We start from the raw sequence: 43024 nt of genomic DNA, 5'->3' as shown, positions 1-43024 counted from the left end.
GCCGACACCTCGCCCAGCCACGCCCGCTCCGGAGTCGACTTGGCCCGCGTGATGACCCGCTGGCTCGACCAGCACGGCGACCCCGACCTCCCCGCCACCATCGACCAGACCCTGGCAGCGATGAGACACCTGGTCGGTACGCCGTCGGCGTGAGGCCGGAACCTCGGATGTTGCCCGCCGTAGCGGCCGCTGAGGGGCGAGCCTGGTCGGCCCAGCCAGTTGGCCAGGTTAACGATGGCCTTTTGCAACGACATGCGTGCGAGATGTCACGCTTGCGGGGTCGGGAATGCCGGTTGAGCTGATGCCACAGGTGCATCAAGATGCACCTGTGGCATCAGGTCGTCGGAGGCACCATGAGGTACCGGAAGTCTGCCGACCCGCCGACCCGAAGCCCCAAGCAGGAAGCAGGAAGCACGAGGCCCGGGGCGCGAGGTCCGGGGCCGGGAAGGGCGCGCCGGCCCACTGCCAGGTGAGCCGGCGCAATTGTTCCGATCTTCAGGAATTGCTGGTCAGTAGCAGAGCAGGGTGACGTTCGCGGTGTAGTAGTAGTCGCTGATCTGGGTCACGTACGAGTTGACGACGAAGCAGTCGATGAAGGGGTTGTAGCCATCCATCTGCGCCCACGTCTCGGCCTGGAACCTGGCGCTGAGGGTGGCGCTGCTCGCGCTGCCTCCGCTGCCGTAGCCGTAGTAGTAGCCGACCGCAGCCGTGCTGGCGGACGTGGTGCTGGCCTGGGTGTTCGACGACGAATCGGCGGCGACCGCGGCGGTCCCGGTGGCAACCATCGCGCCCACGACCATCGCCGCGGTGGCGGCGACTCTTGCGAGAGTACGCACGGGTGTCCCCTTCCTGTTGCGGATTTGATCTCACGGTAACAGCGACATCCGTCTTCGGCAATGTCTTGCCGTTATCAGGCTTGCGGCGGCGAGGCTGTGCCGACCTGCGACGACTACGAAAAGTCGGAATTGAATTGCGGCTGACCAGTGGTTTTGGTGACTCTATTTATTTGCATGATCTCGCAAACCGCGCGTACCCAGTCAGGCGAGGGCAGGCGAGGTCAGTCAGGGTCAGAGCGGGACCGGGTGCGGACCGGGAGTCGGACCTCAGGCGGAGTCGCGCCGGACGAGCTCGGTGGGCAGCACCACGGCCGGCCCGACGGCCTCGCCGTCGGCCAGCCGCAGTAGCAGCCGGGCCAGCGTCCGGCCGATCTCCTGGATCGGCTGGCGGACGGTGGTCAGCGCCGGGTCCAGGTAGCCGGCCATCTCGATGTCGTCGAAGCCGATGATCGCGACGTCGTCGGGCACCCGGCGGCCGGCTTCCCGCAGCGTACGGATGGCACCGTGGGCCATCAGGTCGGAGGCGACGAAGACGGCGTCCAACGCCGGGTCGTCCTCGAGCAGCTGACGCATCGCGACCGCGCCCGACTCGCGGGTGAAGTCGCCGGCGGCGACCAGCGACCGCCCACCAGTCTCCCGGATCACCGTACGGTAGCCGGCCAGCCGGTCCACCCCGGCGATCATGTCCTGTGGGCCGGCAATCGTCGCCACTCGCCGCCGGCCGGACTCCAGCAGGTAGCGGACCGCCCGCTCGGCACCGGCCTCGTTCTCCACGTCCACGTACGGCACCCCGGCGCTGACCTGGCCCATCGGTCGGCCGCTGCACACCACCGGCAGGCCGCTGCGGGCCAGGGTGCCGGGCATCGGGTCGACGCCGTGGATCGAGGCGAACATGACGCCGTCAACGTGTCGGCCCAGGGCGTACCGCTCGACCCGGTCGTGGCTGCCGACCGAGCCGGACATCATCAGCACCAGCTGCTTGTCGGCGGCTTCCAGCTCCTGGCTGACGCCGTGGATGATGCCGGGGAAGACCTGGTCGTCGGAGAAGACCCGGGTGGCGGTCTCCGGCAGGATCAGTCCCATCGAGTCGGTGCGCTGGGTGACCAGGCTGCGGGCGGCCAGGTTGGGGACGTACCCCAGCTCCTGGACCGCCCGGCGGACCGCGTCCTGGATGGGTTCGGCGACGGTGGTGGAGCCGTTCACCACCCGTGAGACGGTGGCCCGGGACACGCCGGCCCGGCGGGCCACCGCCTCCAGCGTCGGACGTTCCCTGGCCATGCTCACGCCTGTGCTCCCCGTCTGTGAAGGTCCCGCCCCTCGGTGAACGCCAGCGGCTCAGCCGATGCCGTTGCGGCGGATCACCTCTTGGTACCACCGTGCGCTGGCCTTTGGCACCCGCCGCTGGGCCAGGTAGTCCACATACACGATGCCGAATCGCTTGGCGTAGCCGTACGACCACTCGAAGTTGTCGAGGAGTGACCACACCAGGTAGCCGCGCAGGTCAACCCCGGCGGCGATCGCGGCGTGCGCGGCCCGCAGATGCCCGTCCAGGTAGGCGACCCGGTCGGTGTCGTCGACCCGGTCGCCGTCGGGGTGCAGCTGGTCGGGGAAGGCAGCGCCGTTCTCCGTGATGATCATCGGTACGCCCGGGTAGTCCCGCCCCAGTTTGCTCAGCAGCGCGGTCAACCCGGACGGCTGGATCTGCCAACCCATGTCGGTCAGCGGCGGTGCCGGGGCGATGAACTCGATGCCCTCGGTGCCGGGAAACGCCCCGCCGCCACCGGGCGCACCCTCCTTCGCCGCCAGGTAGGTGGGGGAGTAGTAGTTGATACCGAGCAGGTCGATCGGCTCGCCGATGATCCTCTCGTCGCCGTCGCGGATGTGGTCCAGGTCGGTGAACCGGCTGACGTGGTCGAGGATGCGCTGCGGGTAGCCACCGCGCAGGATCGGATCGAGGAAGATTCGGTTCTGCAGGTCCTCGACCAGCTCGACCGCCTTGGCGTCGGCTTCGCTGGCCGGGTCGGCGGGGAACGCCGAGGTCGGGTTGACCGTGATCCCGACAGTCGTCGCGCCGGCGGCGCGTAGCGCCTGGTTGGCCAGCCCGTGGCCGAGTAGCAGGTGGTGCACGGTCTGGAAGGTGGCGGCCGGGTCGGTACGGCCCGGGGCGTGCAATCCGGAGCCGTAACCCAGGTACGCCGAGCACCACGGCTCGTTGAGCGTGGTCCAGGTCTGGACCCGGTCGCCGAGCCGGGCGTACACGGCCCGCGCGTACTCAGCGAAGGCCTCGGCCGTCTCCCGGTTGGTCCAGCCGCCCCGGTCCTCCAGGGTCTGCGGCAGGTCCCAGTGGTAGAGGGTGATGATCGGCTCGATGCCGCGCCCGCGCAGCTCGTCGACGAGCCGGTCGTAGAAGTCCAGCCCGTGCGGGTTGACCGGGCCGGTGCCGTCCGGCTGTACGCGCGGCCAGGCGATGGAGAACCGGTAGGTGTGCAGCCCCAGTTCGGCCATCAACGCCACGTCGTCGCGGTAGCGGTGGTAGTGGTCGCAGGCCACGTCCCCGGTGTGCCCGGCGTGCACCTTGCCCGGCGTACGGCTGAACGTGTCCCAGATCGACGGGCCGCGACCGGCTTCCCGGGCAGCGCCTTCGATCTGGTACGACGCGGTCGCCGCGCCCCAGATGAACGAGTCGGGGAATCGTACGGGCTCGTTGGAGTTCGTCACGCCTTGACAGCACCTTCCATGATGCCGCCGATGATCTGACGGCCGAAAATGATGAACACGATCAGTAGTGGCAGCGTAGCGAGCGCCGTACCGGTGAAGACCTGCGACATATCGTTGTAGTAGCCGTTCGACAGTGCCCGCAGCGACAGCTGCACGGTCGGGTTCTCCGGGTCGTTGAGCACCGCGTACGGCCAGAGGAAGTCGTTCCACATGGTCATGAAGGTGAGCAGGCCGAGCACGGCGGCGGCGGGGCGCAGTGCCGGCAGCACCACGTTCCAGTAGATCCGTAGCGTGGAGCAGCCGTCGACCCGGGCCGCCTCGATCAGTTCGGTGCTGACCGCCTGGCTGGCGTACTGGCGCATCAGGAACACCCCGAATCCGGTGACCAGCGCCGGCACGATGACCGCGGCGAGCCGGTCGTTCCAGTCCAGCTGGCTCATCAGCATGTACAGCGGGATGACGCCGAGCTGGGTCGGCACCATCATCGTCGCGATGATCACCAGCAGCAGGGCGTGGGAGCCCTTGAACCGAAGTTTGGCGAAGGCGAACCCGGCCAGCGACGAGAACAGCACCACCGAGAAGGTGACGGTGCCGGCGACGACCGCCGAATTGATCATGCCGGTGAGGAAGTACGCGTCCGGATTGTTGAACAGCCGCTCGATGTTGCCCGGCAGGTTGCCGCCGGGGGTGAGCGGCGGCGGGATCTGCCCCATCGCGTCGCTGGACCGAGTGGCGACCACGAACATCCAGTAGATCGGGAAGATCGACATCAGCCCGGCGACGATCAGCGTCGCGTACGTCAGTTTGCTGGCGCTCCACAGGTGCTGACTGGCTTTCACGGTGCTCACCCCTGCTTCCGGGCGCTGTTGCCGAGCCGGCGGATCACCAGCACGTTGATCAGCGAGATGACGACGATCAGGGCGAACAGCATCCAGGCGATCGCCGAGCCGTAACCGAAGTTGAAGTGCGGCGCGAAGGCGTTCTCGAACATGTACATGGTCATCGTCTGCGACTCGCGCAGCGGCCCACCCCGGATCGGGTTGGGGCCGGAGTTGAACAGCAGCGGCTCGGTGAACAACTGCAGTCCGCCGATGGTGGAGATGATGACGCAGAAGACGATCGTCGGCCGCAGCATCGGCACGGTGATCGACCAGAACTGCCGGGCGGGGGGTGCGCCGTCGATCGCCGCCGACTCGTACAGGTCCTTCGGGATGGACTGCATCGCGGCCAGGAAGATCAGCGCGTTGTAGCCGGTCCACCGCCAGTCGACCATCGTCGAGATCGCCACCCAGGCGCCGAACCTGGTGTTGCGCCAGTCGATGGCGTCGATGCCGATCAGGTCCAGCGCCCAGTTGATCATGCCGAACTCGCGGCTGAACAGCTGACCGAAGACGATCGCCACCGCCGCCGTCGAGGTGATGTTCGGGATCAGGATGCTCATCCGGAACGACGTACGGGCCCGCAGCTGCCGGTTCAACAGGTGGGCCAGCCAGAGCGCCAGCAGCAGCTGCGGCACGGTGGAGATGACGAAGATGCCCAACGTGTTGAGCACCGAGTTCCAGAAGTCGCCGTCGCCGAGTAGCCGGCTGTAGTTGTCGAAGCCGACGAACGGGTGCTCGGCGGCGAGCAGGTCCCAGTCGTGCAGCGACACCCAGAACGTGTAGCCCAGCGGGTAGGCGCCGAAGATCGCGAACAGCACGAAGAACGGCGCGATGTACAGGTACGGGGATGCTTTGGTGTCCAGCCGGGCCAGCCACAGCCGGGGCCGCCGGTGCGGCGGCTCGGGCTGTCGCCGGGCCGGCCGGGTGGCGTCGGCGGCCGGCTGCTCCGGCCCGACCTGTGCCACCCGGCCTGCGGTCACTTCTCGGCCGCCGTCTTGGCGTTGTTCACCGCGTCGGTCCAGCCCTCGTCGGGCGTACGCTGACCCAGCTCGACCGTTCGGACGGCGTTCTCCACCTCGGTGCGGACCGCCTGGTTTTTCGGTCCCATGTAGACCGGCTTGAGGTTTTTGGCGCCCTCACCGAAGATCTGCCCGATCGGGGCGTCGTTGAAGTACTCGCTGGTCGCCTCCAGGATCGCCGGGTCGTCGAGCGCCTGCGGCGACGACGGCAGCGGGCCCTTGGCCTTGAACGCCCCGATGTGCCCCTCCGGGCTGGTCAGGAACTTGACCAGCTTGACGGCCTCCTCCTGGTGCTCGCTCTGCGCCGGCACGGCCAGGTGCGATCCGCCCCAGTTGCCGCCGTCGCCGGGCACCTTGGCGATGTCCCACTTGCCGGCCGCCTCCGGGCCGGCGTTGCCCTCGATGACCCCGGTCATCCAGGCCGGGCAGGCGATGGTGGCGAACTTGGCCTGCTTGAACGCGGCCACCCACTCGTCGGACCAGGCGCCGTACTTGCCGCTCAGGTCGGAGTCGATGATGTCCATGGTGATGTCCCAGGCCTGCTTGACGGCCGGGTTGGTGTCGACAACGAGGTTGTCGTCGAGGTCGTAGTAGTGGTAGCCCTCGGCGGCACCGGCGGTCTGCAGCACGATCGTGTTGAACGTCTGGGTCGCCGCGTCCAGGAACGACGCGCCGGTGTCGGCCTCGACGAACTGCTCGCCGACGGAGATGTAGTCCTGCCAGGTCGGCCAGAGCGCGGAGACCTCGTCGCGGTCGGTCGGCAGCCCGGCGGCCTCGAACAGGTCGGTGCGGTAGCACATCGCCATGCCGCCGACGTCGGTGCCGAGCCCGATCAGCTGGCTGCCGTCGGCGGTCAGTGCCTGGTCCCACTTCCACGGCATGAAGTTGCCTTCGAGCTCGGCGGCGCCGTGGTCGAGCAGGTTCACGAAGTTCTGCGGGTTGGCCTTGTACTCGATGAGCAGGCCCTCCTCGATGGCGACGATGTCACCTGCGCCTTTGCCGGCGGCCAGCCACTGGGTCAGCTTGGGGGAGTACTCGTCGAGGTTGGTACCGGTGCCCCGTTCGACGATCTTGATTGCGGGGTTCTCGGCCTCGTACTGCTTGTACAGCTCCTCATAGCCGAACTGGCCGAAGACGTCGACGGTCAGGGTGATGGTGCCGTCGTCGGCGGCTTCGCCGCCGCCGCAGCCGGTAGCTGCGGCGAGCACGGTGACCGCAGCGGCGGTCGCGGTGACCAGCCGGCGCCTTGAATTGGTGCCCATGGGTTGACCCCTCTCAGGTCCAGGCATGGTGGGGTGCGGAAACTGCGTGTTTGCTGGCTGGCTCTCTGTCGACCCTGGCGACCTGGTCGACTGGCCGGTGCGGGCGGTGAGAGCGCTCTCACGAGAGTGGGACGTCAATCGCTCCCTGTCAAGAGAGCGCTCTCAGAACGTTGCCGGCGCGTTACCTACACCCGTTCCGACGGACGAAAGAGCGGGCAGTGGTCAGCCGACCCGCAGCGCGTCCAGCAGTGCTGCGTCGCCGGAGACGTCCAGCATGTCGAACTGCACCCGACCCCAGAGCCCGAGGAGCAGGTCACTCGCGGAGCCGGTAGCCAGGGTCCGGGTGTGGTGATCGTCCGAATCGAGGATCGTGTCGGTGTCCAGCAACGCCATGCCCTCGCCCCGCAACCGGACGTACCACTCCTGCTCGGCATCGGTCGCCACCAGATGCGCCACCCCGTACACCGGCTGGTGGCTGCGCCGCCGGCCCGCCGGCAGCCAGGAGTCCAGCACCTCGCTGATCCCATCAACGGCCAGCTTCGCCTCCACCGGCTCCACCCCGGCGATCGCCGTCTGCGCGTCCCAGCGGTGCACCGCGGTCTCGTGCGCCATCCGCCGGACCCAAAAGCTCACCTTTTTGGTCTGCGGCGCCCAGTTCCATGCCGGCATCTCCGGGTCGAGCCCGTCCAGCAGGGTGACCAGCGCCTCGAACTCCTGCTGCCACCAGGCGAGCGCCTCGGCCCCGTCGGGTTTGGCAACCACCGGCGGCCGCTCCTCCCGCGGATCGGCGACACCGCGCGACACGGTCTCCCGCACCCACATGTACACGATGCCGAGATGGTGCACCAGGTCGACGACCGTCCAGTCCGGGCAGGACGGCACCGGCGCGTCCAGCGGCACCTCAGCGACGGCGGCCCGGAACGCCGGACCGTCCGCCCGTAGCGCGCCGAGCCAGAAGTCCTTGGAGCCGTGCAGCCTGCTCATCATGATCCTCCGGGTCGAGCCGACAGCCAGTGGCGTGGCGCGGGTGGATTCCAGCCTAGGGTGAGGGGTGTGCCTGACGTTAGTGCCCACGCGCCATCTGCTGAAGACCCGACGGCCCTTGCGCCGTTGGCACGCTATACCACGCTCGCCCTCGGCGGCCCGGCCGACCGGCTGGTCACCGCGTCCACCGCCGACGAGTTGACCGAGGCGGTCCGTGACGCCGGCCGGCGCGGCGAGCGGATTCTGCTGCTCAGCGGCGGCAGCAACGTGGTTATTGGCGACGACGGCTTCCCCGGCACGGTGATCCTGGTCCGCTCCACCGGTTTCCAGGTGATCGCCGAGGAACCGGCGGCGGTCGGCCATCCGGCCACCGTCACCATCCGGGTCGAGGCCGGCGAGCCGTGGGACGACCTGGTCGCGGCGACCGTCGCCGCCGGCTGGTCCGGGGTGGAATGCCTGTCCGGTATCCCGGGCGCAGCCGGCGCCACCCCGATCCAGAACGTCGGCGCCTACGGTCAGGAGGTCGCCGAGACCGTGCAGGCCGTGCACGTGTACGACCGGCTCACCGACGAGCGGTACGCGTTGCCCGCCACCGACTGCCGGTTCGCCTACCGCGACAGCCTGTTCAAACGCAACGACCGCTACCTGGTGCTGGCGGTGGACTTTCGACTGGCCCGCAGCGAGCTGTCCACCCCGGTGCGCTACGCCGAGCTGGCCCGCAGCCTCGGCGTCGCCGTCGGTGACCGGGTGCCGCTGGCCGACGCCCGTGCCGCCGTGCTGCGGCTACGGGCCGGCAAGGGAATGGTGCTCGACGCCACCGACCCGGACACTCGCTCGGTGGGCTCGTTCTTTACCAACCCGGTGCTGGACGCCGCCGCCGCGCGGCGGTTCCACGCCCGGGTCGCCGTCGCCGGGACGGGTGAGCCGGCGACCTGGCCGGTCGCCGGTGGCGAAGCGGTCAAGGTCAGCGCGGCGTGGCTGATCGACAAGGCCGGGTACGGCAAGGGCTACCCGGGCGGCGACGCGCCGGTCGCCATCTCCAGCAAGCACACCCTGGCGCTCACCCACCGGGGCGGCGGCAGCACCGCCGCGCTGCTCGACCTGGCCGGCACCATCAGGGACGGGGTCCGCGACCGGTACGGCGTGACCCTGCACCCGGAGCCGGTCCTGGTCAACTGCTCCTTCGACTAGCCGAGTAGTTCCGAAGTTCGGCCAGTGGTCGTAGGCAATCGTGACCGGGTGACAGGTGCTCCGGTCTCCCGGTGGCATGAACGCTCATCGAGGTGACGCTGAAGCACGTTACTTTCGCATCTTGACGTGCGTCAGCGTCACCTCGATGAGCCCACTGCACACAACATGGGCCAAGCCCACGGGTCGAAAGGGATACATGCCGGTTTGGACCCGTTCAGCAGGTTACGAAACCGGTCGTCCGGCCCGGCCCGCCGGGCGGGCCAGCGCTCAGCCGCCGGGCGGGGCCACCGCCGACCAGGGCACGGTCAACTCGCCGAGCCGCCACCGTGCCGGTCGGTCCAGCACCGGCCAGCCGCCGTCCCGCAGCGCCGACACCGTGTGCAGCCAGCGCTGCCGTGGCCCGTACGGCGCATAGCCGGCCGCCGCCCGCCAACTCTCGTCGAGCGCCCGCAGCAGCGCGTACACCCGCTCGCCCGGCACGTTGCGGTGGATCAGCGCCTTCGGCAGCCGTTCGGCGAGCACCGCCGGCCCGCCACCGGCCGGGCCGGCCAGCGTTGCCAACCGGCCGGCCAGGGTCAGCGAGACCGGCCCGGTGGCGTCGAGCAGCACCCAGGAGCAGACCCGGCCCGGTTCGTCACAGGTCCCCTCGACCAGCGAACCTCCGGGAGCGAGCGCGGCGCGCATCGTCGCCCACGCCGCCGCGACGTCGGACTCGGCGTACTGGCGCAGCACGTTGAACGCCCGGACCAGCACCGGCCGGAGCCCGGCCAGCTCGAATCCACCCCGGCCGAAGGTCAGTTGTGGCGGCGCGGCAGCCGGAGCCGCCGCCGCGACCCGGTCCGGGTCGATCTCCAGGCCGACCACCCGCACGTCCGGTCGCACCGACCGCAGCCGGGTGGCCAGCTCGACGGTGGTCACCGGGTGGGCGCCGAAACCGAGGTCGACCACCAGCGGTGGCCGGGCCGCGTCCGTCAGTGCCGGCCCGCAGCGGTACGCGATCCACCGGTCGGCCCGGCGCAGCCGGTTCGGTGCGGTGGTGCCCCGGGTGACCTCGCCGACCGGCCGGGCCGCGTCGGGCGCGCGAGCTCCGACCGGTCGGGCCATTCGATTCCCGCTCACCCGGGCAGCACCCGGTGCACCTTGTGCTGCGCTGCCTGGGCCAACGGGCGGACCACCAGCCGGTCCACGTTGACGTGCTGCGGCCGGGTGGCGCACCAGGCGACGCAGTCCGCGATGTCGTCGGCGACCAGCGGCTCGGCCACCCCGGCGTAGACCGCGTCGGCACGTGCGGTGTTCCCGCCAAACCGGTTCACGCTGAACTCGTCGGTACGCACCATGCCCGGATCGATTTCGACCACCCGGACCGGCCGGCCGCACAGCTCCAGCCGTAGCGTCTCGGTCAGCGCGGTCTGGCCGTGCTTGGCTGCGGTGTAGCCGCCACCGCCCTCGTAGACGACCTGCCCGGCGGTGGAGCCGATCACCACGACGGTGCCGGCCCCGCTGGCGGTCAGCGCCGGCAGCAGAGCCTGGGTGACCCGCAGCGTGCCGAGCACGTTCACCTCGTACATCCACCGCCAGTCGGCCACCGGCGCGGACTCGACCGGGTCCAGCCCGCGCGCCCCGCCGGCGTTGTTCACCAGCAGGGTGACCCGGCCAGGCAGGTCAGCCTGCTGAGCCAACCCGCCGACCGCCTGCACCAGCCCGGCCACCGATTCGTCGTCGGTGACGTCGCAGGTCACCGCGGTGGCGGCCCCGCCGTTGTCGCGAATCGAGTCGACCAGGTCGGCGAGCCGGTCGCCGCGGCGGGCGGCGGCGACCACGTGGAAGCCCTCGGCGGCCAGCCGGCGGGCGGTTGCCGCGCCGATTCCGCTGGACGCTCCGGTGACGATGGCGATCGGTGTCATCCAGCCATTGTCGCCGCTTGGCGGACCGGGACGGTCGCCGCCGGTCGGTCCCGGGCGTCGCCGTCGACGAGAGGTGGGTCACCTCCACCCGCTGTAGTGCGGCATGTCGCTGCCAGTACCGGGAAGATGTGACGGGTCGTCCTGGTTGGTGGCGTTGGTTGCGATCAGGCGAGCGGAGGGAGCGACGTGGTGCAGGTGGGTCAGGCCGGGCCGGGTGACAACCAGCCGCCGCCGCGTCCCCGGCGGGTCGCGACACTGTCGGTGCACACCTCTCCGCTGGACTCGCCGGGCACCGGCGACGCCGGCGGCATGAACGTCTACATCGTCGAGGTGTCCCGGCGGCTGGCCGAGGCCGGCGTGGAGGTCGAGATCTTCACCCGGGCGACGGCGGGTGGCGTACCGTCGGTGGTGGAGATGGCACCCGGCGTACGGGTGCGGCAGGTGATCTCCGGCCCGCTGGAGCCGCTGCCGAAGGAGGACCTGCCGGCGCAGCTCTGCGCATTCACCGCCGGGGTGCTGCGGGCAGAAGCCGCCCGGGCACCCGGCTACTACGACCTGATCCACTCACACTACTGGCTCTCCGGGCAGGTCGGGTGGCTGGCGAAGGGGCGCTGGGGGGTGCCGCTGGTGCACACCGCGCACACGCTCGCCAAGGTCAAGAACGCCCGGCTGGCGGCCGGTGACCGCCCGGAACCGGCCCCTCGGATCATCGGCGAGGAACAGCTGGTCACCGAGGCGGACCATCTGGTGGCGAACACCCGGACCGAGGCCGGCGAGCTGATCGACTGGTACGGCGCCGAGGCGGACCGGGTCTCCGTGGTCGAACCGGGCGTCGACCTGGACCGGTTCCGGCCCGGCCCGCCCGGCCGGGAACAGGCTGCCCGGGCGGCCGCCCGACGGCGGTTCGGCTTGCCGGTCCGTGGCCATCTGGTGGCGTTCGCCGGCCGGATCCAACCGCTGAAGGCGCCGGACGTGCTGCTGCGCGCGGTGGCCGCGCTGCGTCGGCGGGATCCGGGTGCGGTCGCCGATCTCACGGTGGTGGTCGCCGGCGGCCCGAGCGGCACCGGGCTGGACCAGCCGGGTGCCCTGATCGACCTGGCCAAATCGCTGGGAGTCGACGATCTGGTGCGGTTCATGCCGCCGCTGGGCCATACCGACCTGCCGGCTTTGTTCCGGGCCGCCGACCTGGTCGCGGTGCCGTCGTACAACGAATCATTCGGCCTGGTCGCTCTGGAGGCTCAGGCCTGCGGCACGCCGGTGCTGGCCGCCTCAGTCGGTGGCCTGGTCACCGCGGTCCGCGACGGGCACAGCGGGATGCTGGTCGACGGGCACCACCCGGACGACTGGGGCCGGGCGATCGGCGATCTGCTTGCCGCTCCGGCGTTGCGGGACCGGCTCGGTCGGGGCGCGGTGGAGCACGCCCGGCAGTTCTCCTGGACACGCACTGCGGCCGGGCTGCTCGACGTTTACGGTGAGGCGGTGCGGGCGTACCGCGCGGCGACCGCCGCCGGGATGTCCCGGGACGCCGACGCCCTGTCGGCGAGCGTGGGGTGACCAGGAGTGCCATGAGCGGACGAGCCGAGGTGGCGGCGCTGATCGAGGCGGTCTGCGCCGATCGCGAGCTGAGCTGGGAACCAACCGGTGACCTGTCGTACGCGGTGACGTTGCCGGGTACCCACAAGCTGAAGACGGTGTGCAATCTGATAGTCGGCGAGCAGGCGCTGCGAATAGAAGCATTCGTGATGCGGCAGCCCGATGAACGGCGTACCGAGTTGTGGACCTGGCTGCTGCAACGCAACGCCCGGATGTACGGTGTCGCCTTTTCGGTCGACGCGGTCGGCGACATCTACCTTACCGGTCGTGTCGGGCTGGCCGGAATTACCGAAGACGAACTGGACCGGATACTCGGATCGGTGCTCACCTATGCCGACGAGTCATTCGACGCGATGCTGGAGATCGGCTTCGGTTCGGCGATCCGCCGCGAGTGGGAATGGCGGGTCAAAAGAGGTGAATCGGTGGCGAACCTGCGCGCCTTCGCGCACCTTTTCGACGACAAGACGCCGGAGGATCCAGGTTTGTAGGGAGTCAGCAGGGTACTGCTCGCATGGTGGCGCAACCGTCGCCCACTGCCCCCCCGCAGGCACACTGTCAAAGGGAGTGAGCAGACCATGCCTCAACAGACCAGCACCCGGCGCCGCAGCCCTGCGTCGAACGGACGGTCCAAGGCCGGCCGTAGCTCCAGCTCGGCCCGCAAGTCCAGCTCGGCGACCATCGGCCGGGCCGGCGGCGCGGTCCGGGAGAGCGACCTCGCCGACCTTCGCGTCGACGAACTGCGAGACCAGCTGCGCAAGCGCGGGGTGACCGGCACGTCCAACCTGCGCAAGCCCGATCTGATCAAGTCGTTGGCGCGGGCGATGCGGCGGGGTACTCCGGCGCGGGCGAAGCAGGCGTCCCGGCCGAAGGCCGGTTCGCCGACCTCCCAGCGTTCGGCGCCGGCTGGCAAGAGCGCCGGTGCGGCGCGCAAGAGCACCAGTGCGGCCCGCAAGAGCACCAGTTCGACGGGGCGGAACACCTCTGGCGCGGGCGGTGGCGGACGGTCCGGCGGTGCCAAGATCCGGTCCGGAGCCAAGTCGTCCAGTTCGCTGAAGTACGCCCAGCGTATCGACGATCCGCAGCAGCATGCCGAACGTGCCGGGCGTAGCCTGATCACCACCGATCACCGGACGATCCGGCAGTGGGCCGACGCCCGGGGCGGTACCCCGGCGACCGTCAGCGCCCCTCGCGATGGCCGGCCCAGCGTGCTGCGGATCGACTTCCCCGGCTACGGTGGCGGCAATTTACGCAAGATCTCCTGGGATGAGTGGTTTGGGACGTTTGATCAGCGTCGGTTGAACTTCATCTACCAGGAACAGCGCACGGACGGTACACCGAGCAATTTCTTCCGGCTTGAATCTCCCGACCGTGAAGATGCCTGAGCGTGTATTGGCCATCACTCGTCGGGGTTGTTGCGGGCGTAAACCCGTTCGGCACCTCGGATGGTGTGATTGGGCGTACAACCGAATCGCCTTGTCCATCGGAAGTGTCAGGAACTACGGTTGAGTCACGCGCCGAGCCCGGGATTGGCTGGGGGCCGTCGGACCGGTTCGGTCCGAACAACCGGGCTGGGTGCCGGGGGACCGGTGGCATTGGGCCGTTGGGGGACGGCGCCACCCGAAACCGGCGGCGAGGGGGAGCGACGCTTACGGGGGTGAGTGTCGCTCCCCGCCGCCGGTTATCCGTTTCCGCCGGCCCGGCAACTACTGCGGATGAGCCGGCGCCAGCGGCTGTTGAGACCCGTCCGGCTTCGCCAGCTGGGACCGGGCCGGCAGAGTCACGGCCGAAGCGCCCGTCCGCAGCTCGGCGGCTCGCCGCTCGCGGGCCGGTCCGGCGATCAGCTGACCCACCGCGACCACCCCGCCGATCGCGGCGCAGCCGAGCCACAGTGCGGTGTTCCCCGCGTACTGCCAGACGAAGCCGCCGGTGATCGGCGCGGCGAAGGCGGCGACCGACCAGGACAGCGAGAAAACACCCTGGTAGCGGCCGCGCAGTGCGGCCGGGGTGAGCTCGGCGATCAGCGTCGCGTTCGACGGCGAGTTGAGCATCTCGCCAGCGGTCCAGATCAGCACTGTCACCGCGTACAACCAGGCGACGTCGGCGACGGCGGTCAGGCCGAAGCCGACCCCGACGATCACCGCCGCCAGAGCCAGCACGTGCGAACGGTTGCGGCCGCTGATCAACCGGGGGACGAAGAGCTGCCCGACCACGATGAGTACGCCGTTGAGCGCCATCACCACGCCGAACGTGGTGGGCGACAGCCCGTCGTCGGCCATCGCGATCGGCAACATCGCGCCGTGCTGCATGAACACCATGGCCAGCAGCACGTTCAGCCCGACGAAGCCGAGGAAGACCCGGTCGGTGACGACAACCAGCAACCCGGCCGGTCGGGCCGCGACCACGGTCGGACCGAGTGGTGCCGCCGCCTGGGTCGCCGGCCGGGTCTCACCGACCTTGGCGAAGACCAGCGCGGCGGTGGCCAGGGTGGTGCTCGCGTTCACCGCGAACAGCAGGAAGTAGTCGACCTGCGCGGCGAGTCCGGCGAGCACCGCCGCGAACGCGTACCCCAGGTTGATGGCCCAGTAGTTGAGCGAGAAGGCACGCAGCCGGTCGGCGGCCGGGACCACGTCGATCATCATCGCCCCGTACGCCGGCCGGGCACCCTCGTTGAACAGGCCGAGCAGTGCGGCGCCCACCAGGAGCAGCCACCACCGGTCGGCCAACCCGAGGACGATCAGCATGGTGGCAGCGCCCAGATGCGCGGTGAGCAGCGTTGGGCGGCGCCCCCAGCGGTCGGCGAGCGTCCCGCCGAGCAGGGTGCCGACGGCTCCGCCGGCGCCCCAGGCGCCGAGCACCAGACCGGCCTGGGAGCCGGACAGGCCGCGCCCGGCGGTCAGGTAGATGGCCAGGAAGATCACGACGAACGAGCCGAGCCGGTTGATCAGGCTGCCGGTCCACAGGTACCAGAAGGCCCGGGGCAGGCCGCTGGTGGTCTGCTGTAGCCATCCCCGCGCACCCGACATCGGCTAGCTACCCCCCCGTGCAGTAATGAACAGTGCAACATCTGTGCCTTACACGCTAGGCGTCGGGCGGCGTACCGAGCATGCGAATTTCCGCGTGGCGGTCGTCACCCCGGCCGGCCGGTGCCCCGGGCCGGTGAACCTCCGGGCACCGGGTCCGGCAGGATGGACGACATGACTGTGGGGACACTGGTGCTGCTCCGGCACGGCGAGAGCGAGTGGAACGCGAAGAACCTCTTCACCGGTTGGGTCGACGTGGATCTGACCGCCAAGGGCGAGGCCGAGGCGCGGCGCGGCGGTGAGCTGCTGGCGCAGCACAACCTGCTGCCGGACGTGGTGCACACCAGCGTGCTGCGGCGGGCCATCCGGACCAGCGAGTTGGCGCTGCACACCGCGGACCGGGGCTGGATCCCGGTGCGCCGGTCGTGGCGGCTCAACGAGCGGCACTACGGCGCGCTACAGGGCAAGAACAAGAAGCAGACCCTGGAGGAGTACGGCGAGGAGCAGTTCATGCTCTGGCGCCGCTCCTACGACACCCCGCCGCCGCCGATCGCCGACGACGACGACTGGTCGCAGGTCGGCGAACCTCGGTACCGGGAGCTGCCGCCGGAGCTGATGCCCCGCACCGAATGCCTGGCCGACGTGGTGCGGCGGATGCTGCCGTACTGGTACGACGCGATCGTGCCGGACCTGCTCGCCGGCAAGCAGGTGCTGGTCGCGGCGCACGGCAACTCGCTGCGGGCGCTGGTGAAGCACCTCGACGGGATCTCCGACGAGGCGATCGCCAAGCTGAACATCCCGACCGGCATCCCGCTGCGCTACGACCTGGACGGCGCGCTGCGACCGGTCAACGCCGGCGGTGACTACCTGGACCCGGACGCCGCCGCGGCAGCGGCCGCCGCGGTCGCCAACCAGGGCCGTTGAGCCGTTGGGCCAGGGGTACGGGACGTGGTCCGCACCGTACCCCTGGCCCTGGTCATGGCCGGCCTGGCACCGCTGCCCGGCCGGCCGGTCAGTCGTTCGGACTCACCCCGGTCACGTGGTAGACGACCCGCCGGCCGGCGTTGACCGCGTGGTCGGCGTACCGCTCGTAGAACCGGCCCAGCAGCGCGCCGTCGATGGCGGTCTCCGCACCGTACGGCCAGTCCTTGCCCAGTAGCACCCGGAACAGCTTGCGGTGCAGTTCGTCCATCGCGTCGTCGTCGCTGTCGAGCTCGGCGGCGGTCTCCGCGTCCGGGGTACGCAGCACCCCGACCACCTTGGCGATCATGCGGTCGGCGACCTCGGCCATCTCCGAGAAGACTCCGCGTAGCTCGGCCGGGACAGCTGGTGACGGGTGGCGACGCAGCGCGGTCTTGGCCACGTGGTCGGCGAGGTCACCCATCCGCTCCAACCCGGAGGCCACGTGCAGCGCGGTGATCGCCATCCGCAGGTCGGAGGCGACCGGCGCCTGCCGGGCCAGCAAGTCGCTCACCCGCTCCTCCACCGTGCGGTAAAGGGCATCGATCTCGGCATCGTTGACCAGTACCGTCTCGCCGGCTTCGCGGTCGGCGGTGAGCAGCGCGCCGGTCGCCCGGCGCAGCGCCGTCTGTGCGGCTTCCGCCATCGATACCAGCAGCTCGCTGATTTCCTGCAGCTCGGCCTGGAACTCCTCGCGCATGGTGGCCTTCCGTCGTCGTGGTGGGAGGTCTCCGGTCCTGGTCCCGCCCGGTGTCGCCCACACCGTATGGCGGCTTGCCGGCACCCAGATGAACAGGGGTGAACAGAGCGGGGCGGCAGTATGAACATCTGGCGATTGCCGTGAGATATGTCCTGTTCGGGTGGCTGACCAGGTTAACAATGGCCCTACGATCGCCCCGTGGATTGGGCGGTTCTGGCCGGCGGTGCGGCCGTCGGCACTGGCGGCGGGCTCGTCGCCGGTCTGCTCCTGGCGCGAGCCCGGGCACGACAACTGGCATCCGCCCCGGTCGAACACCGGGGCGGGCAGCGTACGTCCAGCAACGGGAGGCCGCAGATCGTCGCGAACGACGCCGCTGCGGCACCCCCGGCCCCGGCCCGCAGCTTCATCGACTCGTTGGCCCGCCGGAGCCTGGACTCGTTGCGGGTCGGCGTGGTGGTGCTCGACGACACCGACGTGCCGGTGCTGGTCAACCCGGCGGCCCGGGCGATGGGAATGCTCCGGGCCGGGCCGACGCCGGGCAGCGTCACCGCGCACCCGATCATCCGTACCCTGGCCGGGCAGGTCCGCCGCACTGGCGTGCGTCGCGAAGTGGAGCTCGACCTGCCCCGGGGCCGCGAAGGCGGCACCCAGGACCCGCTCGGGGTGCACCTGCGGGCCGTCGGCCTGCGCGGCAACCACGTGGCGGTCGAAGCCGCCGACGTCACCGAGTCGCACCGGGTGGCCCGGGTCCGCCGGGACTTCGTCGCCAACGTCAGTCATGAGCTGAAGACCCCGATCGGTGCCCTGCAGCTGCTCGCCGAGGCGTTGCTGGACGCCACCGACCCGGACAGCGCGGTCACCGACCCGACCGAGGACGTGGCCGCCGCCCGCCGATTCGCCGAACGGATTCAGCACGAGTCGACCCGGCTCGGCCGGCTGGTCAACGAGCTGCTCGAACTCACCCGGCTACAGGGAGCCGAGCCGCTGCCGGCCCCCGACCCGATCGCGGTCGACTGGGTGCTGGCCGAGGTCGTGGACCGGACCCGTACCCCGGCCGCAGCCCGCCGGATCGAGGTGACGGTGACGGGCGAGCGCGGGCTGACCGTGTACGGTCGCGACAGCCAGATCGCCACCGCGGTGGCGAACCTGGTGGAGAACGCGATCGCCTACTCCGGTGCGGACACCCGGGTCACGGTGACCGCCTCCCGGGCCGACGAATACGTCGACATCGCCGTCGCGGACCAGGGCATCGGCATCGCCCCCGACGAGGTTGACCGGATCTTCGAACGGTTCTACCGGGCCGACCAGGCACGCTCGCGCAGCACCGGCGGCACCGGGCTGGGCCTGGCCATCGTCAAGCACATCGTCACCAACCATGGCGGTCGGGTCGAGGTTTCCAGCACGCTGGGTGGAGGGTCGACGTTCACGCTGCGGCTGCCTGCCAGCCCGCCGGACGCCGCACTGCCGCTACCCGAATCGGTTGAGATCGACACCGGTCCGGCCGCGCACGAGTAGGTCTGAGCGGATCAGGCCGGACACAGGGAAGGAAACGACAAGTGGCCCGGGTACTCGTGGTGGAGGACGAGGAGTCCTTCTCCGACGCGCTCTCCTACATGCTGCGCAAAGAGGGGTTCGAGGTGTCGGTGGCGCCAACCGGCACCGCCGCGCTCACCGAGTTCGACCGCACCGGAGCGGACATCGTGCTGCTCGACCTGATGCTGCCCGAGATGTCCGGCACCGAGGTCTGCCGTGAACTGCGGCAACGCTCCCGGGTACCGATCATCATGGTGACTGCCCGGGACAGCGAGATCGACAAGGTGGTGGGCCTGGAGATCGGCGCCGACGACTATGTCACCAAGCCGTACTCGCCCCGGGAGCTGGTCGCCCGGATCCGGGCGGTGCTGCGCAGACAGAGCACCGAGGTGATCGAAGCGTCCACCGCGACGCTGACCGCCGGACCGGTTCGGATGGATGTCGAGCGGCACGTGGTGACCGTCGACGGTGACTCGGTCCAGCTGCCGCTGAAGGAGTTCGAGCTGCTCGAGCTGCTGCTGCGCAACGCCGGCCGGGTGCTCACCCGGGGGCAGCTGATCGACCGGGTGTGGGGTGCCGACTATGTCGGGGACACCAAAACCCTCGATGTGCACGTCAAGCGGCTGCGTTCCAAGATCGAACCGGAGCCGTCGGCCCCGCGCTTCATCGTCACCGTGCGCGGGCTGGGCTACAAGTTCGAGTCCTGACCAAATGTTGGGGCCGGTGCCGGGGCAGGCGGTCGCTTCGGTGTCAGTCCGACCGGCGGGCGTTCGGCGTCCGCCGGCGCGGCGTGGCCGGGTGCGCTGCCACCAGGCCACGCCGCGCCCGTGCCGCGCACAGCTCGGCCAACCGGGCGTACGCCGCCTTGCCGACCAGCGCGGTCAGCTCCGGCTCGTACGACCGGTACATCGGCTCGCCCCCGACGTGCGCCTCCGGCGACGAGGTGCACCACCAGTCCAGATCGTGCCCACCGGCACCCCAGCCCCGCCGGTCGAACTCGGTCAGCGTGGAGACCAGCACCTTGCTGCCGTCCGGGCGTTTGGCCCACTCCTGGTCCCGGCGGATCGGCAACTGCCAGCAGACGTCCGGCTTGTACTCCAGCGGATGCACCCCGTCGCGCAGCGCCTGGGCGTGCAGCGCACAACCCCCGCCACCGGGGAAGTCGGCGTCGTTGTGGAACACGCACGGCCCGTCGGCGCTGCGGGTGGCGGTCCGCCGCGCCGGATTCTTACCGTCGACGGTGTCCATCTCGGTGTAGTTCTTGAACCCGCGCCGGTAGTGCTGCCAGGTCTGCGGGGTGAGCCGCTTCGCGGCCGCCTTGACCCGGTTCTCGTCGTCGCTGTCGGTGAAGAAGGCACCGTGCGAACAGCAGCCGTCCCCAGCCCGGCCGGCGATGATGCCGTGGCAGGACCCACCGAACACACAGGTCCAGCGGGACAGCAACCAGGTCAGGTCGGCCCGGATCAGATGCGCGGCGTCGGCCGGGTCGACGAACTCGATCCACTCACGGGGAAAGTCCAGCTCGACCTCCCGACTGCGGGGGTCGGCCGGGGTCTCGACCAGGATCCGGAGCTCGCCACGGGGTGCCACCCGGCCAGGGTACGCCTGCCACCTGCGGCGGGCCGGGCAAGCGGGTCGGTACGCCGGATTGGCCTAGGGTGATCACATGCGACTGGGTGTGCTCGACGTCGGCTCCAACACCGTGCATCTGCTCGTGGTGGACGCACACCCCGGCGCCCACCCGTGGCCGGCACACTCGGAGAAGTCGCTGCTGCGGCTCGCCGAACAGATCGGTCCGGACGGCGCGCTCACCCCGGCCGGGGCGGACGCCCTGGTCGAAGCGGTGGCCGCCGCGCGGGCCGCAGCCGACCACTGGAAGACCAGCGACCTGATCGCGTTCGCCACCTCGGCGGTGCGCGACGCCACCAACTCGGCGGCGGTGCTGGCCCGGGTCCGCGTCGAGACTGGCGTGCACCTGCAGGTGCTCTCCGGCACCGACGAGGCCCGGATGACCTTCCTCGCGGTCCGCCGCTGGTTCGGCTGGTCCGCCGGCCGGCTGCTGGTGCTGGACATCGGCGGCGGCTCCCTGGAGCTGGCCGCCGGCGTCGACGAGGAGCCGCACCTGGCCCAGTCGCTGCCGCTCGGGGCCGGCCGGTTGACCCGGGAACGGCTCGGGGTCACCCCGTTCACCGCCAGCCCGCCGGCCGCACAGTTCGTCGCCGACCTGCGGGAGTACGTCGACGCCCAGGTGCAGACGATGGTCCCGCTGCTGCAGGCGCAGGGCTGGGACCGGACGGTCGGCACCTCCAAGACGTTCCGCACCCTGGCCCGGCTGACCGGGGCCGCGCCGTCCAGCGCCGGGCTGTGGGCGCCCCGGCGGCTGACCCGTACCGGGCTGCGTCAGGTGACCGGGTTCATCCGCCACATCCCGCCTGCCGAGTTGCGCGAACTCGAAGGGGTCAGCGCCAGCCGGGGGCACCAGTTGCTGGCGGGGGCGATGGTGGCCGAGTCGGTCATGCGGCAGTTGGGCATCGAGTCGCTCGACATCTGTCCGTGGGCGCTGCGGGAAGGGGTGATCCTGCGCCGGATGGCACAGCTGGAGCTGATCTCTGCCGGTGACCTGGGCACGGTCACCGGCCCGGCAGGTCCGCGCCGGCCGGGCTAGGCTGGGCGTCGTGACCTCCGCGGTACCCGTGCTGCTCTCCAGCTCATCGGTGTTTCCCGAGCCGACGGCGGCCGCCTTCGAGCTGGCCGCCGCGCTCGGCTACGACGGCATCGAGGTGATGGTCTGGACCGATGCGGTCAGCCAGGACGCTGGCGCGCTGCGTGGGCTTGCCGCGCACTACGGTGTGCCGGTACTCGCTGTGCATGCCCCCTGCCTGCTGGTCACCCAGCGGGTCTGGAGCTCCGACCCGTGGGAACGACTGCGCCGCTCGGCCGTACTGGCCGAGACGCTCGGCGCGCCGACCGTCGTGGTGCATCCTCCGTTCAGCTGGCAACGTGACTACGCCCGTACCTTCGCCGACGGGCTGCGTACCCTGCGCGACGCCCACCCACAGGTGCGGTTCGCGGTGGAGAACATGTTCCCGGTCCGGATGGCCGGCCGTGAGTTCGTTCCGTACCAGCCCGGCTGGGATCCGACCGAGGTCGGCTACGACGCGTACACCCTTGACCTGTCGCACTGCGCCGCGTCGCGGGCCGACGCACTGGCCCTCGCCGCCGCGATGGGCGACCGGCTGGAGCACGTGCACCTCGGCGACGGCAGCGGCCTCGGCCGCGACGAGCATCTGGTCCCCGGCCGGGGCAACCAGCCGTGCGGCGAGCTGCTCAGCTCGCTGGCCGGCAACGGCTTCCGGGGCGCGGTGGCGGTCGAGGTCGCCACCCGTGGCGCCCGCAGCCGTACGGTGCGCGAGGCCGACCTGCGCGATTCGTTGGCGTTCGCCCGCCGGCACCTGGCCGCCATCGACGGCGGCAGCCCCGGCCGGTCGGCGACCGCCGACCAGCCGGCCGGCTGAGCCGGAAAGACTGGCCGGCTGGAGCCGGGGAAGACCGTCAGCTGACCGGCAGCAGCGGCTTGTCCTCGACCGCGGCGCGCTTGCGGGCCCGGTGCGCGGCCACGTGCGAGCGGGTGGCGCAGCGCTCCGAGCAGAACCGCCGGCAGCAGTTCGACGACGTGTCCAGGTAGACGTTGCCGCAGCGGGCGTCAGCACAGACGCCGAACCGGGCACTGCCGTACTCGCACAGCCAGACCGACAGCCCCCACACCGCCCCAGCCAGATACTCGGCGCTGACCGAGGCTCCCCGGCCGGTCACGTGCATGTGCCAGTCGTTGGAGTCGTGGCCGGAGATCCGCGGCTGCACCGGAAACGCCGCGAGCAGCGAGTTGAGCTCGGCGACCGCGTCGGCATCGCGCCCGGTGGTGCCGTACTCGAAGACGTCCCGCAGGCGTCTACCGGCCCGCCGGAACACCGTCAGGTCGCGGTCACAGACCTCGTCGCACATCCAGACGTGGTCGCCGTGGAACAGCGCCCTCAGGTCGTCGAGGTCAGCCAACGGGGAGTTGACCAGATCAACTGCGGTCCGCGCGTAGGCGTCGAAGTCCACCTGACAACCGTAGACGATTCAGATCGCCCGGTGGGCGGCCACGTAGTGCGGCAGAAACCGGGCGTACCCGTCGGTTATCAATCCGGAACTCTCCCGTAACCCGGCACCGGCCGACTCGCCGGCCACCACCCAGCTGCCCAGCACCAGATGGTTGCCGTCGAACGCCGGCAGCGCCCGGAACTCCTGGTAGCACCAGCCTTCGGCGCCGTAGTCGCCCGGATTCTCGATCTCACCGCCGGCAGCCACGATCCGTACCGCCGCGCCTTCCCGGCCGAGCAGCGGCTTGGCGACGTACTCCGGCATCCCGCGCGGTCCGTCCAGGTACGCCGGCAGCAGGTACGGGTGGTCCGGAAACAGCTCCCAGAGCACCGCCAGCAGCGCCTTGTTCGACAGCAGCAGCTTCCACGCCGGCTCGATCCAGGTGGTCGGGGTGCCCGGTGCGAGCGCCAGCCGCCCGTACGGCTCGGCCAGCATCCACTCCCACGGGTAGAGCTTGAAGCAGGTGGTGATCGGCTGGTCGGCGGCGTCGACGAAGCGCCGGCCGTCCCAGCCTACGTCCAGCATCGGCAGCAGCTCGGCGGTCAGCCCGGCCTGGCGGGCGGTCTCGGCGAGGTATCCGGCGGTCATCAGATCCTCGCCGGTCTCCTCCTCGCTCGACCAGGTGACGTGCAGCGTCGGATGGTACATCCCGGCCTTAATCTGCGCCCAGCCCGCCACCAGCCGTTCGTGCAGGCTGTTCCACTGGTCGAGCTGCGGTCGGGTGTCCTCCAGCCAGTACCACTGCACGATCGCGGCTTCGACCAGGGCGGTGGGGGTGTCGGCGTTGTACTCCAGCAGCTTCGGCGGCCAGGAGCCGTCGTACCAGAGGTCGAACCGGCCGTACAGACTCGGTGGCCGCTCGCGCAACGACCGGGCGACTGCGTCGGTGGCCCACGCCGGGATGCCGAAATCGGCGTACCGCCGGTGCGTCACCACGTGCTCGGCCGCCGCCACCGCCATCCGGTGCAGTTCCTCGGTCGCCTCCTCCAGCCGCAGCACCTCCGGTAGGTCGAAGGCGTAGCAGGCGGATTCATCCCAGTAGGACATCACCGAGCCGTTGGGCAGTTCGGTGTCGGCGTACACCAGACCCTGCTGCCGTACCGTCGCGTCCCAGTCCGGCCGGGGCCGACAGGTTTCGCGCCGCACGCTCAGCCGCCGCAGGAGGCGAGGTGGGTGCCGAATCCGCCTCGGTCGGGCATGGCCGCTGTGGTGTCGGCCGGAGCTTCCGGCGTGGTACGGGCGACGAACGCCCCGGCGCCGCCGGCGGCCATCGCCAGCACCGTCGTGCCGCCGCCGGAGCCGGCACCCATCGACCGGTCGTCGTCGCAGTCGTCGTCCGGGACCAGGTTGCAGCCGGAGAGGGAGAGCGCCAGCGCGGTGAGCGCACCGAGCTGGACACTGGTCGACCGGAGCCGGCGCGGGGAGATCTTGTCCACAGCACTGTTGTAGCTCACCGACGCACGCCCGGCGTCGGTGGATCTCGGCCTGCGGCCGGACCTCGGCCACTGGCCGGGCCGGTCGTGGTCAAGGGCGATACGCTCGCCCTATGCTTCGCTCGGTCATCCTCGCCGCGTCCCGGTCGACCACGATCGAACGGCTGGTCGCCGCCGCCCCGTTCAGCCGTGACGTGGTACGCCGATTCGTCGGCGGCACCACCATCGACGAGGCGTTGACCGCCGCGGCCGAGCTCACCGGTACCGGTCTGGTGATCAGCATCGACCACCTCGGTGAGGACACCACCACCGCCGAGCAGGCCAGCGCGGTGCGGGCGGAGTACCTGGCCCTGCTGGACGCGCTGGACCGGGCCGGTCTCGCCGCCGGCGCCGATGTCAGCGTGAAGCTCTCCGCGCTCGGGCAGCGGTTCGACGAGCCGGCGGCGACCGGGCACGCCCAGGCGATCTGCGCGGCGGCGGCCGCCGTCGGTGGCACCGTCACCCTCGACATGGAGGACCACACCACCACCGACTCGACCCTGGACGTTCTGCAGACGCTGCGTGCCGACCATCCATCCACCGGGGCGGTGCTGCAGGCTTACCTGCGGCGTACCGAGACGGACTGCCGGGAGCTGGCCACCGCCGGTTCCCGGGTGCGGCTGTGCAAGGGGGCGTATGCGGAGCCGGAGTCGGTCGCCTACCAGTCGGCGATCGACGTCGACAAGTCCTTCGTGCGGTGCCTCAACATCCTGTTCTCCGGCGCCGGCTACCCGATGCTGGCCACTCACGACCCGCGCCTGATCGCGATCGCCGAGGACCGGGCCCGCTGGTTCGACCGGGCGCCGGAGGAGTTCGAGTTCCAGATGCTGTACGGGGTTCGACCGGCCGAACAGGCCCGGCTCGCGGGGGAGGGCTACACCATGCGGGTCTACCTGCCCTACGGCACCGACTGGTACGGCTACCTGATGCGCCGGCTCGCTGAGCGTCCAGCCAACGTGGCGTTTCTCGGCCGGGCGCTGCTCTCCCGCGACTGACGCCGGCACCCTGTGTTGCCGCTCAACCCGGGCTGGACCGGGATGGTTCCGGCCCCCGTATCATTCGGCGGGTGACCGACCGGCAGGACTCCGTACCGACCGATGAGCCGGAGCCGGACAGTTCGACGGACCGGCCGGAGTCCGATGGATCGGACGAACCAGATTCGTCCCCGATGGACCAGCCGGAGCGGCCGGATCCTGCGCCGATCCCGGTGATCCCGCCGCCGGAGCGGCGCTGGTCGCTCTGGCCGGTGCTCGGCATCGTCGCGACGGTGTTGCTCTGCGCCGTGCCGGTGGTCGGTGCGGTGGCGCTGATCGACCGGTTGCCCAGCCCGGAACCGCCGGTGATCGAGCCGACGGCCACCCCGCAGACCGGCCCGCCGGCCAGCCCGGTGCCGGGTGATCCGCCGGCCGCTGTCCAGGCCTGGCTGCGTACCCAGATCAACGCCCTGCTCGACCAGCAGGCCGCCGCGCTGATCGCCGGCAACGAACGGGGCTTCCTCGCGGTCGCCGAACCCGGCTCGGCCGCCCACGACGATCTGGCCCGCCAGTTCCAGACCCTGCGCGCGATGCAGGTGACGACGTGGCGCCCGTCGGTCAGTACGCTGCCGGTCGAGTTCGACCCGACCGCCAGCGCCACGCCCACGTCGGCGGCCACCGGGTCGGCCGCGCCGACCGCGACGACGACCACCGCACCGACGGCCATGGCCACGGTCACCGCCGCACCGACGGCGACCGCGCCGGTAACCGCAGGCCCGCCACCGTCACCGACCGCCCCGTCACCGACCGGCACCGAATGGCGGTTGCTGGTCAGCTACCAGCACTGCTTCGTGGCGCCCTCCTGCGAGACCAGCGAAGTGGTGGTCGGTCAGCGCTGGAGCACCGAGGGCGGACGGCTGCGCCTCGTGGCGGTCGAGCCGTCGCTGACCCTGCAGGACGGGCCGCGGCCCTGGGAGGTCAGCGAACTGGTCGTCGCGACCGGCAACCGGACCTTGGTGGCGACCACCCCGCAGTACCGGGATCTGCTGCCCGACCTGCTGCGCGACGCCGAGGAGGCGGCGGCGGTCGCGGACCGGTACGCGGTCTCCGGTGCCGCCCCGGACCGGTACCGGGTCTTCTACGCCGGTGCCGACGAATGGGGCAGCTGGTACGGCGGAAACCGTCCGGACTGGACCGCCGGGTATGCGGTGGCGGTCGGCGGCGGACACTACGAGATCGTGCTCAACGGCACCAATCTGCGCGACGTGGTCCGGCCGGACCTGCTGCGTCATGAGTTGACCCACGCCGCGTCCCTGCCGGACGGCGGGAACCGGGAGCGGGCCGCCTGGTGGCTGATCGAGGGACTGGCGGAGCATGCGGCGGCCGGCGGCCGGCCGGTGGTCCGCTACGAAGGGCTGGACGACGTCCGCCGGCTGGTCCTGGAACAGGACTGGCAGGGGCCGCTGAGCAGCGTCGAGCCGACCGCGGACGCCGAGGACTGGCAGGTAGGTGCCGGGTACGGGGTGGGCTACCTGGCGGTCCGGCACCTGGTCGACCGGTTCGGCGAGGAGCGGACGTTGGCGTTCTTCCGGTCCGTGGTGCACGACGGCGTGGGTCTCGACGAGGCCGCCCGGACGCAGTTCGGTGAAGCCTGGGAGGGCCTGCAGGAGGCGTGCGTCGACTACGTCCGGCGGGCGGTCGGCTGAGCCGTCACCCGCCGCCGTCGTGCCGGTAGCTCGTACGGGTGTCGGCCGCCCCGCCGTCGGGATCAAATGACGGAACGGATCGCGCCGGTCACAGCGACCCCGTTACCGTACTGGTAACACGTGCGTTGTCCGTCGCGGCGCGGAAGGGTCCCGCCGGGCGGCACGCGCCGGGGAAATGGGATGGATCGGTGAACCATGGCAGGATCACCACAGTCCGAGGACAGGCTGTCGGAGGTCAAGTTCCTGACCGTCGCCGAGGTGGCGAGGGTGATGCGGGTGTCCAAGATGACCGTCTATCGACTCGTGCACTCCGGTGAGCTTTCCGCAGTACGGGTCGGCCGGTCGTTCCGGGTGCCGGAACACGCGGTGCACGAGTACCTGCGAGGGGCTTTCCGGGAGACCGCCTAGCGGGTATCCGGAGATGCCCAGCACCGACGCGTCCCCCGGCTGGCGCCGGGGCCGCGTTGGTGCTGATGAAACGCGCGGGCTAGGCTTGACGCCGGCCGTGCCGTCGTATGCGCGGGTGAGTCCGCCCGCCGGCCCGGCCGGTTGTCCCGTTCGGTCCACGCGTCAGCCTCCCCGCATGCTGCGCACGGGCCGACCCGAACGTTCGTTGGAAAGGCTTTCGTATGGGCTCGGTGGTCAAGAAGCGCCGCAAGCGTATGGCCAAGAAGAAGCACCGCAAGCTGCTGCGCAAGACCCGCGTCCAGCGTCGACGTCTCGGCAAGTGACCGTGGCCGGGCCCAGGCCCGGCTCAGCAACGCTCCGGTCACCCGCCGGCACTTGGAGGGCCCGATGGTGAGGTCCCCGACCGTGGTGGTAACCGGAACGAGTCGATTCATCGGTGCCAGGGTCGCCGGTCGACTAGCCGCCGACCCCCGGGTCGGCCGGGTCGTCGGGCTGGACACCGCCACACCGGTGCCGGACTTCGCGGATCTGTTGCGCGACGTCGACCAGGTCCGCGCCGACGCTGGTGCGGCCAGTGGCATCATCGCGGACCTCGATGCGTCTGCCGTCGTGCACCTGGCCGTGGTCAGTGGACCGGATCAGCAGTACGGCGGCCGCGCTGCGATGAAGGAACAGAACGTCATCGGCACCATGCAGCTGCTCGCCGCCTGCCAGCGGGCGTCTGGTCTGCGTAAGCTGGTGGTGCGTTCGTCGACGGCGGCGTACGGTGCCTCGTTCCGCGATCCGGCGGTCTTCACCGAGGACACCGAGCCCCGTGAGGTGCCGCGCGGCGGGTTCGCCCGCGACATCCTGGACATCGAGGCGTACGTGCGCGGCTTCCGCCGCCGCCGGCCCGACGTCACCGCCACCGTGTTGCGGTTCGCCCCGTTCATCGGCTCGACCGCCGAGACCAGTCTGACCCGCTACTTCGCCCAGCCGCTGGTGCCGACCGTCTTCGGACGGGACCCCCGGCTGCAGTTCGTGCACGTCGACGACGCGCTCGAGGTGCTACACCGGGCCGTGGTGGAAGACCGTCCGGGCACGTTCAACGTCGCCGGTCCGGGCGTACTCACCCTCTCCCAGGCGATCCGGCGGGCCGGCCGGGTCGCCGTACCGGTGCTGGAGCCGGGGCTGTCCGGCGCTGCTGGCGTCACCCGGGCCTTCGGCGTAGGGCGCTACGGGTTCGACCAAATCGACCTGTTCGTCCACGGCCGGGTGGTCGACACCTCCCGGTTGATCCGCGAGTTCGGGTTCGAGCCGCGGTCGACGCAGGCCGCCTTCGACGATTTCCTGCGCGCCCACCCGGACGGAACGCTGCTCGCCGGTGACCGGCTGGCCGCCGCCGAACAGGCGATCCTGGCCGGCATCCGCCGGGCCCGCGCCGCCCGTGTCGGCGATCAGCGGAAACTGGCATGACCGTGCCGGACCGACCCGGCGACGTCTGGGATCAACGGGTGGCCGCCAGCCTGGCGTTCCTGCGCCGCCGGTTGGCCGGCGAGTACGAGGTGGACGAGTTCGGCTTTGATCCCGAGCTCACCGAAAGCGTGTTCCTGCCGGTGCTGCGGGCGCTCTACCGCGAGTGGTTCCGCACCGAGGTGTCCGGGATCGAACACCTGCCGGTGGACGGTGCCGGGCTCGTGGTCGGCAACCACTCCGGCACGGTCGCGCTGGATGCGGCCGTGCTCACCGCGATCCTGCACGACGAGCATCCGCAGCATCGGCACCTGCGGCTGCTCAGCGCCGACCTGGTCTTCCGGCTGCCGTTCCTGTCCGAACTGACCCGCAAGTTCGGCGGCACGGTGGCCTGCAACCCGGACGCCGAGCGGTTGCTCGGTGGTGGGGAACTGGTCGGGGTCTTCCCGGAGGGCTTCAAGGGAGTCGGAAAGCCGTACTCGCAGCGTTACAAGCTGCAACGGTTCGGTCGGGGTGGGTTCGTCTCGGCGGCCATCCGGACCGGATCGCCGATCGTTCCGGTGGCGATCGTCGGCGCCGAGGAGACCTATCCGATGCTGGCGAACATCGCCCCGCTCGCCCGGATTCTCGGCCTGCCGTACTTCCCGGTGACGCCGACGTTTCCGTGGCTGGGGCCGCTTGGCCTGGTGCCGTTGCCGAGCAAATGGCTGATCGAGTTCTGCCCGCCGATCCCGACCACCCAGTTCGCCGACCACGCCGATGACCCGTTGGTCGTGTTCAACCTGGCTGATCAGGTGCGGGAGACGATCCAGCAGGCCCTGCACCGGCTGCTGGATCGTCGGCCGGACCCGTTCGGCCGCTGAGCCGGTCAGTCCGTCAAGCTTCGCAGATCCAGCACCTGCCAGGAGGCGGCGCTGTCGTCGCCGACCGACCACCACAGCATACCGCCACGGCAGAGCACCATGCCCACGTCGTCGCTCACCACGATCGCCTCGTCGAGCTGCAGATCGTAAATGATCAACTGCTGCGAGTTGGTCAGTGAGGTGGGTGCCGACGACAGCGACAGCACCTCGAACCGGTCCAGCACGGCGACGTCGATTGTGCTTGCGGTCACCGAGCCGTCGCCGATGCGCCGACGGTCCGTACCGTCCGGGCGCATCAGGTCGATCCGGCCTGGGCCGTCCGCCGCCAGCACCAGCACCCGGCACCAGGTGGGACCGCAGGTGACCAGCTCGGTCGGGCCGGCGGGGACGTCGGTGATCCGGCGTTGCACCAGGTCACGGATCCGGATCGGGCCGGTCCCGCCGCTGCCAGCGCTGACCATCGTCGGCCACCTGGACAACGCCCAGGCACCCGGATCGGTGCGTACGGTCACCTCGCCGCCGGCCAGCGGGACTGATCGCAGTTCGGTCGCCGGTTCGGTCCCGGGTGCCACGGCGACCCAGTACAGACTGCCTTCGTTGATCACCATGTCGTACTGGGAGTTGAAGAAGACCACGTCGCCGGTGTCGGTAGTGAGCCGGCGTGGCTCGGCGTCGTCGGCCCAGCCGGCGGCCCACATCTCGGTCCGCCCGCGGCCGTCCTCGTCCGCGACCGACTCGGACCAGGCCAACGTGTCCCCGTTGGTGGTGAACCCACCGAACTGCGGGGTAGCGCCGAGCGGGAGCCGGCGCAGTTCCCGGACCGATCCGTCGGCGGCCCGCACGACCAGCCGCAGCGCGGTGCCGTCCGGGCTCGGCGCGGTGCCGACCGAGGTGGCGCCGTCGAGGAACAGCACCGGGCTGTACGCCGGCCCGTCGGTGAGGTTGGCGGGTACCTCGGTGATCTCAACCGCCGGCCAGACCTCGGCGACGGTACGCAGCCGGTCCGGCTCGTCCGCGCTGGTCGTCGGGCCGGCCTGCGGCAACACGACCAGCAGGACCGCAGCTGCCAGCGCCCCGGCCAGCCCGGCCAGATGCCACGGACGGTGGTGGCGGTGCCGACCCGGCGGGTGGCTGGGTGCCCCGGTCGACTCGACCGGGCGTGCGGTGACCGTCACACCGATGCCTTCCTGATCCGATGCCGGCGTCGCCGGCCGGGGTGGGCCGGATGCCCGGCCCGAATGAGCCGGATGTCTCTGTCCTGGTCAGCCTGTTGCCCGGCGGCGGCGGATGGCCAGGCCGGCCGTCACCGCGCCGGCCAGGAAACCGGCGGCGACCGTCGACGGTACCGCGATCCGCGCCGCCTTGCGACCGGTCCGGAAGTCCCGGACCTGCCAGCCCCGCTCCCGTGCCTGGCGGCGCAGCGCGGTGTCCGGGTTGACCGCGACCGGGTGTCCGACGGCGGTGAGCATCGGCAGGTCGTTGGCGGAGTCGCTGTACGCGCTGCAGCGGGCGAGCTCGAGCCCTTCGACTGCGGCGAGCTGCACGATCGCCTCGGCCTTGGCCGGGCCGTGCATCAGTTCGCCAGCCAGCCGACCGGTGTACGTTCCGTCGACGACCTCGGCGACGGTACCGAGCGCACCGGTCAACCCGAGACGCTGGGCGATTACCCGGCCGACCTCGACCGGAGTTGCGCTGACCAGCCACACCCGTTGCCCGGCGTCGAGGTGCACCTGCGCCAGGGCCCGGCTGCCGGGCCAGATCCGCGACGTTATCAACTCGTCGAAGATCTCCTCGGTGAGGCGTTCCACGTCGCTGACCCGCCAACCGGCGACGAACGCCAGGGCCGCTTCCCGGGCGTGCGACATGTCCCCGGCGTGTTCCGCGGCGAGCAGCCGGAACCGCGCCTGCCGCCAGGCGAACTGGGCGAGGTCGGCGGTGGTGAAGTAGTTGCGGGCGGCCAGGCCGCGCGCCAGCCAGTAGATTGACGCACCACGCAGCATGGTGTTGTCGACGTCGAAGAAGGCCGCTGCCCGTTGGTCAGCGGCCACCGGTGTCGCGGCTGCCAGCCCGATGGTCGCCCAACCCGTGGTGTGACCGGCAGCGTCCGTACTGATGGTCACCTTGCGGGTGCGGGGCACGCCGGCATCACTCTCCCGTCGGGCGGCGCCACCGGCCCGGTCAGGTCACCGGTCAGCGGCCGGGTTGTCCTTGACCGCCGGGCGCGGGCCTGGCAGATCCGTCTCGGTGGCCTCGCCGACCTGTGGCTCGGCGAGGCTCGGCTGCTGCGGACTGGTCGACGGCCGGTCGTCGACCTCCGGGTCGATCGACGAGTCGGCACCTGCGGCGGGGGCGGGTGCTACGTCAGCGCGACCCTGGTCGCCCGACGACTCGCCGACGGGCGGCCCGACCAGGCCGCCCGGGACACGAATGCTACCGGCCGGCTCGGCCGATACGCAGCTGGCCGGCAGCGGGCCGAGTTCGTCGCTGGCGCTGGTCGCCGGAGCCGAGCAGGTCAGCTCGTCGCGCAATGCCGTGGTCCGGGCCCGGACCCGGTCGAGGAGGGTGAGTGATTCGCCGACCCGGTCCCGGTTCGCCGCCGACCCGTCGGCGAGTTGCCGCAACATGGGACGCTGCGTGGACACGAAAGAGTCGATCACGTCCAGTGGGCTCTCGTCACCGCCGACAGCGGCGGCGGAGGTGAGCAGCCGGACGCCTTCCCGGGTCTGGCCGTCCATGTCGTCCAGCACTGCGCTGAACGCGGTGGGCTCGTCGTACACGATGAGCGCTTCGCCCATCCGTACTTCTGCGAAGCTGAGGAACAGTTGTCCGCGGGAGGAGTCGGACTGGGCCAGAGCGAGCTGGGCCCGTTCGGTGGACCGCTTCATCCCGTACAGGGTGTCGCCCGGCACCGCCTGCTCGGTGGCGGCGGACATGCCGGAGACGGTGATCGCCCCGAACGCGACGGTGGCGATGATGGCCGCGCGGGTCCGGGCCCGGCCGGCGGTCGTCGCCGCGCGGGCCCCCGCCGCCCGACCGGCGAACCAGCGGGACCGGGGCCGTTCGGGCAGGCGGCGGTACGGAGCCGTCGGCGCGCCGGCGCCGATGCCTTCGCGCTCGGCGGTGGCGATCAGCACGGCGCGCAGGTGTGCCCGGTAGTCCGGGTCCACGCCGCTGTCCGGTGATTTCGGCATTTCGGACATTCGGCGCCCGAGTGCCGTGAGCCCGGCCAGCTCGTCGTCCAGCGGATCGCGGACCTGGTGCCGCCCTCCGCCCTCGGCGCGGTCGAGAAGTTGTGCGAATCGTTCGGCGCGTCGGCGGAAGAGATAGAGCTTGCTCATCGCGGACACCTCCCTTCGCGGGTCACGGCTTCAGTGGCGGGTGTCGCCACTATCCGGTGCGACCACGGCCAGGGTCGCTGGGGAGGTGACCCGTTGCGGGTCCTGGCACGCTGCCTGATGGCTGGCGAGGTGCTGGCATCATCGGTCGCAACCCAAGAAACGCCTGAGCGGTCAGTTGGGTTACGGGCCGGCGGCGAAATTCATCACTACGCGTGACTGTGGTTGCTTTCTGTGCTTACTTAGTCACGGTTGGAAACCGTCGGGCAGGAGTCGGGCCAGCGCCCGTACCGCCCGGTACTGCAGGGCCTTGATCGCCCCCTCGTTCTTGCCCATTGCCCGGGCGGTCTCGGCGACCGAGAAGCCTTGCAGGAAACGGAGAACGATGCACTCCTGCTGCTCCGGGTTGAGCTGCTTGACGGCGGTCAGCAGGGCGACGTTGGTGATGTGGTTGACGACCGCTGCCTCGGGGCTTCCCTCCAAGCCGCGATCCTCGCGTTCTGCATCCATTACATCACCTGTAGTAACTTCCAGTCGGTAACGCCCCGACTTGAAGTGGTCCGCGACCAGGTTGCGGGCGATGGTCACCAGCCAGGCCCCGAGGTCCCGGCCCTGCCAGGTGAAGCTGCCGATCCGTTTCAGGGCGCGCAGGAAGGTGTCCGATGTGAGATCCTCGGCGAGTTGCCGGTTGCCCACCCGGAAGTAGACAAACCGGAATACGGTGTCCACGTACCGGTCGTAGATCAGACCGAACGCCTCGGTTTCGCCAGCCTGGGCCCGTTCCACCAGCGCCCAGACCTCGCGGGCGGGATCGGACGGGTCCGGCCGGTCCGGATAGCCGCCTGGTGGTGCGCCGGACCGGCTGCCCTGGTCGGGGATGACCGGCAGAACGGTGGTCTCCGCCTCGTTGCCGTCCGGCTGGGTCGGCATGGTCGGCCGGGCCGGGGCGGCCACCGCGCCACCCATCGGCTTGCTGTTGGCGCCGGGCTGACGTCGGCTCGGCCCCTCGTTGGGCTGGGTGCGTGGCCTGGTCCCTCGGGTGTCGCCGTCGCCGCGCATCGTGATGCTGAGCATCACGTGCATCGACGCGCGTAGCAGCGACAACCCTTCGGCGAGGGCGATCCGGGCGGCAGTTACCTCGCGGCTGGCCGACGGGAGAACGATCTGCGGGGAGTAGACACTCATTGGGCGTCCTCCGTTCGTGCCTGCGGCGACCCGGCGTGTTGCCGGGCCCGGGCACCTGGGTCGGTGAGCTGGGTGCTGATACCGGCGCAGACCGGCGGGTCGGTGGTGAGCCTCATGGACCGGCGAACCCTCCTGAGGTGCTGGTGCGGTGCGACAACGGGCACGGCGGCCTCCTCGGGCTGAGGGGTGGCGACTCACAGCAAAACGGGTGAGTCGACCCAAGGCGATGATAGGGCCAACGTCACCCACGCGTGTGGAGTCCGTTACACAACGACGAAGTATTTCCGCAGGGCGGCATGCCCATGTCGCACTGGCTGTCCGCTGTCGGTTACCCGACGCTTTGGTTGTCGGGAAGCGGTAAGCTCGCCGGCGTGTCGCGCCGCCAGCCCAGAATCACCTTGATCACCCGCCCCGGCTGCCACCTCTGCGACGACGCCCGTGCGGCGATCGCCCGGGTGGCGGGGCAGACCGGCGACGAATGGGTTGAGCAGGACGTCACCGCTGACATCGAGCTGGAGCGCGACTACGGCGAACGGCTCCCGGTGGTGCTGCTCGACGGCCGGGAACACGGGTACTGGCGGGTCGAGGAGCAGCGGCTGCTCGACGATCTGCGCCGACCGGTCGGCTGACCGGGTGACCGGTCGAGTGGCCTGCGGCCGATCGGTCGGCTGACCTGCTGGTCCGGTGACGCCAATGGCCGGTATCGTGCCGCCGTGGCCCCGATTGACACCCATCTGGTCTGGGACTGGAACGGCACCCTGCTCAACGACCTGGCGCTGGTCGTCACCTCGACCAACCACGCGATCGCCACCGTCGACGGCCCGGTGCTCACCCCCGAGCAGCACCGGGTGGCCTTCCGCCGGCCGGTCGCGGACTACTACGCAGACGTTCTCGGCCGGGCGGTCGACGCCGAGGAGTTCGGCCGGCTGGACCAGATCTTCCACGCCGCGTACCGGGCCGGTCTGACCACCTGCGGACTCGCCGAGGACGCCGAACGGGCGCTGCTCAGCTGGTCGGGCAGCCAGTCGCTGCTCTCGATGTGGTTCCACGACGAGCTGGTCCCGTTGGTCGACACGTACGGCCTGACCCGGACCTTTCGGCGCATCGACGGGCTGCGGACAGCGGTCGGCGGCGACCGCAAGGCCGGTCACCTCGACCGGCACCTGACCGCGCTGGGTGTGGACCCGGCCCGGACCGTACTGATCGGCGACTCGATCGACGATGCGGACGCCGCCGAGGCGGTCGGTGCAGGTTGCATCCTGTACACCGGCGGCTTTACCGACCCGGACCGGCTCCGGGCCCGTGGCGTGCCGGTCGCGGAGTCCCTCACCGAGGCGGTACGGCTGGCGGCCGATCACTGATCCGGTCAGCCTCGTAGGTAGGTCAGTGCGGCGAGCACCCGCCGGTGCTGTTCGGTGTCCGGCGCCAGCTGGAGTTTGTTGAAGATGTTGTGGATGTGCTTCTCGACGGCCCCGTCGGTGACCACCAGCAGCCGGGCGATGGCGGTGTTCGACCGCCCCTCGGCCATCAGCCCGAGCACCTCCCGTTCCCGCGGGGTGAGCTGGCGCAGCGGGTCGTCGCGGCGGCGCCGGACCAGCAGCTGACCGACCACCTCGGGGTCGAGCACCGTGCCGCCGGCGGCCACCCGGGCGAGGGCGTCGAGGAATTCGGCGATCGCGGCGACCCGGTCCTTGAGCAGGTAGCCGACGGCGCCGGCGCGGTCGGCGAGCAGATCGTCGGCGTACGACACCTCGACGTACTGGGACAGCACCAGCACCGGCGCCCCCGGGACCAGTTCGCGGATCCGCACCGCCGCCCGTAGCCCTTCGTCGGTGTGCGTCGGCGGCATGCGTACGTCGACGATCGAGACGTCCGGACGGTGTTCGGTGACCGCCTCGACCAGGGCCGGGCCGTCGCCGACCGCGGCCGCCACTCGGTGGCCGTGCTCGCTCAGCAGCCGGACCAGGCCCTCTCGCAGCAGTACGGCGTCGTCGGCGATCACCACTCGCATGGGTGCCATGTCTACCATCGCGGTTCAGCCGGGCAGCTCGGCGCGGATCTCGGTAGGCCCGCCCGGCGGGCTGTGCACCGCGAGAGTGCCGCCGTGCGCCCGCACCCGGTCGGCGAGTCCGACCAGTCCGTGCCCCTTGGCGAGGTGGGCACCGCCGGTCCCGTCGTCGGCCACCACGATCGTCAACCCGCCGTCGTGGCGGTGTACCCCGACACTGCAGGCGGCCGCCCCGCTGTGCTTGGCGACGTTGGTCAGCGCCTCGGCCACCACGAAGTAGGCGCTGCTCTCCACCGCCGGGTCGGGTCGCGTCGCGGCCGTGCCGAGCCGGGGGTCGACCGACAGGTCTACCGGTATCACGCCGCGTCCGGCCAGGGCGGCGAGCGCGCTGGGCAGCCCTCGGTCGACCAGGATCGGCGGTGCGATGCCACGGGACAGGGCACGTAGCTCGGCCAGTGTCTCCCGGGTCTGGTCCAGCGCCTCGTCCAGGGTACGCCGGGCGGCGTCCGGGTCAGCTGCCAACTGCTCGCGGGCCCGCCCCAGGTCCATGGCGAGCCGGACGAGTCGCTGCTGCGGCCCGTCGTGGATGTCGCGTTCCAGCCGGCGCAGCGCGGTGGCCTCCGCGCTGACCGCGGCCTGCCGCTGCTCCTCCAGGTCGGTGATCCGGTCGCGCATCTGGGCCACCCCGGTGAGCAGACCGCGGGCGAAGCCGGCCTGCAGCAACGCACAACCGCGTACCACGATCGGCAGGGTGACCAGGAAGAACAGTCCGATGGCGGTGTACAACGCGACCCGGGTGCCCGGTGCGTCGCCGAGGCCGAGCAGCGGCGCCAGGCCGTCGTCCGGGTCGGCGGGCAGCAACCAGTCGTACGTCCAGTAGAGCGAGCCGGCCAGTGCCCCGGCCCACCAGGTGACGGTGACCGGCACGGCGATCAGGGCCACCGGCAGGCGCAGCACGCCGAAAGCCAGGTCAAGCCAGGACTGGGGGTCGGTGATCGGGGCCAGGACCCGTCGCCAGGTGCCCGCGTCCGGTCCCGGCGTCACGTATCGCGGCTGCACCTGGGAGGTGGCCAGGACCCCCGCCATCCGGTGCCGTTCGAGTTGGGCGAACCCGCGGACGGTGGCCAGCGTGCCGCTTAGCACCGGCAGGCCGACGACGGTGACCACCAGACCGACGCCGAGCGCGAAACCGACGACGCCGACGACGAAGTTCGCCAGCGCGAGCGGCAGGCTGGTGAGTACGTAGAGGGAGTCGCTGGCCAGCCGGCGCAACGTCGTCGGCCGGCTGGCCGGTGCGAGGGCGGGCGGAATGCCGACTGCGGTCATGGCAGTGACGCTAGGTGCCAGGTGGCGGGCCGGTCACTCCTGCCGGCCCGCCGATCGCGGTGGGGTTGTCCCCCCGGTCGGAGCGGCGCGCGGCAAAAAGCCGGAAATTGGTAATAATGGTGCTGCTGTCGCCGGATGGAACCGGTGTGGCGGGTAGCGTGGATCCAGCGGTTCGTCTATCACCGTCGATCAAGATCGCGATTTGTGCACGCGTTCACAAGCGCCTACGCTGTAATCCTGACGAGCCCCGATAGCACAACAGGTGACGGCGGTTGCCACAGGGGCACCGGACTGACCGGCCGGGCCGGCGGGTCAATGATCGCATCGCACGGAGACACATGAGTCAGCACCGCCAGCCAGGCGCGTCCGGCCGGGTCGACGCCGTTCCGGCGCTGCCGGACCTCCCTGAGGCGACGGTCGCGCGACTCCCGGAGTATCTCCGTGCCCTGCACACTCTCGCCGACGCCGGTCACGAGACCGTTTCCAGCGAAGGGCTGGCCAGCGCGGCCGGGGTCAACTCCGCCAAGCTGCGCAAGGACCTGTCTCAACTCGGCTCGTACGGTACCCGTGGCGTCGGCTACGACATCGCGTTGCTGATCGAGCAGATCGAGTACGTGCTCGGGCTCACCCATCGGCGGGCCGTCGCGCTCGTCGGGGTCGGCAACCTCGGCCACGCGCTGGCCGGCTACGCCGGCTTCGCCAGCCGGGGGTTCCGCATCGCCGCGCTCTTCGACGCCGACACCGACCGGGTCGGTGAACAGATCAACGGACTGGTGGTCCGGCACATCGACGACCTGCCGGCGGTGGCCGCCGAGGAGTCGATCGCCATCGGGGTGATCGCCACCCCGGCCGCCGCCGCGCAGCAGGTCGCCGACCAGTTGGTGGCCGCCGGAGTCACCAGCATCCTCAACTTCGCACCGTGCGTACTGGTGGTGCCCGCCGGAGTAGACGTGCGTAAGGTCGACCTGGCGATCGAGTTGCAGATCCTCTCCTTCCACGAGCACCGCAAGTCGGCCTCCGGTCACGACCACGGCGTGCCGGGGCTGACGGCGCTGCCGGGTGGGCTGGGCGGCGGGCCCGCCGCCGCGGCATCCTTCGACGCCGCAGCGGCCAGCTTCGACGCGTCCGGTGCCAGCTTCGACGCGTCCGGCCCGGCGGAGGCGGTCGGCTCATGAACCTTCTCGTCGTCGGCGCGTCCTACCGGACCACGCCGGTCGCCACCCTGGAGCGGTTGGCCGTCGCCCCCACCGACGTGCCCGAGACGCTGCGCCGGCTGCTCGCCCAGCCGTACGTCGACGCCGCCGTCGTGCTCTCCACCTGTAACCGGGTAGAGGTGTACGCGGCGGTCACCGGCTTCCACGGCGGTCTCGCCGACATCTGCGGCGTGCTGGGCGAGCGGGTCGGCAGTGCCCCCGGCGAACTGGCCGACCACCTGTACGTGCACTACGGCCAGGCCGCCGTCGAACACGCGTTCCGGGTGGCGGCCGGGCTCGACTCGATGGTGGTCGGCGAGGCGCAGATCCTCGGCCAGTTGCGCGACGCCTACCACGTCGCCAACGAGGCCGACGCCACCGGCCGGCTGCTGCACGAGCTCATGCAGCAGGCGCTGCGGGTCGGCAAGCGGGCACACGCCGAGACCGGGATCGACCGGGCCGGGCAGAGCGTGGTCAGCGCGGCCCTGCGGGTCGGCGGCGACCTGCTGCCCGGTGGGCTGCCCGGCCGGCCGGTGCTGGTTCTCGGCGCGGGCGCAATGGGCGCCCTGGCGGTCGCCACCCTGGCCCGGCTGGGAGTCGAGTCGATCCGGGTGGTCAACCGCCGGGACGACCGGGCGGTCCGGCTGGCCGGTGCTTACGGTGCCACTGCGGTGCCGTACGACCAGTTGCCGGCCGCGCTCAGCCAGGTCGACCTGGTGATCAGCGCCACCGCCTCGGCCGAGCCGGTACTCACTCGCGACGCCGTCACCGGGGTCCTGGCTGCCCGCCCGGCCGACCGGACCGGCCCGCTGGTCCTGCTCGACCTCGCAGTGCCCCGGGACGTGGAGCCGGCCGCCGCGGCGCTGCCCGGCGTCGCGGTGATCGACATCGACGGCCTGGCCGGCGCACTCACCGACGCGCCCGCCGCGACCGACACGGCGGCCGTCACCCGGATCGTCGACACCGAGGTGGAGTCCTTCCTCAGCTGGATGCGCGGCGCGGACGTGGCACCCACCGTGGCCGCGCTACGCGGCCGGGCCGACGACGTGGTCGGCGCCGAGCTGCGCCGACTCGCGCAGCGTCGGCCGGACCTCACCGACGACCAGCGCGCCGAGGTCGCGCACACCGTGCACCGGGTGGTCCAGCGGCTGCTGCACTCGCCGACCGTACGGGTGCGTCAGCTCGCCGCCGAGCCCGGTGGTGACCAGTACGCCGCGCTGCTGCGCCAACTGTTCGACCTGGAGGTGCCGGGCACCTCCGCCGCCGGCGACGTGCCGGACCTGGAGGCCGACCGATGAGTGTGTTGCGCCTGGGCACCCGGGGCAGCGCCCTGGCCACCGCCCAGTCCGGTCGGGTCGCCGCCGCACTGCGCGCCGCCACCGGCCGCGACGTCGAACTGGTGGAGATCGTCACCGCCGGGGACCGGTCCACCGCGCCGGTCGCCGCGCTCGGCGTCGGCGTGTTCGTTTCCGCGCTACGCGACGCGCTGCTGGCCAAGGAGATCGACTTCGCGGTCCACTCGTACAAGGACCTGCCCACCGCCGGTCAGGCGGAGCTGCTGGTCGCGGCGGTGCCGCCCCGGGAGGATCCGCGCGACGCGTTGATCAGCCGGGACGGCCGGATGCTCGCCGAACTCGCGCCGGGGGCCACCGTCGGCACCGGGGCACTGCGCCGGATCGCCCAGCTGAACGCCCTCGGGCGTCAGCTCGTGGTCACCCCGATCCGGGGCAACGTGGACACCCGGATCGGCCGGGTGCGCGGCCCGCAGCCCGATCTCGACGCGATCGTGCTGGCCCGGGCCGGCCTGGCCCGGCTCGGCCGGACCGCCGAGATCACCGAGACTCTCGACCCGATGCTGATGCTGCCGGCGCCCGCCCAGGGCGCCCTGGCCGTCGAATGCCGGGCCGACGACACCGACCTGGTCGAGCTGCTCGGCATGCTCGACCATGCACCGACCCGAGCCGCGGTCGCCGCGGAACGGTCGTTGCTCGCGACGCTGGAGGCCGGCTGCAGCGCACCGGTCGCGGCGTACGCGGAAGTCGCCGAGGGGGATGACGGCGACGAGATCTACCTGCGCGGGGCGGTGATCAGCCCGGACGGACTCCGGGAGATCAGACTGTCGCGCACCGGTCCCCCGGCCACCGCCGTCGAGATCGGCGCGGCACTCGCCGCCGAGCTGCTCGACGCCGGAGCCGACACGATCCTTCCGGGGGCCACGCCCGGCGGTCCGTCCAGGGCCGCGGATGGCGACGGCGCGGTGCCCCCAGCGACCTTCAGCGCCCAATCCGTCCGGCGCGACGACCCAGAACATGGGGAGCATAAATGACTCGCACCCGTAAGCTCGCCGGCCACATCGCGTTCGTGGGCGCCGGCCCCGGCGACCCGGGCCTGCTGACCCGCCGGGCGCACGACGCCCTGGTCGAGGCGGACCAGGTCGTCTACGACCGGGGTGTCCCGGAGACCCTGCTCGCTGCGGTCCGCGCCAGCGCCAAGGCGGACACCCAGCTCAGCCCGGCCGAGGGCGCGCCAGGCGACGTGGCCAAGGTGCTGATCTCCGCTGCCCGGTCCGGGCAGGCGGCGGTCCGGCTGGTCTGCGGCGACCCGTTCGGTCACCATGCGGTGGTGACCGAGGTACAGGCCGTCGCGCGTACCGCGGTGCCGTTCGAGGTGGTGCCCGGGGTCAGCCAGGCCGAAGGGGTGGCCGGCTACGCCGGGGTGCCGCTGCCCGGCATCCGTACGGTGGCCGATGTCGACGACACCGCCGGCCTCGACTTCGAGGCGCTCGCCGCGGCGGTCGGCCGGGGCTCGCTCGCCCTGGCGGTGGACGCAGGGGAGCTCGCCGCAGTCCGCGACGGACTGCTCGCCGCCGGCGTCGACGGTGCCACCTCGGTCGCGGTGACCGGGGACGGGACCGGCGAGACCCAGTACACCACCACCTCGACGGTGGACAGTTTCGTCGCCGCCGCGCTCGGCTTCACCGGCCGGGTGGTGCTCACCCTCGGTGCCGGGGTCGCCGAGCGGGACAAGCTGAGCTGGTGGGAGAACCGGCCACTGTACGGCTGGAAGGTGCTCGTGCCGCGGACCAAGGAGCAGGCCGGCGTGATGAGCGCCCAGCTGCGCGCCTACGGCGCCATCCCGTGCGAGGTGCCGACCATCGCGGTCGAGCCGCCGCGTACCCCGGCGCAGATGGAGCGGGCGGTCAAGGGCCTGGTCGACGGCCGGTACGCCTGGATCGTCTTCACCTCGGTCAACGCCGTACGGGCGGTGTGGGAGAAGTTCGCCGAGCATGGGCTGGACGCCCGGCACTTCGGCGGGGTCAAGATCGCCTGCATCGGGGAGGCGACCGCTGACGCGGTCCGCGCCTTCGGAATCCAGCCTGAGCTCGTGCCGGCCGGTGAGCAGTCCTCCGAAGGGCTGCTGGCCGAGTTCTCGCCGCACGACGAGATCCTCGACCCGGTCGGCCGGGTGCTGCTGCCCCGGGCGGACATCGCCACCGAGACCCTCGCCGCCGGGCTGACCGAGCGTGGCTGGGAGGTCGACGACGTCACCGCGTACCGAACGGTGCGGGCCGCGCCGCCGCCGGCCGAGATCCGCGACGCGATCAAGTCCGGCGGATTCGATGCGGTGCTGTTCACCTCCTCGTCCACCGTTCGCAACCTGGTCGGCATCGCCGGCAAGCCGCACGCCCGGACGGTGGTCGCGGTGATCGGCCCGAAGACCGCCGAGACCGCCACCGAGTTCGGCCTGCGGGTGGACGTGCAGCCGGCGCACGCGTCGGTGCCGGAGCTGGTCGAGGCGCTGGCCGGCTACGCGGTCGAGCTGCGGGAGAAGCTGGTGGCGATGCCGGCCAAGCAGCGGCGCGGCTCCAAGGTGCAGGGTCCGACGGCGCTGCGGTTCCGCTGAGCCGGTGGCCGCCGGCTGACCGCTGAGCCGGCGGCCACCGAGCCGGCGAACGCCTGAGCCAGGAGACGATGGGCGATGACGTATCCGCAGAGCCGGCCACGCCGGCTGCGCCGTACCGCCGCGGTGCGGCGGCTGGTCGAGGAGACCCGGCTGTCCCCGGCCGAGCTGGTGCTGCCGATGTTCGTCAAGGAAGGGCTCACCGGGCCGCGACCGATCCCGTCGCTGCCCGGTGTGGTCCAGCACAGCCGGGACTCGTTGCGCAAGGCCGCCGCCGAGGCGGCGGCGGCCGGGGTCGGCGGGATCATGCTGTTCGGCGTGCCGCAGCGCCGGGACGCGACCGGTTCCGCCGGTGTCGACCCGGCCGGGGTGCTGAACGTCGCCATCCGGGACGTGGTCGCCGAGGTCGGTGACGCTACCGTGGTGATGAGCGACCTCTGCCTCGACGAGTTCACCTC

At 71.2% G+C, this 43024-nt stretch carries 41 protein-coding genes and 2 pseudogenes (1 of these 43 only partly in view); 22 read left to right on the top strand and 21 right to left on the bottom strand.

The window, feature by feature from the left end:
* Positions 1-509: 509 nt before the first annotated feature.
* The 7 genes from ACFHWU_RS18055 to ACFHWU_RS18025 form a co-directional block, all read right to left on the bottom strand.
* On the bottom strand, positions 510-836 hold the full coding sequence (locus ACFHWU_RS18055; RefSeq protein ID WP_416556280.1) for a hypothetical protein: 327 nt from the start codon (positions 834-836) through the stop codon (positions 510-512).
* A 267-nt stretch (positions 837-1103) separates the two neighbouring features.
* On the bottom strand, positions 1104-2114 hold the full coding sequence (locus ACFHWU_RS18050; RefSeq protein ID WP_281553031.1) for a LacI family DNA-binding transcriptional regulator: 1011 nt from the start codon (positions 2112-2114) through the stop codon (positions 1104-1106).
* A 57-nt stretch (positions 2115-2171) separates the two neighbouring features.
* Positions 2172-3554 carry a GH1 family beta-glucosidase gene (locus ACFHWU_RS18045; RefSeq protein WP_416591094.1) on the bottom strand — a complete coding sequence of 461 codons (1383 nt, stop codon included), beginning with the start codon at positions 3552-3554 and terminating at the stop codon, positions 2172-2174.
* On the bottom strand, positions 3551-4324 hold the full coding sequence (locus tag ACFHWU_RS18040; protein ID WP_416556289.1) for a carbohydrate ABC transporter permease: 774 nt from the start codon (positions 4322-4324) through the stop codon (positions 3551-3553). The genes ACFHWU_RS18045 and ACFHWU_RS18040 overlap by 4 nt, the downstream gene beginning before the upstream one ends.
* A 74-nt stretch (positions 4325-4398) precedes the next feature.
* Positions 4399-5400, bottom strand: a complete 1002-nt coding sequence (locus tag ACFHWU_RS18035) for a carbohydrate ABC transporter permease (protein ID WP_416591093.1) — start codon at positions 5398-5400, stop codon at positions 4399-4401.
* 11 nt (positions 5401-5411) lie between these two features.
* Positions 5412-6716 (bottom strand): ABC transporter substrate-binding protein, encoded by a 1305-nt coding sequence (locus tag ACFHWU_RS18030; RefSeq protein WP_416591092.1) that lies wholly within the window; start codon positions 6714-6716, stop codon positions 5412-5414.
* Between the two features lie 222 nt (positions 6717-6938).
* Positions 6939-7700 (bottom strand): maleylpyruvate isomerase family mycothiol-dependent enzyme, encoded by a 762-nt coding sequence (locus ACFHWU_RS18025; protein ID WP_416591102.1) that lies wholly within the window; start codon positions 7698-7700, stop codon positions 6939-6941.
* Between the two features lie 69 nt (positions 7701-7769).
* Here ACFHWU_RS18025 and ACFHWU_RS18020 point away from each other — a divergent pair, with 69 nt between their 5' ends.
* On the top strand, positions 7770-8891 hold the full coding sequence (locus ACFHWU_RS18020; protein WP_416556275.1) for a UDP-N-acetylmuramate dehydrogenase: 1122 nt from the start codon (positions 7770-7772) through the stop codon (positions 8889-8891).
* A gap of 267 nt (positions 8892-9158) precedes the next feature.
* Here the strand turns inward: ACFHWU_RS18020 and ACFHWU_RS18015 are convergent, their stop codons facing one another.
* Both ACFHWU_RS18015 and ACFHWU_RS18010 read right to left on the bottom strand, forming a co-directional pair.
* Positions 9159-9995, bottom strand: coding sequence for a class I SAM-dependent methyltransferase (locus ACFHWU_RS18015; RefSeq protein WP_416591101.1), 837 nt, complete (start codon positions 9993-9995; stop codon positions 9159-9161).
* Between the two features lie 11 nt (positions 9996-10006).
* Entirely contained in the window at positions 10007-10795 is a 789-nt protein-coding gene (locus ACFHWU_RS18010) for an SDR family oxidoreductase (RefSeq protein WP_416591091.1), read from the bottom strand.
* A gap of 189 nt (positions 10796-10984) precedes the next feature.
* On the opposite strand from ACFHWU_RS18010, the gene mshA reads away from it, so the two are divergent.
* From mshA to ACFHWU_RS17995, 3 genes are all read left to right on the top strand, one after another.
* Positions 10985-12349, top strand: coding sequence for a D-inositol-3-phosphate glycosyltransferase (mshA, locus tag ACFHWU_RS18005; RefSeq protein WP_416556273.1), 1365 nt, complete (start codon positions 10985-10987; stop codon positions 12347-12349).
* An 11-nt stretch (positions 12350-12360) separates the two neighbouring features.
* The gene (locus ACFHWU_RS18000; RefSeq protein ID WP_416556272.1) at positions 12361-12876 is read left to right on the top strand and encodes a YbjN domain-containing protein; all 516 of its coding nucleotides are present in this window, start codon (positions 12361-12363) and stop codon (positions 12874-12876) included.
* 87 nt (positions 12877-12963) lie between these two features.
* A complete protein-coding gene (locus ACFHWU_RS17995; protein ID WP_416568442.1) occupies positions 12964-13770 on the top strand; it encodes a hypothetical protein in 807 nt (268 codons plus the stop codon).
* A gap of 321 nt (positions 13771-14091) precedes the next feature.
* Here the strand turns inward: ACFHWU_RS17995 and ACFHWU_RS17990 are convergent, their stop codons facing one another.
* Complete coding sequence (locus tag ACFHWU_RS17990) at positions 14092-15411, bottom strand: MDR family MFS transporter (RefSeq protein WP_416556270.1); 1320 nt, start codon at positions 15409-15411, stop codon at positions 14092-14094.
* A 171-nt stretch (positions 15412-15582) separates the two neighbouring features.
* On the opposite strand from ACFHWU_RS17990, the gene ACFHWU_RS17985 reads away from it, so the two are divergent.
* Positions 15583-16332, top strand: coding sequence for a phosphoglyceromutase (locus tag ACFHWU_RS17985; RefSeq protein ID WP_416556269.1), 750 nt, complete (start codon positions 15583-15585; stop codon positions 16330-16332).
* 88 nt (positions 16333-16420) lie between these two features.
* Here the strand turns inward: ACFHWU_RS17985 and phoU are convergent, their stop codons facing one another.
* On the bottom strand, positions 16421-17068 hold the full coding sequence (phoU, locus tag ACFHWU_RS17980; protein WP_416556268.1) for a phosphate signaling complex protein PhoU: 648 nt from the start codon (positions 17066-17068) through the stop codon (positions 16421-16423).
* A gap of 198 nt (positions 17069-17266) precedes the next feature.
* Between phoU and ACFHWU_RS17975 the strand changes: the two genes are divergently transcribed.
* The gene (locus ACFHWU_RS17975) at positions 17267-18583 is read left to right on the top strand and encodes a sensor histidine kinase (RefSeq protein ID WP_416591090.1); all 1317 of its coding nucleotides are present in this window, start codon (positions 17267-17269) and stop codon (positions 18581-18583) included.
* Positions 18584-18624: 41 nt separating this feature from the next.
* Positions 18625-19308 (top strand): response regulator, encoded by a 684-nt coding sequence (locus tag ACFHWU_RS17970; protein ID WP_416556266.1) that lies wholly within the window; start codon positions 18625-18627, stop codon positions 19306-19308.
* A 43-nt stretch (positions 19309-19351) separates the two neighbouring features.
* Here the strand turns inward: ACFHWU_RS17970 and ACFHWU_RS17965 are convergent, their stop codons facing one another.
* Entirely contained in the window at positions 19352-20167 is an 816-nt protein-coding gene (locus tag ACFHWU_RS17965; protein WP_416556287.1) for a hypothetical protein, read from the bottom strand.
* A gap of 100 nt (positions 20168-20267) precedes the next feature.
* Between ACFHWU_RS17965 and ACFHWU_RS17960 the strand changes: the two genes are divergently transcribed.
* Entirely contained in the window at positions 20268-21266 is a 999-nt protein-coding gene (locus tag ACFHWU_RS17960; RefSeq protein WP_416556265.1) for a Ppx/GppA phosphatase family protein, read from the top strand.
* 10 nt (positions 21267-21276) lie between these two features.
* Positions 21277-22116 (top strand): sugar phosphate isomerase/epimerase family protein, encoded by an 840-nt coding sequence (locus ACFHWU_RS17955; RefSeq protein WP_416556264.1) that lies wholly within the window; start codon positions 21277-21279, stop codon positions 22114-22116.
* 37 nt (positions 22117-22153) lie between these two features.
* Here the strand turns inward: ACFHWU_RS17955 and ACFHWU_RS17950 are convergent, their stop codons facing one another.
* From ACFHWU_RS17950 to ACFHWU_RS17940, 3 genes are read right to left on the bottom strand one after another with little or no spacing between them, the layout of a single operon-like run.
* Positions 22154-22705, bottom strand: coding sequence for a CGNR zinc finger domain-containing protein (locus ACFHWU_RS17950; RefSeq protein ID WP_278171648.1), 552 nt, complete (start codon positions 22703-22705; stop codon positions 22154-22156).
* Between the two features lie 18 nt (positions 22706-22723).
* A complete protein-coding gene (locus ACFHWU_RS17945; RefSeq protein WP_416556263.1) occupies positions 22724-23890 on the bottom strand; it encodes a glutathionylspermidine synthase family protein in 1167 nt (388 codons plus the stop codon).
* 2 nt (positions 23891-23892) lie between these two features.
* The gene (locus ACFHWU_RS17940; RefSeq protein ID WP_416568441.1) at positions 23893-24198 is read right to left on the bottom strand and encodes a hypothetical protein; all 306 of its coding nucleotides are present in this window, start codon (positions 24196-24198) and stop codon (positions 23893-23895) included.
* A gap of 92 nt (positions 24199-24290) precedes the next feature.
* Between ACFHWU_RS17940 and ACFHWU_RS17935 the strand changes: the two genes are divergently transcribed.
* From ACFHWU_RS17935 to ACFHWU_RS17910, 6 genes are all read left to right on the top strand, one after another.
* Positions 24291-25211 carry a proline dehydrogenase family protein gene (locus ACFHWU_RS17935; protein WP_416556261.1) on the top strand — a complete coding sequence of 307 codons (921 nt, stop codon included), beginning with the start codon at positions 24291-24293 and terminating at the stop codon, positions 25209-25211.
* Positions 25212-25282: 71 nt separating this feature from the next.
* Complete coding sequence (locus ACFHWU_RS17930) at positions 25283-26896, top strand: hypothetical protein (protein ID WP_416568439.1); 1614 nt, start codon at positions 25283-25285, stop codon at positions 26894-26896.
* A 195-nt stretch (positions 26897-27091) separates the two neighbouring features.
* Complete coding sequence (locus ACFHWU_RS17925; RefSeq protein ID WP_123605749.1) at positions 27092-27304, top strand: helix-turn-helix domain-containing protein; 213 nt, start codon at positions 27092-27094, stop codon at positions 27302-27304.
* Between the two features lie 221 nt (positions 27305-27525).
* Positions 27526-27627, top strand: coding sequence for a 30S ribosomal protein bS22 (locus tag ACFHWU_RS17920; RefSeq protein ID WP_007465623.1), 102 nt, complete (start codon positions 27526-27528; stop codon positions 27625-27627).
* A gap of 64 nt (positions 27628-27691) precedes the next feature.
* A complete protein-coding gene (locus ACFHWU_RS17915) occupies positions 27692-28759 on the top strand; it encodes an NAD-dependent epimerase/dehydratase family protein (RefSeq protein WP_416556259.1) in 1068 nt (355 codons plus the stop codon).
* Positions 28756-29619: a lysophospholipid acyltransferase family protein gene (locus ACFHWU_RS17910; protein ID WP_416556258.1), complete on the top strand. Its 864-nt coding sequence runs from the start codon at positions 28756-28758 to the stop codon at positions 29617-29619. The genes ACFHWU_RS17915 and ACFHWU_RS17910 overlap by 4 nt, the downstream gene beginning before the upstream one ends.
* Before the next feature lie 5 nt (positions 29620-29624).
* Here ACFHWU_RS17910 and ACFHWU_RS17905 read toward each other — a convergent pair whose 3' ends face one another.
* The 4 genes and pseudogenes from ACFHWU_RS17905 to ACFHWU_RS17890 all read right to left on the bottom strand — a co-directional run bounded on the left by ACFHWU_RS17905 (position 29625) and on the right by ACFHWU_RS17890 (position 34037).
* Positions 29625-30794 (bottom strand): hypothetical protein, encoded by a 1170-nt coding sequence (locus ACFHWU_RS17905; RefSeq protein WP_416556257.1) that lies wholly within the window; start codon positions 30792-30794, stop codon positions 29625-29627.
* Positions 30795-30881: 87 nt separating this feature from the next.
* A complete protein-coding gene (locus ACFHWU_RS17900; RefSeq protein ID WP_416556256.1) occupies positions 30882-31757 on the bottom strand; it encodes an HAD family hydrolase in 876 nt (291 codons plus the stop codon).
* Between the two features lie 315 nt (positions 31758-32072).
* Positions 32073-32957, bottom strand: a pseudogene (locus ACFHWU_RS17895) (DUF5667 domain-containing protein); the annotation flags it as partial.
* A 243-nt stretch (positions 32958-33200) separates the two neighbouring features.
* Complete coding sequence (locus ACFHWU_RS17890; RefSeq protein ID WP_416591100.1) at positions 33201-34037, bottom strand: ECF subfamily RNA polymerase sigma factor, BldN family; 837 nt, start codon at positions 34035-34037, stop codon at positions 33201-33203.
* 473 nt (positions 34038-34510) lie between these two features.
* Between ACFHWU_RS17890 and ACFHWU_RS17885 the strand changes: the two genes are divergently transcribed.
* Positions 34511-34768, top strand: coding sequence for a glutaredoxin family protein (locus ACFHWU_RS17885; RefSeq protein WP_416556253.1), 258 nt, complete (start codon positions 34511-34513; stop codon positions 34766-34768).
* A gap of 93 nt (positions 34769-34861) precedes the next feature.
* Positions 34862-35500 carry an HAD family hydrolase gene (locus ACFHWU_RS17880; RefSeq protein ID WP_416591099.1) on the top strand — a complete coding sequence of 213 codons (639 nt, stop codon included), beginning with the start codon at positions 34862-34864 and terminating at the stop codon, positions 35498-35500.
* Positions 35501-35505: 5 nt separating this feature from the next.
* Here the strand turns inward: ACFHWU_RS17880 and ACFHWU_RS17875 are convergent, their stop codons facing one another.
* Both ACFHWU_RS17875 and ACFHWU_RS17870 read right to left on the bottom strand, forming a co-directional pair.
* The gene (locus ACFHWU_RS17875; RefSeq protein ID WP_416556286.1) at positions 35506-36150 is read right to left on the bottom strand and encodes a response regulator; all 645 of its coding nucleotides are present in this window, start codon (positions 36148-36150) and stop codon (positions 35506-35508) included.
* A gap of 24 nt (positions 36151-36174) precedes the next feature.
* Entirely contained in the window at positions 36175-37473 is a 1299-nt protein-coding gene (locus ACFHWU_RS17870) for a sensor histidine kinase (RefSeq protein ID WP_416591089.1), read from the bottom strand.
* A gap of 338 nt (positions 37474-37811) precedes the next feature.
* On the opposite strand from ACFHWU_RS17870, the gene ACFHWU_RS17865 reads away from it, so the two are divergent.
* The 5 genes and pseudogenes from ACFHWU_RS17865 to hemB form a co-directional block, all read left to right on the top strand.
* The gene (locus ACFHWU_RS17865) at positions 37812-38648 is read left to right on the top strand and encodes a redox-sensing transcriptional repressor Rex (protein WP_416556250.1); all 837 of its coding nucleotides are present in this window, start codon (positions 37812-37814) and stop codon (positions 38646-38648) included.
* Positions 38645-39964, top strand: a complete 1320-nt coding sequence (locus ACFHWU_RS17860) for a glutamyl-tRNA reductase (protein WP_416568437.1) — start codon at positions 38645-38647, stop codon at positions 39962-39964. Before ACFHWU_RS17865 ends, ACFHWU_RS17860 begins: the two co-directional genes overlap by 4 nt.
* Positions 39961-40896, top strand: a pseudogene (hemC, locus tag ACFHWU_RS17855) (hydroxymethylbilane synthase); the annotation flags it as partial. The gene ACFHWU_RS17860 and the pseudogene hemC, both read left to right, overlap by 4 nt.
* Before the next feature lie 92 nt (positions 40897-40988).
* Positions 40989-42569, top strand: coding sequence for a uroporphyrinogen-III synthase (locus tag ACFHWU_RS17850; protein ID WP_416556248.1), 1581 nt, complete (start codon positions 40989-40991; stop codon positions 42567-42569).
* Between the two features lie 75 nt (positions 42570-42644).
* A protein-coding gene (gene hemB / locus ACFHWU_RS17845; protein WP_416556247.1) for a porphobilinogen synthase crosses the window boundary here: on the top strand, positions 42645-43024 show its 5' end (the start). 592 nt of this gene lie beyond the right edge of the window; the window shows 380 of its 972 coding nt (coding positions 1-380); its start codon is at positions 42645-42647; its stop codon lies off the right edge, out of view.

Origin of the sequence: Micromonospora sp. LOL_015 (assembly GCF_048060275.1) — a bacterium.
Classification (GTDB): Bacteria; Actinomycetota; Actinomycetes; order Mycobacteriales; family Micromonosporaceae; genus Micromonospora_E.
Note: the sequence above shows the minus strand (reverse complement) of the source record. Positions and strands in the feature narration are given on the sequence as shown.

What these genes read in the sequence shown, in the direction of transcription:
- ACFHWU_RS17990 (WP_416556270.1), bottom strand. Translation starts at nt 15,411, where the DNA reads ATGTCGGGTGCGCGGGGATGGCTACAGCAGACCACCAGCGGCCTGCCC.
- ACFHWU_RS17915 (WP_416556259.1), top strand. Translation starts at nt 27,692, where the DNA reads ATGGTGAGGTCCCCGACCGTGGTGGTAACCGGAACGAGTCGATTCATC.
- ACFHWU_RS18040 (WP_416556289.1), bottom strand. Translation starts at nt 4,324, where the DNA reads ATGTCGATCTTCCCGATCTACTGGATGTTCGTGGTCGCCACTCGGTCC.
- ACFHWU_RS17910 (WP_416556258.1), top strand. Translation starts at nt 28,756, where the DNA reads ATGACCGTGCCGGACCGACCCGGCGACGTCTGGGATCAACGGGTGGCC.
- ACFHWU_RS17935 (WP_416556261.1), top strand. Translation starts at nt 24,291, where the DNA reads ATGCTTCGCTCGGTCATCCTCGCCGCGTCCCGGTCGACCACGATCGAA.
- ACFHWU_RS17870 (WP_416591089.1), bottom strand. Translation starts at nt 37,473, where the DNA reads ATGACCGCAGTCGGCATTCCGCCCGCCCTCGCACCGGCCAGCCGGCCG.
- ACFHWU_RS18030 (WP_416591092.1), bottom strand. Translation starts at nt 6,716, where the DNA reads ATGGGCACCAATTCAAGGCGCCGGCTGGTCACCGCGACCGCCGCTGCG.
- ACFHWU_RS17960 (WP_416556265.1), top strand. Translation starts at nt 20,268, where the DNA reads ATGCGACTGGGTGTGCTCGACGTCGGCTCCAACACCGTGCATCTGCTC.
- ACFHWU_RS17860 (WP_416568437.1), top strand. Translation starts at nt 38,645, where the DNA reads ATGAACCTTCTCGTCGTCGGCGCGTCCTACCGGACCACGCCGGTCGCC.
- ACFHWU_RS18000 (WP_416556272.1), top strand. Translation starts at nt 12,361, where the DNA reads ATGAGCGGACGAGCCGAGGTGGCGGCGCTGATCGAGGCGGTCTGCGCC.
- ACFHWU_RS18050 (WP_281553031.1), bottom strand. Translation starts at nt 2,114, where the DNA reads ATGGCCAGGGAACGTCCGACGCTGGAGGCGGTGGCCCGCCGGGCCGGC.
- ACFHWU_RS17920 (WP_007465623.1), top strand. Translation starts at nt 27,526, where the DNA reads ATGGGCTCGGTGGTCAAGAAGCGCCGCAAGCGTATGGCCAAGAAGAAG.
- ACFHWU_RS17985 (WP_416556269.1), top strand. Translation starts at nt 15,583, where the DNA reads ATGACTGTGGGGACACTGGTGCTGCTCCGGCACGGCGAGAGCGAGTGG.
- ACFHWU_RS18015 (WP_416591101.1), bottom strand. Translation starts at nt 9,995, where the DNA reads ATGGCCCGACCGGTCGGAGCTCGCGCGCCCGACGCGGCCCGGCCGGTC.
- ACFHWU_RS17995 (WP_416568442.1), top strand. Translation starts at nt 12,964, where the DNA reads ATGCCTCAACAGACCAGCACCCGGCGCCGCAGCCCTGCGTCGAACGGA.
- phoU (WP_416556268.1), bottom strand. Translation starts at nt 17,068, where the DNA reads ATGCGCGAGGAGTTCCAGGCCGAGCTGCAGGAAATCAGCGAGCTGCTG.
- ACFHWU_RS17875 (WP_416556286.1), bottom strand. Translation starts at nt 36,150, where the DNA reads ATGCGAGTGGTGATCGCCGACGACGCCGTACTGCTGCGAGAGGGCCTG.
- ACFHWU_RS18025 (WP_416591102.1), bottom strand. Translation starts at nt 7,700, where the DNA reads ATGAGCAGGCTGCACGGCTCCAAGGACTTCTGGCTCGGCGCGCTACGG.
- ACFHWU_RS17850 (WP_416556248.1), top strand. Translation starts at nt 40,989, where the DNA reads ATGACTCGCACCCGTAAGCTCGCCGGCCACATCGCGTTCGTGGGCGCC.
- ACFHWU_RS18010 (WP_416591091.1), bottom strand. Translation starts at nt 10,795, where the DNA reads ATGACACCGATCGCCATCGTCACCGGAGCGTCCAGCGGAATCGGCGCG.
- ACFHWU_RS17890 (WP_416591100.1), bottom strand. Translation starts at nt 34,037, where the DNA reads ATGCACGTGATGCTCAGCATCACGATGCGCGGCGACGGCGACACCCGA.
- ACFHWU_RS17865 (WP_416556250.1), top strand. Translation starts at nt 37,812, where the DNA reads ATGAGTCAGCACCGCCAGCCAGGCGCGTCCGGCCGGGTCGACGCCGTT.
- ACFHWU_RS17925 (WP_123605749.1), top strand. Translation starts at nt 27,092, where the DNA reads ATGGCAGGATCACCACAGTCCGAGGACAGGCTGTCGGAGGTCAAGTTC.